A 54,674-nucleotide genomic window follows, 5' to 3' on the forward strand; every position below is an offset into this window, starting at 1 on the left:
AGCGTGTTCGACAGGTTGCGCGGCAGTTGCTCGGCATCCTCGCTGCCCAGCATGGCGCGCAAGTCGGCCAGGATTCCTTCGGCCTGCAGGCTAATCTCGGCAAAGCCGAATTCCTCGACCGCGGCGGCGGCCGCATCGATCTGGTCGATCACCTCCGGCACGTCGACGGCCGCCGCGCTGATCGCGGTAAAGGCTTCGGACGCCTCGTCTAGAAGGCGGGCGAAGGTTTCGCCGCTGTTGGCCTCGTCCAGTTCCGCCGTGATGCTGCTGATGTCTGACAGCGCCGCGGCGCCTTCCTCGACCGCCTGGCGGAGGGCGCCGGGAATGGCGCGCGTGTCCCGGGAACTGGCCAGCGCCGTGATGCTGTCCAGCGTGTCGCGGGCCGAGTTCAGGACCTCCTCGATAGGGAGGTTGCCGATGCGCTGGACAAGTCCCTGTGCGCTGGCGGTGAAGTCGTCCAGATCGCCCGGGACCGAGGGGATCAGAGGGTTCGGCCCTGTGGCCTCGTCGACGGTGGCCGGTCCGGCCTCGGCGATGTCGACCAGCTCGACGATCAGCGAAGTGCCCAGGAATCCTGCGCTGGCGACGCGGGCGCGCAGGCCCTGCGCAACCTCCTCGCGCAGCAGCGCCAGGGCTTCCTCGGCGGTCGCATCATCGTCAAGACCAAGCCGGCGGGGAGAGATGGCCATCGTCACCAACTGCTGGACGATCGGATTTCCCTCGGCATCCTCGGCCAGGTTCACGGCCAGATCGGTCACCTGCCCCACCCGCAAGCCCTGGAACTGGACGTCGGCGCCCCTTGTCAGCCCCTGCAGGGAATCGTCGATCAGCATGCCGACGCGCAGCCGCTCGGTATCGTCTGTGGCGAACAGCATGGACTGCGCCGCGGCCTCGTCGGCCTGAACCTCGAACACATGGCCGGGCTCGATCGGGCTGCCGCCGCTGACGATGGTGTCGAAGGCAACGCCGCCCTGCAGGACCGACGACAGGGAATTGACGTTGAAGGCGATGCCCTGCGCGCCAAGCGACAACGAGAAGCCTGACGTGTCCCAGAAGACGCTGGCGGTCGTCAGGCGCGCATCATGCGGCGCCTCGACGAAGGCATCGGCCAGAACGCGGTCATCGCCTTCGGCCAGCCGGACGTTTTCCAGCCGCCCCACCTCGACCCCGCGGAAGAGAACCGGCGCCCCTTCCGACAGCCCCTCGGCCGTGTCCATCGACAGGGTCACCCAAGTGCCAGGCTGGTCGCTGCGGACCAGCGGCGGCCGTTCCAGCCCGTCGAAGCGCGATGCCGGTTCGCTGATCTGTGCGTCCCAATAACCCTCGATGAAGGCGCCAGTCAGCACCGTATCAAGACGCGTGACGCCTTGGGCCGACACCTGCGGCCGGACGATCCAGAAGGCGGCATCTTCATCGATGTATTGTGCAACGTCGCTGTCGACGCGGATCGAGACGACGACCTGCGACAGGTCCTCGGTGAACTTCACGCCCTCGACCCCCCCGACGGTGATCTCGCGGAAGCGCAGGGTCGTGTCACCGGGCGTGATGCCCGTCGCGTCGGCAAAGACCACCTCGATCAGGGTGCCGCGGTCGCGGAACGAATTCCACGCGATGCCCAGGGTCACGATCAGCGCAATGATCGGTACGATCCAGATGACGTTGACCCCCGCCTGCGCCGCCCGGGCGGCAGTCTTGCGGACCGGGCTAGCCGGTTTCAGGGGCTGGGGCTTGTCGGTCATCCTGTCGTCGTCCTTGGCCGTCAGAGGTCGTAGGGATCGCTGCGGGTGCGCAAGGGCAGGCCGCGCCAGATCAATCGCGCGTCAAAGCTTTGCGCAGAAAGCATCGTGAACGCAACCGACAGCGCAAACGAAACCGCCGCCGGACCCGGATGGATCGAGGCGACGAAACCCAGTTGCACCAGCGCCGACAGGATGGCCACCACGAAGACGTCGATCATCGACCAGCGCCCGATGAACTCCACCACCTCATAGACCTTCAGCCGCGAATGCGCCTGTTCGGCCGTGGCCGGGCGCCCCGCCACGGTCGCCAGCCAGGCGATCGCCATGAACTTGCCGATCGGCACGATGATCGAGGCGACGAAGACGATCAGCGCGATATCATAGCTGCCGTGGTGCATCAGCTCGACCACGCCGCCCAGGATCGTGGCCTCGGAATTGCCGGCCAGGCCTGCGAAGGTCTGGGTGCGCATCATCGGAAAGACGTTGGCGGGGATATAGGCGATCAGCCCGGCCAGCCACCAGGCCCAAACCGCCTGCAGCCGCCGCCGGTCCGGCGGTCGCAGATGGGCGTTGCAGCGGTGGCAATGGATCTGATCGGCGGGCCAGACCCGACCGCAGCGGTGACAGCCCAGAAGCCCGGCGCGGTGCGCGGTCAGGATGGGGCCGCGGTGCTCGGCCTCGGGCCCGCTCATGCGTCGGCCCCTTCAGGGCGGCTATCGAATTCGGTGCGCTGGCCGGCGTCCTCGATGGCGTCCCAGATCGTCGTCTGGCACATGAAGGCGCGCGAGGCGATGTTGACGAAGATCAGCGCGGCAAAGGCCCAGAAGGCCGGCCCAAGATGCACCGAGGCAAGCCCCGCGACCTTGACCAGCGCGACGGCGGTGCCGATCACGAAGATCTCGGCCATGGACCAGGGGCGCAGAATCTCGGACCAGCGGAAGGCACGGGCGGCGTGGCGATAGGGTTGGCGCCCCTGCGCCAGCGGCACCAGTGTATAGAGCAGCAGGAACGACCGCACGATGGGCAGGCCGATGATCATCGCCAGCACCGCCAGCACCAGCGGCAGCAGGACACCGTCCGCAAAGGCCAGCGCCACGTCAAAGAGTGAGCTGGCATTGCCGAAGCCCATCGCCGAGACCTGCAGGAACGGAAAGAACACCGCCCCCACCAGAAGCACCATCGAGGTAAAGGCCAGCGCGATTAGCTGCGCGAACGCGCCTTCGCGCGGCTTGGCGATGACCGTGCCGCAACGGATGCAGCGCGCCGTTTCGCCGGCTTCCAGGTCTTCCTCGACATGGAGCGCGTCGCAGCGCGGGCAGGCGATCAACCCGCGGCCTGTCGCCAGATCATAGCTGTCTTCATGTGTCATGATCGGAAGATAAACCAGCCTGCGCAAGGCGCAAGCCGCGGTTGAGTCGGTCGTGGAGAATTGACCAGCTAATGCCGCGAACCTGCCCGCGCGGCCGAGGTCAGGACCACTTGGCGGGGGCTGCCGCCGCTGTGCCCGAAGCTGGTTAGCGCCAGCTTGAAATAGAGCGACAGGCGATAAGCGTCGTTTTCGAAGCCGGCGGTGATCTCGCCTTCAAGCTGCATCGAGAAGGCCTCGATCAGCTGGCTTCCCAGCCCCGTCCCCTTCTTGTCCTGTGTGGGCGCGGCTGAGTTCACGATTTCCAGCAGCCCGTGGCCCGGTGTGGGCTGGCTCAGGCTGACACGGACCCAAGGTGCCTCACCCTCGGCCGGGGCCCGGGCGTATTTTATCGCATTGGTGAAGGCCTCGGTCGTGAGCAGCGTCAGCGGAACCGCCTGGTCCGGCAGCATTGTCAGAGGCTGGATGTCGGTTTCGACCCGCAGGTCGCGGCCCGAGACCTGGGTCGCGGTGACAAGCTGGGTCACGATGTCCGTGATCAGCCGGTCGGCCTCGACCGCGTCCAGCTGTTCGGCCTGATAGAGGTTGCGATAGATCGTCGCCAGCGCCGCCACCCGGTCCTGCACCGACCGCAGCACCCGCTTGGCATCGGGATCGTCGATCAACCGGCTTTGCATGTTGATGATCGAGGCGATGAGCTGGAGGTTGTTCTTGACCCGGTGGTGAACCTCTTTCAGCAGAACGGTCTTTTCGGCCACCGCCTGTTCCATCGCCTCTTCGTCGCGGATCAGGATGCGCGCCATGTTGTGAAACGTCTGGCTGACGTCGGCAATCTCGGTCGGCGCATCCTCGAGAACGGGGGGTGCCGTGTCGCGGTTGCCGATGGCAAAGCGGCGCATCTGGCCGCGCAGGACGGTGATGTGGCGCAGCACCAGCCGGAAGACCGCGAAATAGGCGACGGCCAGCGACACGATCCAGAGCGCCACCGGAAGCAGCACAGCCCCGAAGCGCGAGACCTGGAAGACGCCGATGCCAGCGGTCTTCGGGCTCCAGCTGCCAAGGGCGTAGACGAGGCTGGGGACGACGGGGACAACGGTGAAGACGCGCGTCTCTCCGTTGTTTGCGGTGGCGCGAAAGGTCGGTTTGCCATCGTCCAGCAGGCTGATCAACGACCGCCCTTTAGGCAGCAGCGCCTGAAAGTCGCCGCGATCGGTGACGTCGGCGTTCAGCACCTCGCCACGGCTGTTGAAGGTCAGGATGCGGGCGCCATCGGTGCCGAAATCCATGGCGTGGGTCGAGCGCAACAGCTCTTGCGTCAGCGACAGGGCGGTCATCCCGATCAGGTCGCGGTCCCGATAAAGCGGCTGCATCACCACCACCACGGGCTGTCGGCTGACGGGTCCGTAGGACATCGCGGTGACGGCCGTCACCGGCGACTGCAGGAACTGGCGCATCAGGTCGGTATCGGACAGGTCGATCGGCACATCTGCAGAATCGGCCGAGGTGCATTCCACGATCCCGTCCAGTGGAACATAGGCGGCTTGCCGATAGGTCCCACTGCGCTGGACGAAGTTCCGCAGCAGTTGCGAGCAGACCTCTGGCCGGTCCAGGCTTTCCAGCACCGCCGGCCCCAGGGCGTCGGCCGAGCCTAGGGCGCTTTGCAGCAGCGCCCTTTCGCCAGCCGCGGCCGACGCGGTCCGGCCCAGCAGCGCGATCTCGGCGCTCCGCTCGGCCTCTCGGGACAAATGCAGGTTCTGGACGAGTGAGATCAGTCCGATGGGCAGGATCGCGACGGACAGAAGCCCCCCGAGCCGGAACCCGAGGCGCCTTGTGAAGTCCAGCCGGTCGGTGATCCGCCTGAGCATGACGCCCGCCTCAGCGCGAGCTGACGTTGTTCTGCGCCATCACCGCAAGGGTGGCCTGATCGGTCATGTTCAGCTCTTCCCCGTCCTCAAGGTGCAGCAACTCGGCCAACTTGCGCCGCCCGCGATTGGCCCGTGACTTGACGGTGCCGACGGCGACCCCCGTCATGTCGGCGGCTTCTTCGTAGGAAAACCCCGAGGCGCCGACAAGGATCAGGGCTTCGCGCTGTTCGTCGGGCAGCTGTTCGAAGGCGGCGCGGAAGTCGCGCAGCGCCAGCCGGCCGTCATGGTCAGGACGTGCTGCCTGACGGGCCGCATGGATGCCGTCGCTGTCGCTGACCTCTCTCTTGGTCTTGCGGCGCGAGGAATAGAAGGTGTTGCGCAGGATCGTGAACAGCCAGGCGCGCAGGTTCGTGCCGGCCTGAAACTTGTCCATGTTCGTCCAGGCCTTGACGATGGTATCCTGAACCAGGTCGTCGGCCGCGGCGCCTTCTCGGGTCAGGGACAATGCGAAGGCACGCAACGCAGGCAGGTGATCTACCAGCTGGTCGCGAGGATTGGCCGAAGCGGATTGGGGCATATGATCAGGTACCAAGGAAGGAAAGGAGGCCGGGTGCAGCCGGGTTTCGTGTCATTCCTGGTCTTTCAACTTCTTCAGAAGCTCAAGAAACCGGTCGGGGATGTCCACAGTGGCATCTTGCTCATAGACCCTCTTGAGGTTCTCATCGATCTGTTTTTCCACTGCCGCTCTCCGACGGTCATCTTTCTTGGTTGTCATATTGGTGTCAGTCCCGACAATCTTGTGCGCACACCATGCAACCGATAGGCGGTTCAGTTGGTTCCTTGCAATACGCGAATTAGAAGGACTGTGTAATGACTGTTGCCGATCTGGCCCAAAACATCGGGCGCGAGCTTCCGTTCCTGCGTCGCTACGCCCGCGCCCTGACCGGCAGCCAAACCGCGGGTGACAATTATGCGGCGGCGACGCTAGAGGCGATCCTGTCAGACCGCAGTGTCCTGGACGGCGAGGACGACCTGCGCATCGCGCTGTTCAAGACGTTCCACGCGATCTGGCAAAGCTCGGGACAGCCCGTCGAAGAGGCCGAGATGTCGGCCCGCGAACGCCGGGCGCAGGACCACCTGCGCGGCCTGACCCCGAATTCTCGCGAGGCGCTGCTGCTGCGCACCATCGAGGAGCTGCGCACCGACCAGATCGCCCGCGTCATGCAGATCGACACCGCCGAGGCCGAGGAGCTGGTGCAGATCGCCCTGAACGAGATGGGCAACACGCTGCGCGGCAAGGTCATGGTGATCGAGGACGAGATGATCATCGCGATGGACCTGAAGGGCATCGTCCAGGCGATGGGCCACGAGGTGACGGGTGTCGCCCGCACCCATACCGCCGCCATCGAACTGGCCGGCAAGTCGCGGCCGGACCTGATCCTGGCCGATATCCAGCTGGCGGACGGATCGTCGGGCGTCGATGCGGTGAACGAGCTTCTGTCCAGCATGGGAGACATCCCGGTGATCTTCATCACCGCCTTCCCCGAGCGGCTGCTGACCGGCGACCGTCCGGAACCTGCGTTCCTGATCTCGAAGCCCTACAGCGAAGAGCAGGTGCGCTCGGCCGTCAGCCAGGCGATGTTCTTCGCCTCGACCGAGGGGCTGGAGGTCTGATCAGGTCGATTTCTCGGCCAAAAGCTCGTCGAACCCGCGCCGCGCCTCGCGTGCGGCGCGGAGGCGGCGTCGGCGCGCAAGCTCGACATTGATCAGCGCGCCCAGAAGCACCGAGAAGCCTGCCAGATAGAACCACATCAGCAGCGCCACGACCGTCCCGATCGAGCCGTAGATGCGGTTGTAACTGTTGAAGCTGCCCAGATAGGCAGAAAACGCGATCGAGCCTGCTGACCACAGCAGCGCCGCGAACAGCGCCCCCCAGGTGAAGATCGGCGTGCGCGGCGTCTTCACGTTGGGGCCATAGCGGTAGAGGATGCCGATGGTCAGGATGACGAGCAGAAACATCCCGCCCCAGGGCAAGGCCGTCACCAGAAGCGACCGGACGGGCGCCACGACGAAGAAGTTCAGCACCACCGGCACGATGACGATGGTCGCCAGCCCCGCGATCGAGATTCCCACGATCACCAGCGTCAGGACATAGGCCAACAGAAATCCGAAGATCGTGGAATGCGACCTGACGCCATAGGCCGAATTCAGGCCCCGGATCAGCGCATCGACCCCCGCCCGCGCTGCGATCGTGGCGATCAGGAACGAGATGAACGACGTCCAGCCGACCGAGGTCTGGCCATTCTGCGTCAGGGTGGTCACCTGGTCGTCGACGATGCCCGCGGCGCCTTCGGGCATGAACTCGTGCGCGACGTCCAGATAGGTCATCACGACCGCCGGGTCGAACCACAGGCTCCACAGAGCGATGATCGCGGCAAGTCCCGGAAACACGGCGAACATCGCGTAGAAGGCGACGCCTGCGGCGATCAGGGGCATGTGGGTCTTGTCCATCCGGTCAAAGACGGCGCCCCAGAATGCCAGGATCTCGTGAAGCCATTTCGGCATGCCGCCCCGCAATTCGTTTGCAGCAGAATGCGGCCCTCGGCCCCTTGGTGCAAGGCCGGCGTCGAATTCAGCCGTAGCGAGTCCACAGGGCATCATCGCCCAGAGTGGCGACGAAGGCGGTGTGCGCCTCAAGCTCGGTTTCGGTCAGGCGGGGCGGCAGCGGTCGGGCGCGCGGGCTGCGGGGTCGTACCGTGCCACCTGCCGCCCGCACCTCGTCGCCGCCCGCGGGTGCCCCGTCCAAGACCAGGTCTGGCTGACGGCCGCCGATCAGTTCGAGATACACTTCGGCCAGCAGTTCGCTGTCCAGAAGCGCGCCGTGCAGTTCTCGGCCCGAGTTGTCGACGCCGTATCTGCGGCACAACGCGTCCAGCGTTGCCGGTGAGCCCGGGAACTTCTCGCGCGCCAGCATCAGCGTGTCGAGAGCGCGGGAAGCGGGCAGGGTGGGATAGCCAGCGCGGCGAAGCTCGGCGTTCAGGAATTTCATGTCGAAGCTGGCGTTATGGATCACCAGCTTGGCATCGGAACCGATGAAATCGATGAAGCCTGCCGCCACCTCGGCAAAGAGGGGCTTGTCGCGCAGGAAGTCGTCGCCCAGCCCGTGGACGTCGAAAGCCTCTTTCGGCATCGAACGTTCGGGGTTGATATAGACGTGGAACGTGCGCCCCGTCGGCAGGTGGTTCATCAGTTCCAGCGCGCCGATCTCGACGATGCGATCGGCACCCTCGGCGTCGAATCCGGTGGTTTCGGTGTCGAGGACGATCTCACGCATCCGGTATGACCTCACTGATGATCTGGACGACGGCCTGCCGGGCGGCCTCGACGCTGTGGGTCGGGATAACCCAATCGGCGCGGGCTCGTTTTTCCATATCCGGCATCTGCCGTGCAAGGATCAAACGCAGGATGTCGGGGGTCATGCCCGGACGGGCCAGCACCCGCGCCGCCTGAGTTTCGGCATCGGTCGACACCACCGCCACCCCGTCGAGTTCGGGTGCGGCAGCACTTTCGAACAGCAACGGAATGTCCAGAACGACAAGCGGCGCTTCGCGGTGGCTGGACAGGAAAGCCTGCCGATCCTCGGCCACCAGAGGATGGACGATCGCCTCCAGCTGCGCCAGCGCGGCGGGGGCATGGCTGATGACCTGCTTCAACGCGTCGCGGTCAATGGCACCGCCTTGCAAGGCCGCAGGGAAGGCCGCGGCGACTGGCGCCACAGCCGCACCGTCCTTCGCATAAAGGCGATGAACAGCCTCGTCGGCGTCCCAGACGGGATGGCCGAGATCGCGGAACAACTGCGCCGTCGTCGACTTGCCCATGCCGATGCTGCCGGTCAGGCCAAGGCGGAAGGTCATTCCAGCGCGACCCGCCGCGCCTCGTCGTCAACCTCGGGGCGCTGCCCGAACCAGCGCTCGAAGCCGGGGGCTGCCTGGTGCAGCAGCATACCCAAGCCGTCGACGATGTGACAGCCGCGGGCCTGAGCTTCAGCCAAGAAGGGCGTCATCAGCGGCGTGTAGACGAGGTCGGTCACGACTGCGCCTGGCGACAATGCGTCCAAGGGGATGCGCAGAGGCTGCTTCCCCTCCATCCCCAGCGATGTGGCGTTCACGACCGTCGTCGCGCCCTCCAGCATGTTGCCGATCTGCGCCCAGTCATAGACCACCAGCCTTGCGCCAAATTCGGCCTTGATCTGTTCGGCCCGCAGCCGCGTGCGGTTGGTGATCCGCAGCTCGGTAACGCCACTGTCCAAGAGAGATGCGACGACCGCGCGTGCGGCGCCGCCCGCGCCGATCACTGCGGCGGTGGATTTGTCGGGCGACCACTCCGGTGCGTTCTGCCGCAGATTGGCCACGAAGCCATAGCCGTCAGTGTTGTCGGCATGGATCTTTCCGTCCGGGCGGAAGATCAGCGTGTTGGCAGCGCCGATCAGCGCGGCCCGGTCTGTTACCGTGTCGGCTAGGGTCAGAACGGCTTCCTTGTGCGGGATCGTGACGTTGGCCCCGACAAATCCCATGCGTGGCATGACGCGAAGCACCTCGGCCAAGTGTTCGGGCATGACCGGGATCGGGACGTAGTGTCCGCGCAGCCCGTATCGTGCCAGCCAATGCGTATGAAGGCGCGGCGAGCGGCTGTGCGCGATCGGCATGCCGATGACGCCGGCAAGCGGGGCATGGCTGACATGGCTGGCGGGAAGTTCGGTCGTCATCGAGCTTTCTGACTGGCTGCGGTCCGGCTTAGACTAGGTCGCCAGCCGCACGGAAAAAAGATCCATCGACCAGATTGGCTAACGTCTGTGACCGATGCGGCTCAGACCTTCAGCGGCAACATTGTGGACAAGTCGCTGAGGGAATCGGGCCGGCGTCTGGGTGCAACCGCGTCAAGACCCTGTGTAGACTGGATTCAGCCACAGAACAGACAGGGTACACGAGCTACTTGTTCACATCTGGACAGTTTCATATGCCGCCTTCGTGAAGCTGTGGAGAAAACTGGCGCAGGATGATTATCCGCAAAATTATCCCCAGGCGATCTATATGTTAACAAAAGACTTTACAGACCTGGCACAGATTTTCCCCGGCGTTATCCACAAGCGCTGATTCTGCGGAGATTCCGGTGAGCGGAATCCTTGTCCCTCCGTCCACAGGGCCTACTACAACAACATTCCTTTCTTTCTTCTTCTTATTTAAGTGAGCAGGAAACGAGGTTCCCGATGCTCGACTGGCTTCTGCTGATCTATCCCTACGTGAAGGCCTTTCACGTCATGGCGGTAATTTCCTGGATGGCAGGTCTGTTCTATCTGCCGCGACTGTTCGTCTATCATTCCGAGAGACCGGCAGTTTCGGACGAGCCGGCGGGCAGTTTCGTGATCATGGAGGAGAAGCTTCTGCGGCTGATCATGAATCCGGCGATGATTGCGACCTGGATCAGCGGCCTGACTCTTGTCCTAACGCCAGGCATCGTCGACTGGTCGCTGGCATGGCCCTGGGTCAAGGCAGGCGCGGTCATCGCGATGACCTGGTTTCACATGTGGTGCGCCAGGGAACGGCGTCAATTGTCCGGCGGACAGGCCCAAAGTGGGCGGCGCTATCGGATGATGAACGAGGTGCCTACGCTTTTGATGATCGCCGTCGTTTCCGCCGTGATCGTGAAGTTCTGACCGAAAAGATTGACTCGTGGCGGCGCGGGCCTTACATGCCCGGCAACCCCTGCCGTCCGGCTTGGGATTCTCCGAACAGAATTCATCCGCTGCCCGATCTGTCGTGTGGCCGAAAGTATGCGCTGATATGACCGAAGAACGCCTCAACCTGTCCGATCTCAAGGCGAAAAGCCCCGCCGACCTGCTGTCCATGGCGGAAGAGTGGGAAATCGAGAACGCCTCGACCATGCGCAAGGGCGAGATGATGTACTCGATCCTCAAAGAGCATGCCGAAGAGGGTTGGGACATCGGCGGTGAAGGCGTGCTGGAGGTCGTGCAGGACGGCTTCGGCTTCCTGCGCTCAACCGAGGCGAACTATCTGCCCGGCCCGGACGACATCTATGTCAGCCCGGACATGATCCGTCAGCATTCCCTTCGCACGGGTGACACGGTCGAAGGTGTCATTCGCGCACCTGGCGACAATGAGCGTTACTTTGCGCTGACCCGCGTTGAGCGGATCAACTTTGAAAATCCGGAAAAGGCACGTCACAAGGTCGCCTTCGACAACCTTACGCCCCTTTATCCCGACGAGCGCCTGAAGATGGAGATCGAGGATCCAACCATCAAGGATCGCAGCGCGCGGATCATCGACCTGGTGTCGCCGATTGGCAAGGGCCAACGGTCGCTCATCGTCGCGCCGCCGCGGACCGGCAAGACGGTTCTGCTGCAGAACATTGCTCATTCCATCGAGCGCAACCACCCTGAGTGCTACCTAATCGTCCTGCTGATCGACGAACGCCCCGAAGAAGTAACCGACATGCAGCGCAGCGTGCGCGGTGAAGTCGTGTCCTCGACCTTCGACGAACCAGCTAGCCGGCACGTTGCTGTCTCCGAGATGGTCATCGAAAAAGCCAAGAGACTTGTTGAGCACAAGCGAGATGTCGTGATCTTGCTGGATTCAATCACAAGACTTGGTAGGGCGTTCAACACCGTCGTCCCGAGTTCTGGTAAAGTTCTTACCGGTGGTGTCGACGCGAACGCATTGCAGCGGCCGAAGCGCTTTTTTGGTGCAGCCCGGAACATCGAGGAAGGTGGAAGCCTGACCATCATCGCCACTGCGCTGATCGACACTGGGTCACGCATGGACGAGGTTATTTTCGAAGAGTTCAAGGGCACCGGCAACAGCGAGATCGTGCTTGACCGGAAGGTGGCCGACAAGCGGGTCTTCCCGGCAATGGACATCCTCAAGTCCGGTACGCGGAAAGAGGAACTTTTGGTCGACAGCCGCGATCTACAGAAAACCTATCTGCTGCGTCGCATCCTGAATCCGATGGGGACGACGGATGCAGTCGAATTCTTGATCTCGAAGCTAAAGCAGACCAAGACGAACTCTGAATTCTTCGACTCGATGAACGCCTGACGGGGTCTTTATGGAACTGATTTTCGCAGAAGCCACCCCGCCTGGGCGGGGGGGCGTTTCCGTCATTCGTCTTAGCGGCGAGGGCGCCCGTCAAGCCGCAGAAGCGCTTGTTGGAGACCTGCCAATCGCGCGCATGGCCTATACGCGAAACCTCATTGATCAGGGTGACGTCATCGACCAGGTGCTGGCGTTTCGTTTTGATGCCGGCGCCAGCTTCACAGGAGAAGAAGTCGCGGAATTGCATCTTCATGGTGCACCGGTGGTTGTGCGGCGGGTTGAGGCAATCTTACTCCGCTCTGGTGCACGGGTTGCCGAGGCAGGTGAATTTACCAAGCGCGCCTTCTTGAGCGGGCGGATGAATCTTGCAGAGATTGAGGGACTTGGTGATCTTCTTGCTGCAGAAACAGAAAGTCAAAGGCGCCTTGCAATTCGCGCCGCTGGAGGGGAACTGGCGAAGCGGGCTGCACATTGGCGGGCTCTGCTTGTGGAAGCCGGCGCGTTGGTCGAAGTCAGTGTCGACTTCGCTGACGAAGACGTTCCGGATGAAGTGCCTCCCCGGGTCTATGAGATCGTTGCGGAGGTCCAAGAAATGCTGGGCAATGAAATCAGAGGTTTTGCGGCGGCAGAGCAGATCCGTAAAGGGTTCGAAGTTGCGATTGTTGGGCCACCAAATGCCGGTAAGTCTAGCCTTCTCAACCGACTGGCACAGCGGGACGTAGCGATTACATCAGAGCGCGCGGGAACAACAAGAGATATCTTAGAACTGCGGATGGATCTCAGGGGCCTAGCAGTAACTTTTCTTGATACAGCGGGATTGCGCGATTCGGATGATGACGTGGAAAGTATCGGGATTCAGAGAGCACGTAGCCGCGCAGAAGCCGCAGATCTGCGCATTCACCTTTCCGATGACGGGGCTGTAGAGCAGAGCCTCTGGCGGACAGGAGATATTTCGGCACAAGGCAAGTCCGATCTTCATCCGCGGACGGCCGCGCTTGCAATTTCAGCCGTCACCGGCAGTGGCATTGAAGAACTTCTAGATGCGATTCATGGCGAACTTGGTCAGCGTATGGTTGGTGCGGGCATTGTTAGTCACGAGAGGCAGCGGCAGGAACTCAAAGATGCGGTATTTGCACTACAGGATGTGGAGCATGTTCCAGCAGAGATTGTTGCCGAGGCTTTGCGCCGAGCCAATTTTGCTCTCGATAGGTTAATTGGCAAGATCGGCGTCGAAGACTATCTAGACACTATCTTCTCTTCCTTCTGTATCGGTAAGTAGGAATGTTCCACGTGAAACATTACGATATAGCAGTTATCGGCGCGGGTCATGCAGGTCTGGAAGCCGCGACTGCAGCAGCACGCATGGGTGCGTCTGTCGCCCTGCTCACGATGCGTGAAGATGACATCGGCACACTGTCATGCAACCCGGCAATCGGAGGCTTGGGAAAGGGTCACCTGGTTCGGGAGGTCGACGCGCTAGATGGCGTGATGGGGGTTCTAGCCGACTACGCCGGAATCCAATTCAGGATGTTGAACCGGAAAAAAGGCCCTGCCGTTCAGGGGCCGCGTGCGCAAATGGATCGTGCGATCTATCGCGCAGCCGCGCTTAAAACGATCAGAAACTACAAAAACGTTGATTTAATACTCGCTGAAATTACCGGCCTTCTGTTCAATGGAGACAAAATTACAGGTGTCTATGTTGCCGGCGATAACGTAGTACGTTCGTCTACTGTGGTCATCACAACCGGCACCTTCCTGAACGGTCGAATTCATGTCGGGAATGAAAGCCGGCCTGCCGGTCGGTGGGGCAACGACGCTTCATCTGGTCTAGCATCGGATTTGCAGCGTCTTGACCTGCCGATGGGGCGCTTGAAGACCGGAACGCCCCCCCGGCTTGACGGCCGGACAATTGCTTGGGGGAAGTTGGAAGATCAGAAGGGCGACGATGAACCTGTCATGTTTTCGTACTTGAACGATCGGCCAGTCAATGGGCAAATCTGTTGCGGAATTACGGAGACTAATGAAGAAACTCACGAGATCATCCGCCGGAACATCGCTAGATCCGCGATGTATGGAGGCCATATTTCAGGGCGAGGTCCCCGATACTGCCCGTCGATTGAGGACAAAGTGCTGCGTTTCGTGGACAAGTCTTCGCACCAGATATTTTTAGAGCCTGAGGGGTTGCAGGACCACACTGTTTACCCCAATGGCATTTCCACTTCTTTGCCGCTTGATGTCCAAGAAGCATATGTCCGGTCGATACGCGGTCTAGAGCACGCCGCACTCCTTCAGCCGGGCTATGCCGTCGAATACGACTACATCGACCCCACTGCGTTGACGAGGTCGTTGTCTGTAAAGGGATTCAACGGCCTGTATCTCGCTGGCCAGATAAATGGGACCACAGGCTATGAAGAGGCTGCCGCTCAAGGCCTTGTAGCCGGCATAAATGCTGCGCAGATGGCACGAGGAGAAGAGCCGGTGATATTTAGCCGGACTGAGAGCTATATTGGTGTTCTTATTGACGACCTAGTTACCAAGGGAGTCACGGAGCCGTATCGTATGTTCACGTCACGAGCCGAGTTCCGACTGACATTGCGGGCCGACAACGCTGATCAACGGCTGACACCGAAGGGAATGCAAATCGGCGTCGTTTCGCCTGCAAGACAGCGCAGCTTCTTGGCGAGGCAAGACGCCTACGTGTCGGCTCGAGAAGCACTTTCAGTGAAGAGGTTCTCGCCGACCGAACTTCGCCGTGCCGGGGTGGATGTGAGACTCGACGGACAGATGCGGTCTGGTTTCAGCCTGCTAGGGTACCAGAATCTATCTGAAGCTACATTGACAGAAATCCTGCCTGAACTTCAAGAAATTTCACCGGGGACGAGAACTCAGCTCCGAAACGACGCTCTTTATTCGCAGTATGCTGACCGGCAAGAGCGTGATGCAGCTCGTGTAAGGGAGAACGAAGGCCTCTCACTCACTCATGTTAACTATACAACACTCTCCGGTCTCTCGGGAGAGTTGCGAGATAAGCTCAGACTAAAAGCACCCGCAAATCTTGCGGAAGCTGCAGTTATTGAGGGTATGACGCCTGCTGCCTTGAACCTGCTTGTCATCGCTGCTACCGCCCAACGGTCCCGATGAGCAATGTTTCACGTGAAACAGAGGAAAAACTCCAAGAGTTCCTTGCAACTTTATTGAAGTGGAACCCGAGAATTAACCTTGTTGCACCCGATACACTTCAGCAAGCGCGGTTTCGCCACGTCGACGACTGCCTGCAACTTGCAGATTTAGCATCCAAGCCAATGGGCGATTGGGTTGATCTTGGAAGCGGCGGTGGATTTCCTGGCCTGATTGTGGCTATAGCGATGCGGGATGAGCCCGTTAAATTCACCTTGGTTGAGAGCGATACGCGGAAAAGCGCATTTTTACGCACGGTCGCACGGGATTTAGATCTTCCTAATGTCGTGATCAAGGCGGAGCGGGCAGAGAAAATTCCGCCGATGCATGCGTCACAAATTTCTGCACGAGCGCTCGCTCCTCTTGATCGTTTGCTGGCCATGGTGGCGCATCATATCAAGCCGAACGGAACCGCTTGGCTGATGAAAGGGCGCAGATGGCAAGAGGAATGCGAAGCGGCAAGACGTCTTTGGTCGTTTGATGTTGAACCGTTTCAAAGTAAAACCGACCCAGACGCTGCGATTCTGAAGATTACCGGAGTATCGGCCCATGGTTGATCAACAAATCATTGCCATTGCCAACCAGAAGGGCGGAGTGGGTAAGACAACAACTGCCGTCAATCTGGGCGCAGCCCTTGCGGAAGTCGGCATCCCAACAATTTTGGTTGATCTAGACCCACAAGGCAATGCCTCGACCGGACTGGGTATCGAGGCAGACGAACGTCATTTTACTGTCTATGACTTACTAACGGGCGATGTCGATCTTGCGAAGGTGGCTGTTGAAACCGACATCGCCAATCTGAAGTTGGTTCCTTCGACGTCGGACCTTGCCTCTGCGGATGTTCAACTGGCGCAGGTCGTGGACCGGACGCGTCTCTTGGAAAAGCAGTTGAAGGCGGCCCCCGAGGGAACGGTCGTTCTGATCGACTGCCCGCCGGCTTTGGGCCTGCTGACGGTCAATGCCATGGTCGCCGCCACCAGCGTCCTAGTCCCTTTGCAGGCGGAATTTTATGCCTTGGAAGGACTGTCGCAGCTTCTTGCGACGGTCAAGCAGGTCCGGCACGGTGCCAACCCGCGCTTGCGGGTGAACGGGATCTTGCTCACTATGTCTGATTATCGCAATAACCTGTCTCAGCAGGTCGAGGCCGATGCCCGTGAGACATTGGGTGATCTTGTCTATACGACCGTGATTCCCCGAAATGTGCGGGTGTCCGAGGCACCATCGCACGCGCAGCCAGTTCTCGCCTATGATCCACTGTCGAAAGGCAGTATTGCTTACCGAAAGTTTGCGTCCGAATTTGTCGGCCGCTTGAAGCTGGTGTCGGAGAACGCATGATGGCTGAAAACAAGGTGGCGAGGCGGGGGCTGGGGCGGGGGCTGTCAGCCTTGATGGCTGATATGGACATGGGGACGGATTCGCAGGCTGATAAAGCCCGTGATCAGACGATGGTCCCGATCGAACAGATTACTGCCAATCCAGATCAGCCACGGCGCAACTTCGACCCTGAAGCGTTACAGGAACTTGCTGCTTCATTGAAGCAACGCGGCGTTCTTCAACCATTGATTGTCCGGCCTCATCCTTCGGATCAGGGGCTCTATCAGATCGTCGCGGGCGAGCGTCGCTGGCGGGCGGCACAAATGGCGCAACTTCACGAGGTGCCCGTCATCATCAGGCAGATGAGCGACAACGAAGTTCTGGAAGTCGCCATCATCGAGAACATCCAGCGTGCCGATCTCAATGCCATCGAAGAGGCTGCGTCATTCCGGCAACTCATGGATCGCTTCGGGCACACGCAAGAGCGGCTTGCCGAGGCCTTGAACAAGAGCCGCAGCCACATTGCCAACCTGCTCCGTTTGCTGTCGTTGCCCGATCCTGTCCAGGACATGGTCAAAGACGGCAAGCTGACGGCGGGACATGCTCGCGCCTTGATCACGGCGCCCAATGCTGCGCAACTGGCACGGAAGGTCTCGGAGAAGGGACTGTCGGTGCGAGAGACCGAAGAGATGGTCCGCAAGTTGGCCCAGCCGGGTGATGCACAGCCGAAGCGGGCGAACCGCAGTTCTGCCAAGGATGCTGATACACGTGCGCTGGAGGCTGATCTGTCGGCGCATTTGAAGATGGGCGTCCAGATCGACCACCAAGGGACGGGCGGTGGTCAGATGATCATCTCGTATAAGGATCTTGATCAACTGGATCGACTTTGCCAGATGCTAGGCGGACGCGGCTGATACATGATGTGGTAGTCTTTCGTGAGGCTACCACATCAGGTCTATCTTTCGGGTCTGCTGATCAGGAATAGGGCGACAGCGACGCAAATGGCCGCTTGAACGGCGACCACCCAATCCGGCATGCCAAGCCACCATGCAATCATGACGCCACCTGTCATGGCGGAGATGGCCCAGATCTTTGCGATCCGTCCCACGACTCCGCGTTCCTGCCATGCTCGGACGGGGGGACCATAGGTGGGATGATCCAGGATCTGCTGCTGCAACGCCGGGGATGATCTGGCGAATGCCCCTGCAGCCACCAGAAGGAACGGAACCGTCGGAAGGACTGGAACGGGAATCCCGATCATGGCGATGATGGTGAACAGCCACCCCACGATCAGCCAGGCCCTGCGTCTCATGTCAGACCGCCAATTCGCGAAGGATTGCGTTCAACACCGGTCGACCTTCTGCGGTCGCGATGATGCGGCCACCATGACGACGGATCATTCCCATGTCTTCCAGCGACACCAGCTTATCCTCGCTGAGGGCGGTACCGGAGACATGCTCAAACCGGACCGTGTCCAGCCCTTCGCTCAGTCGCATCGCCATCAGCAGGTATTCCGTCGCCTGTTCGTCACGCGGCAGCAACGCCCGAGGCAACTCTCCCGTTCCTGTGGCCTCGACGGCCGTCAGCCACTCTTCCGGGGCTCGATGCGCCTCGGTGGCAAAACGGCCATCGGAAAGGGTCAGGCGGCCATGAGCGCCCGGTCCGACCGCGGCCCAATCGCCTTGCCGCCAATATATGAGATTGTGGCGGCTCTCAGCTCCCGCACGGGCATGGTTCGATATCTCATAGCCCACAAGTCCGGCGGCCTCGCAGATCTCTTGGGTGTCGGCGTACATGTCTGCAGACAGGTCCTCATCGGGCAGGTCGCGCAATTTTCCAGCGGCTGCACGCGCACCGAAGGCGGTCCCGGGCTCGATCGTCAACTGATAGAGCGACAGGTGATCGACGGCCATTGCCAGGGCGTCGCGCAGTTCCGCCCGCCAAGCCGCACGGTCCTGGCCCTGTCGCGCATAGATCAGATCGAAGCTGACTCGTGGAAACGCCTCGCGCGCCACGTCGAAGGCGGCCCGAGCCTCGGCCACGCTGTGCATGCGGCCCAGCTTGCGCAGGTCGTCGTCGTTTAGTGCCTGCACCCCCATCGAAAGTCGGTTCACTCCGGCCTCGGCAAAGCCGCGGAAGCGGCCGCGCTCAACGCTTGTCGGATTGGCTTCGAGCGAGATCTCGATGTCGTTGGCGAAGCCCCAGCCTTGTTGCGCCGCACGAATAACCGCATCGACGGTTTCGGGCAGCATCAGCGATGGTGTCCCGCCGCCGAAGAAGATGCTGCCGAGATGCCTGTCAGGCGTCTCGGCGGCCAGCCGGGCGACCTCGGCCGACAGCGCGGCGGCCCAACGGCGCTGGTCGATCCGATCAGTCACATGGCTGTTGAAGTCGCAATAGGGGCACTTGGCCGCGCAGAACGGCCAGTGGACGTAGAGCCCGAAGCCACCGGCACGCCAGTCGTCGAGCGTATCCGTTGCAAGGGTTGGGGCGCTATGCAAAGACGCCCTCGATCATCGCGGCGACGGCGCGGGCGCGGTGGCTGAGGCTGTTCTTCAACTCGGGCGGCATCTGCCCCAGCGTGACGTCATGACCGTCCGGCTGAAAGATCGGGTCATAGCCATGGCCTTCCTCGCCGCGCGGCGGCCAGACCACCTGGCCGGGCAGGACGCCTTCGAACACCTCGTCGTGCCCGTCGGGCCACATCAGCACCAGCGTGCAGCGGAACTGCGCCGTCCGGGGCATCGGGGCCGAAATGGCCTCAAGCTCACGCCAGGCGCGGGCCATGGCCATCCCGAAGTCTCGGCCGTTCCCCGTCTCGGCCCAGTCAGCGGTATAGACCCCCGGCGCACCGTCCAGCGCGTCGATGCAGATTCCACTGTCGTCGGCCAGCACCGGCAGTCCAGTCGCCTCGGCGGCGGCGCGCGCCTTGATGCGGGCGTTGCCAACAAAGGTGGATTCCGTTTCGGCCGGCTCGACAAGTCCGGCCGCGGCGGCGCCCGTAACCTCGACGTCATAGGGCGCCAGCAGTGCCCGCATCTCGGCCAGCTTGCCGGCGTTATGCGTGGCGACCAGCAGCCGCCGTTCGTCAAAGCGTCTCATGCGACGGCGGCCTTTTGCGCGGCGACAAGATCGGCCATGCCGGCTTCGGCCAGATCCAGCAGCTGGCTCATCTCGTCACGAGAAAACGTCGCGCCCTCGGCCGACATCTGCACCTCGATCAATCGTCCCGCACGGGTCAAGACGAAGTTGCCGTCGGTCCCGGCCTCGCTGTCCTCGGCATAGTCCAGATCCAGCAGCGGCTGCCCGCCGTAGATCCCGCAGCTGACGGCCGCGACATGATCGACGATCGGATCGCTGTTCAGGACGCCCGCCTTCAGCAGCTTGTTCACCGCCAGCCGCAGTGCCACCCAGCCACCGGTGATCGAGGCGCACCGCGTCCCCCCGTCGGCCTGGATCACATCGCAGTCGATGCTGATCTGGCGTTCGCCCAAGGCGCTGCGGTCGATTCCAGCGCGAAGGCTGCGGCCGATCAGGCGCTGGATTTCCTGCGTGCGGCCGGACTGCTTGCCCTGCGCGGCCTCTCGCCGGTTGCGGGTGTTGGTGGCGCGCGGCAGCATCCCGTATTCGGCGGTGACCCAGCCAAGGCCGCTGCCCTTCAGGAACCGCGGCGGATTGTCCTCGATAGTGGCGGTGCACAGGACGTGCGTGTCGCCGCACTTAATCAGGCACGACCCCTCGGCGTGGCGCATCACCCCGGTTTCAATTGAAATCGGGCGCATTTGGCTTAGATTCCGGCCGGAAGGGCGCATGGTTCATCCTTTTCATGAGAGTGCCTGCCCAATACCGCCCGAGGGCACCGTCACGCAACCCCACGAGGCCCATGAGCCAGGAATCGCTGCTGAATGAATTGAACGACCGGTCCCGCGAGGTGTTTCGCCGCGTGGTCGAAGCGTATTTGGACACCGGTGAACCGGTCGGGTCACGGACGCTGACACGTGCGCTTTCGGAAAAAGTCAGCGCCGCCACGATCCGCAACGTGATGCAGGACCTGGAGTTCATGGGGCTTCTGGACAGCCCGCACGTCTCGGCCGGGCGCTTGCCGTCGCAGCTGGGCCTGCGCCTGTTCGTGGACGGCATGATGGAGATCGATGCCGTCAAGCCCGACGACCGCGCCGCCATCGACCAGACCCTCGGCAACGACGATCCAGATACCGGCGTGCTTCTGGATCGGGTCAGCACCGCGCTGTCGTCCATCACCCGAGGTGCGTCGCTGGTGCTGATGCCCAAGCACGAGGCCCCGATTCGCCATATCGAATTCGTCAGCCTGGGGTCTGACCGGGCGCTGGTGGTGCTGGTCTTCGCCGACGGCCATGTCGAGAACCGCATCTTCACCCCGCCGCCGGGACAGACGCCGTCCTCGATGCGAGAGGCCGGGAATTTCCTGAATGCCATGGCCGAGGGCAAGACGCTGGCAGAACTGCGCGGCCACCTGTCCCAGCAGATCAGAACCCGGCGGCAGGAACTGGACATCCTGGCGGCCGAGCTGGTCGAATCGGGCCTCGCGCTTTGGGGCGCCGAGGCAGCCGATCCGCGCCTGATCGTGCGCGGCCGCGCAAACCTGCTGGACAGCGAACTGGCCGACCTGGACCGCATCCGCGTGCTGTTCGACGACCTGGAACGCAAACGCGATATCGTCGAGTTCCTGGAACTTGCCGAAAAAGGCGACGGAGTGCGGATCTTCATCGGCTCGGAGAACAAGCTTTTTTCACTTTCGGGTTCCGCTCTGGTGGTTTCACCCTATATGAATGCCGACCGAAAGATTGTAGGCGCCGTTGGCGTCATCGGGCCGACCCGGCTGAACTATGGCAGGATCGTTCCGATCGTCGATTACACCGCGCAGCTGGTCGGGCGGGTCCTGTCCGGCCGGAAAGGATGAAGTGAGCATGACCGAGCAGAACGAACAGCCGATGGACGAATTTGTCGACGACCCCTTGGCTCAGACCGAAACCGATGACGAGATCGCGCGCCTGACGGCCGAGCGGGACGAGTTGCGCGACAAGTGGATGCGCGCCCTGGCCGATGCCGAGAACGCGCGCAAGCGTGCCGAGAAGGACCGCCGCGACGCCGAGAACTATGGCGGCTCGCGCCTGGCGCGCGATCTGTTGCCGGTGCACGACGCGCTGACGCGGGCACTTGACGCGGCGACCGAGGATCAGCGCGCCGCAGCCTCGGCCCTGATCGAGGGCGTGGAGCTGACCCTGCGGGAGCTGTCGAACGTCTTCACTAAGCATGGCATCGCGATCATCCGCCCCGAGCCGGGCGAGAAGTTCGACCCGACTGTCCACGAAGCGATGTTCGAGGCACCTGTGCCCGGCACGCAGGCGGGCAACATCATCCAGGTCATGGACAACGGCTTCCAGTTGCACGACCGTCTTCTGCGCCCCGCCAAGGTGGGCGTATCGTCCACACCCGCCAACTGACCGGTCCCGGCGGCCCGGGACGTCGCCGGGCTGCTACAACCTTCGGCCGACTTGCCGAATGTTCCCTGCAGCGCGACGTTAGGCCCTGTCCTGTCATGTGGAGGAGGGGGCCATGACCAGCACTGACGGGGTGAGCATTCACCCGGCCGTAGACCACGGTACAAAGCCAGCCAGCCCGGGATTCTCGGGCGGCGTTCTGACCTGCCATTGCGCCAGCGACCCGGTCAAGGTCCGCGTCAGCGCGCAGACCGCACACAACCATGTCTGCGGCTGCACCAAGTGCTGGAAGCCCGAAGGGGCAACGTTCAGCCAGATCGCCGTCGTCTCGCGCGATGCGGTCGAGGTGATCGAGAACGGCGACAAGCTTCAGGTTGTCAATGCCGATGCACCAATCCAGCGCTATGCTTGCCGCGTCTGTGGTGTCCATATGTACGGCCGGATCGAAAACAAGGACCACCCGTTCTACGGCCTCGACTTCGTCCATACCGAACTGTCGCCCGAGGACGGCTGGTCGGCGCCCGAATTTGCCGCCTTCGTCAGTTCGGTCATCGAGACCGGCGTGGATCCATCCCAGATGGACGCTATCAGGGCGCGACTGCGCGAACTGGGGCTGGAGCCTTATGATGCGCTGTCGCCGCCTCTTATGGACGCGATTGCGACCCATGTGGCCAAGCGTTCGGGCGCACTTGCGGCTTGACCTGACCTGCCACGAATTCCAAGAAATGCCAGAGGGCCGCACGTCGGCCCTTTGGTCCTGATCGAGAGCCCACCGAGGCGATAGGAGACAAGAGATGAGAACCCGTGCCGCCGTAGCCCTCGAGGCTGGCAAACCGCTGGAAGTGATGGAGGTCAACCTCGAAGGCCCGAAAGCCGGCGAAGTCATGATCGAGATCAAGGCCACCGGCATCTGCCACACCGACGAGTTCACCCGCTCGGGCGCGGATCCGGAAGGCATCTTCCCGGCGATCCTGGGTCACGAAGGTGCTGGCGTCGTGGTCGAGGTCGGGCCGGGCGTCACCTCGGTCAAGCCGGGCGACCACGTGATCCCGCTCTATACGCCTGAATGCCGCGAATGCGCGTCCTGCCTGTCGGGCAAGACGAACCTCTGCACGCGCATCCGCGCCACGCAGGGCCAGGGCTTGATGCCCGACGGGACCAGCCGTTTCAGCATGCTGGATGGCACGCCGATCTATCACTACATGGGCTGCTCGACCTTCTCGAACTATACCGTGCTGCCCGAGATTGCTGTGGCGAAGGTGCGTGAGGACGCGCCCTTCGACAAGATCTGCTACATCGGCTGCGGCGTCACTACCGGCATCGGCGCGGTGATCAACACCGCCAAGGTGGAAATCGGCGCGAAGGCGGTCGTGTTCGGCCTGGGCGGCATCGGCCTGAACGTGATCCAGGGCCTGCGCCTGGCGGGAGCCGACATGATCATCGGTGTCGACCTGAACAACGACAAGAAGGAAATGGCCGAGCGTTTCGGCATGACCCACTTCGTCAACCCGAAGGAAATCGACGGCTCGATCGTCCAGCACATTGTCGAGATGACCAAGACGCCCTTCGACCAGATCGGTGGCGCCGACTACAGTTTCGATGCGACTGGCAGCACCAAGGTGATGCGCGACGCGCTAGAATGCACCCATCGCGGCTGGGGCCAGTCGGTCATCATCGGCGTCGCGGCCGCCGGTGCCGAAATCAACACCCGGCCGTTCCAGCTGGTTACCGGCCGCGTCTGGAAGGGCACGGCCTTCGGCGGCGCCCGCGGCCGGACCGACGTCCCGAAGATCGTCGACTGGTACATGGAGGGCAAGATCGAGATCGACCCGATGATCACCCACACGATGCCGCTGGACGACATCAACAAGGGCTTCGACCTGATGCACCACGGTGAATCGATCCGCTCGGTCGTCCTTTACTGATCCTTCACGGCTGCTTAGGTAAAAGAACGGCGGGGCCCCGGTCCCGCCGTCGCCATGAGAGAGAACGAAGGAGCAGGCGCATGCGTCACCAGTGGCTGGACGACGACGACGAACCCGAAGAAGAGGACCGCCGCCACAAGGAAGACGGCGGCCTGGGCCTGCCCGAAGGCGACAAGATCGGCAAGCTGTACTTCAAGTCGCGCACGGTGATCGTCGCCGGCGCGATCAATGACAAGCTGGCGCAGCGCACCGTCGCCCACCTGCTGGCCTTGGCCGAAGACAGCGACGCGCCGATCAACATGCTGATCTCGTCGCCCGGCGGGCACGTAGAATCGGGCGACATGATCCACGACGTGGTCAAGTTCATCCGTCCTACGGTGCGCACCATCGGTTCGGGCTGGGTGGCATCGGCCGGTGCGCTGATCTTCGTCGCGGCGAAGAAGGAAAACCGCTACTGCCTGCCCAACACGCGCTTCCTGATCCACCAGCCCTCGGGCGGGATCGGCGGCACGTCGTCCGACATGATGATCCAGGCAGAGCAGGTGCGCCTGATGCGCGACCGTCTGAACCAGATTTTCGCCGACGCCACCGGCCAGAGCGTCGAGCGGATCGAGAAGGACACGCAGCGCGACTTCTGGCTGAATACGCGAGAGGCGCTGGACTATGGCCTGCTGGGCCAGGTCATCCGCAGCGTGGACGACCTGAAATGAGCGGACCTGGCGGGGTGAAGATCCGCCCCGCCACCGCCACCGACCACGATGCCATCTGGGACATCCTGCGCCCCATCTACCGTGCCGGAGAGACCTATTGCATCCCACGCGACATCGACCGGGACGAGGCGTTGGCGGATTGGTTTGCCGCGCCGTTTACGGCCTTCGTGGCCGAGGTCGATGGCCGGATCCTGGGGACCAGCCATGTGGGCGCGAACCGGCCGGCGGGGGGGTTTCATGTCAGCAACGCCTCGTTCGCGACGCATCCCGATGCCAGGGGCAGGGGAATCGCCCGCGCGCTTGGCGAACATGCGAAGGCCTGGGCAAGGTCGCAGGGCTTTCGCGCCATGCAGTTCAACTTCGTCGTCTCGACGAATGAGGATGCCGTCCATTTGTGGCAGAAGCTTGGATTTACCATTGCAGGTCGCCTGCCGGGTGCGTTTGTTCACCCCGGCAAAGGGCCGGTGGATGCGCTGGTCATGTTCCAGAACTTGAAGGGAGAGACGAATGAGCCTTGAAACCCTGTCCGAAACCCGCAGCTTCGGCGGCACCCAGGGCGTCTATCGCCACAAGTCCCAGTCGACTGGTACCGACATGACGTTTGCGGTCTTCCTGCCGGAACTGGCGCAGCATGGCCGCGTGCCGGTGCTGTGGTACCTGTCCGGGCTGACCTGCACGCACGAAAACGCGATGACCAAGGCCGCCGCTCAGCAATGGTGCGACGAGGCCGGCATCGCCATCGTCTTTCCCGACACCTCGCCCCGCGGCGAGGGTGTGGCCAATGACGACGCCTATGACTTGGGGCAGGGTGCCGGCTTTTACGTCAACGCGACCCGGGACCCGTGGAAGCCGCATTTCCAGATGTGGCAGTATGTCGTCCACGAGCTGCCCGAGCTTGTCAGCGACAACTTCGCCATCGACCGCGATGCCATGGGGATCACCGGTCATTCCATGGGTGGTCACGGCGCGCTGACCATTGCGATGACGCATCCTGACCTCTATCGGTCCGTCTCGGCCTTCTCGCCCATCGCGAACCCGACCGAATCCGACTGGGGACGCAAGCAGCTGACGGCCTATCTGGGCGATGACCAAGATGCATGGCGAGCGCACGATTCGACCCTGCTGATGACCGAACGCGGCTATCCCGGCGAGGTTCTGATCGATCAGGGCAGCGCCGACCAGTTCCTCGACCTGCTTAAGCCCGAATCGTTGGCACATGCCATGATGGCCCGGCGCCAGCCCGGCCAGTTCCGAATGCAGCCCGGCTATGACCACAGCTACTTCTTCGTGCAGAGCTTCATGGCGGATCACGTTTTCTGGCATGCGGAACGTCTGGCCTGAAGGGCTTGCCGTAAATTCCCGGTGATCTTGCCGTTTGCCCATAAGACTTTAGGGGCATGCGGCATCAGCCCGAATTGACGTGCGGAGACGCCCGACCAACACTTAGACATGGGTCGCCGCGGGAGGAGGAAACCTGCGGCGCGATATCCAGGGAGCGGAGGAGCATTCGATGAAACATCTCTTGAACAGCGCGGCTGTCGCGCTGCTGCTGACGGTGACGTCGGCACATGCCAATGAGAGCGTCCTGACCGAAACGGCCAAACCCGAACAGTGGGCCATTCAGACCGGCGACTACGCCAACCAGCGCTATTCGGAACTGGACCAGATCAACCGCGACAACGTGGGCGACCTGCGGGTGGCCTGGACATTCTCGACTGGCGTGCTGCGCGGCCACGAAGGCGGACCGCTGGTAATCGGCGACATGATGTATGTCCACACGCCGTTCCCGAACAACATTTTCGCGCTTGACCTGTCCGACAACGGGCGCATCGTGTGGCGCCACACCCCGCAGCAGGACCCCGACGTGATCGCGGTCATGTGCTGTGACACCGTTTATCGCGGCGTGGCCTATGCCGATGGGATGATCCTGACGCACCAGGCAGACACGACGCTGACGGCGCTGGACGCCATGACCGGCGAAGTGAAGTGGTCGGTGAAGACGGGCGATCCGGCCATCGGCGAAACGAACACGGCAACCGTTCTGCCAGTGGGTGACAAGGTCCTGGTCGGCGTGTCGGGTGGCGAATACGGCGTTCGCGGCCGCATGACGGCCTACAATCTTGCCGACGGCACCGAGGTCTGGAAGGCCTATTCGACCGGCCCGGACGAGGAGATGCTGGTCAATCCCGAAACCACGATGCACCTGGGCAAGCCCATCGGCGCGGACAGCTCGCTCAACAGCTGGGAAGGCGACCAGTGGAAAATTGGTGGCGGTTCGACCTGGGGCTGGTATTCCTATGACCCCGAATTGAACCTGGTCTACTATGGCACCGGGAACCCCTCGACCTGGAACCCTTCGCAGCGTCCAGGCGACAACAAGTGGTCGATGACCATCATGGCCCGCGATGCCGACACCGGCGAGGCGAAATGGTTCTACCAGAAGACGCCGCACGACGAATGGGACTATGACGGCGTGAACGAGAACATCCTCGTCGACAAGGAGATCGACGGAGAGATGCGCAAGCTGCTGGTCAACTTCGACCGCAACGGCTTTGCTTATACTCTGGACCGCGAAACCGGCGAACTTCTGGTTGCGGAAAAGTTCGACCCGGCCGTGAACTGGGCAACCGAAGTCGACATGGATCCGGAATCCGAAACCTATGGCCGTCCGCAGGTCGTTGCGGAATATTCGACCGCACAGAACGGCGAAGACACCAACACCACTGGCGTCTGCCCGGCAGCCCTGGGTTCGAAAGACCAGCAGCCGGCATCCTACTCGCCCAAGACCGGCCTGTTCTACGTTCCGACCAACCACGTCTGCATGGACTATGAGCCGTTCCGCGTCGCCTATACCGCGGGCCAGCCCTATGTTGGTGCGACCCTGTCGATGTATCCGGCCCCGGACAGCCACGGCGGCATGGGCAACTTCATCGCCTGGGACGCTGTCAACGGCGAGATCAAGTGGTCCCTGCCCGAGCAGTTCTCGGTCTGGTCGGGCGCCCTGGCCACTGCGGGCGACGTGGTTTTCTACGGTACGCTGGAAGGTTACCTGAAGGCGGTCGATGCAGAAACCGGTGAGGAGCTCTACAGCTTCAAGACGCCCTCGGGCATCATCGGCAACGTCATGACCTACGAACACGACGGCAAGCAGTATATCGGCGTCCTGTCGGGTGTCGGTGGCTGGGCCGGCATCGGTCTGGCGGCCGGTCTGACCAACCCGAACGACGGTCTGGGCGCCGTGGGCGGCTATGCCGCGCTCAGCGACTATACCGAACTGGGTGGCCAGCTGACCGTGTTCGAACTGCCGGGCGATGCCAGCGCATCGGCCACGCCGACCGAAGGCGAGGCGCCCGCGGAAGGCACGACGAACGGCTAATACTTTCGTTCCGCTAGAGCGAAGTTGATCTGTGAAGGGGCCGCCCCAAGGTTAGACTTGGGGCGGTTCTGTCTGAGGAGAGCAGGCAGATGCGAAATGGGAGGATATCCACGATGGAAGCCATCACCGGTCTGACGGCGCTGGTTCTGGGCGCGTCACTGGCCACAATGGCCCTGGCGCAATCCAATGCGACAACCGAGACCCCTCCGGCAGATGCCGGAGCAGGCGCGGCCGCGGCCGTGTCCGGCAGCACCCAGCCCGCCGCCGCCGGCGATGCCGCGATGCCCGAGGAAGAACCCGCGGAACTGGCCGAGGGCGAGACCGTCCTGCCGAACGGCATGGACATCACCCCGGTCGAGATGCTGGACGGGCGCTGGCGCAACGCTGAAGGTATCCCAACCTTTAAGGTTGAGGATGGCGTCGTCGACTTTGCCACCTTCAACGGCTTCCGCCGCTATCATGCCGAATGCCACGTCTGCCACGGACCCGACGGCGAAGGTTCGACTTATGCCCCGGCGTTGAAGGAGTCCGTCCTGCGCATGGACTACTATGACTTCATGGAAACCGTGGCCTCTGGTCGCCAGGGCAGCAACTCGGTGATGCCGGCCTTCGGGACGAACAAGAACGTTTGGTGCTATATCGACGACATCTACGTCTATCTTTTGGCGCATGGCACTGGCGAGATCGGCCGCGGCCGCCCAGCAGAGCGCGCCGACAAGCCCGAAGAATATACGGCGCTGGAAGATTCATGCATGTCCAGTTGATCTGCCTGGCGACCGCGCTGGCCTTGGTGGCGGGGTTCGCCGGACCGGGTGCGTCGCAGGTCGCCGATCTGCGTTCGGCGACAGAATTCCGGGTCTGCGCGGACCCGGCGAACGCGCCGATGTCGTCGCAGGACGGCACCGGCTTCGAAAACCGTTTGGCCGATTATTTCGGCGAACTGCTGGGCCTGCCCGTCACCTACAGCTGGTTTCCGTCGGGGATGGGGTTCATCACCCGCACCCTGCGTGCAGGCACATGCGATGTCGTGATGGGTTATGCCCAAGGCGACGAACTGGTGCAGAACACCAATCATTACTACACCTCGGTCTACGGCATCGTGACGCGGCGCGATGGGCCGCTGGCTTTGGTCGACCATCTGACCGATCCCGCGTTGAAGGACGCAGATATCGGCGTGGTGGCAGGTACGCCTCCGGCGTCGCATCTGGCGCGGGCCGGTCTGGCCAAGAACATGCGCGGCGCCGACCTGTTCGTCGATCGCCGAGTCGAGGATCCGTTGGGCGACATGATCGAGGGCGTCCGCAGCGGCGAACTGGAGGCGGCCGTGCTGTGGGGACCTTTGGTTGGGCCGAGGATCAAGGATGATCCCGACCTGCAGTTCACCCCGCTGCTGAAGGAAGAGGGCGGGCCGAAGCTGTTCTATCGCATCACGATGGGCGTCCGGCTTGAAGAGCAAGAATGGAAGCGCCAGCTGAACAGCCTGATCCGCCGGAACCAGGACGGCATCAACCAGATCCTCCACGAGGCCGGCGTTCCATTGGTGGACGATTACGGCAAGGAGATCTTGCCATGATCCGGGTTCTGGCGCTGTTGCTGGCCATCGCGACACCCGCGATGGCAGATACGGTGCCGGAACCCGGCACGTATCGAGGTGAGCCCTATCGTGCTCCGGTTCCGGCGACGTTGTCTGGGGCCGAGGTGATCGACGCCGATGCGGCCATCGCGCTGCAGCGGCAAGGGCGAGCGGCGTTCATTGACGTGCTGCCACGGACGACCCGCCCCGAAGGTCTGCCGGAGGGGACGATCTGGCACGAAAAGCTGCACCAGACCATTCCGGGTTCGGTCTGGCTGTGGAACACCGGCTATCAGGCCCTGTCCGCCGCCGAGGAGGCGCGGCTGCGGACGGGTCTCGACCGCCTGCGTCAGGATGATCCCGGACGGCCGCTGGTGTTCTTCTGCCGCCCAGACTGCTGGATGAGCTGGAACGCCGCCCGTCGCGCCATCGAATGGGGATATCAGCCGGTGCTGTGGTTTCCCGGCGGCGCCGATGCCTGGGCAGAGGCGGGCGGACCGGCACTGGTTACGGCTGAACCTGTCGACCCGTGAAGCTGCCAAAGGCGCGTGGACCGGACGGCATGTCAATGCTGTCCCTGACGGTCAGGTCGGACGCATCGAGGATGACCAGGCTGTCCGAGTCCCAATTCGCCACGGCGACGCCGCTGCCATCGGGCAGGGCTGCGATGCCTTCGGGATAATCGCCGACCTCGACCTCGGCCACGGCCTGGAGGGTTGCCGGATCGAAGACGGTGACGCTGCTGTCATACTGGTTCGTCACGAAGCCCCGGCCGCCGGCGAAGGCCACGGCATAGGGATGGCTGCCCGTGGAGATGTCTCCAACCAGTTCGCCGGTGCTGGCGTCGATGACCGACACGCTGTCACCCTGCACGTCGGCCGTATATAGCAGGCCGTCATGGAAGGTGATCCCGAACGGATGGGATCCTGCCGTCGGAACTTGATAAAGCCGCCGCCCGTCGTCGGCGTCATAGATGCTGACGGCGTCGTCGTCGCGATCCGCCGTCGCCACAAGCGTGCCGTCGCCACTGACGGCAACGCCTGCGGGCGCGGCCCCGGTCTTGCTTTGCCAAATGGGCTGAAGGTCGGAATCCAGCCGGGTCAGCATGCCGCCGTACCAGTCGGTCACGAAAACCCCGCCGCCCGGCGCGACGGCAAGCCCGAAGGCCCCTTCGCCTAGATCCGCCTGCGCCACGACCGTGGCCTCTTCATCGACCACGTGCAGCCGACCCGTGTCCGCCGCCACGACATAGGCGCGCCGCCCCGCCGGATCATAGGCAACGGGGGCGGGCGCACCTTCGATCCTTGTGCTGGCCACGATCCTGCCCTGTCCGAGGTCGACGACGCTGAGCGCGTCGCCGTGCTGAGATGTCACGAAGGCCAGATCTCCGGCCAGGGCCGGAGATGCCAGTGCGACAAGCGCGAGCAGGGGCCAGCGGATCACTCTACCTTGCCGAAGCGTTCCGCCAGCGCGTCGAGGCCCGCGGAATAGACGCCGTTCACGGCCTCAATGGCGGCATCGTCATTCAACTCGGCCGGGGGATCGTTGTTCGGAAAGCCGCGGTAGAAACCGCCCTTCCACATTACCTCTGCCTTCCCGTCCTTGTCGCTGACCTGCAGCGTCGAGGAATAGTTGGTGACCGGCAGAACGGCCGTGTCCACCTCGGTGATCATGTACTTGTAGCGCATCTTCTCGGGGTCGATGGCCATAAGCTGTTCAGTGATCGTCGGCGTACCGCTGTCGGACCTCAGCGTCAGCACCCGCGTCGATTCATCCGGGACATCCGCCGGTGCCCCTTCGGGCACCATTTCGGTCGAGACGATCGCGGGGTGCCAGCTCATGTCGTCGAACTTGCCGATCACCTCCCAGACCTCGGCCGGGGTCGCGTCCAGCACGACCGTCTGCTCGGTCTTCAGCCGCGAGGGGCCATGCGCCGCGGCCGCGCCCGAAAAGGCCACGACCGCGCCAAGCGCCACGGCAAGAACCTGCGTCTTCATCATTCCTTTTTGTCCTCCCGAAAGATGATGTTCCTCAGCAAATAGCTGTAGCCACGCCGATAGGCGTCATCGGTGTTGCCCCGGATCTCGACCGATCCGGCCCGGATCGTCCGACCCGTTTCGGCATCGCGCAGATGCAGGTTCACCGACTGGATCAGGTTCGACACCTTCTGCGCCTCGCCAGCGATGGCATAGTCCGAGCCCATTTCGCGGGCGATCCGTGTGTCGGCGCCGTTGGAATGCACCGGGTTCAGGATGCCTTCCACCGCCTCCTCGGGCGGGCTGGACATCGTGAAGCCGCGCGCGGTCAGGTCGGCGGCGATGAAGTCCTCGATCATGGCAAGACGCACAGTCTCGTCCTCGCGCACGCCGTTGATCGCGCCCTCGGTCGAAGTGTCGATGTAGTGGATGCCGAACCACGTTGCCGGTCCCGGTTCCGGTGCGGCTTGCGCAAGAGCTGCGGCGGGTGCGGCAAGCGCAAGGCCCAGGGCCGCTATCAGGCTGTTCTTCGACATGCCCCGACCATGCGCCCGCTGCCGGGGGCCGTCCATAAGACAAAAGACTTACGCCGTCCCACCTTTGTCGCAGCCAAATCTTCCCGCCCATGCCGGGAACATTAAACGGCTTGCCGCAAGGGTCTTCACTCAGCACCATGGCGTGAGGGAGAAGATAGATGCTCAAGGGAATCATGGGACTTCTGGCCGGTACCGTGGCGCTGGCCCAGCCCGCTGCGGCCCAGACACAGGACCCCGTCCTGATCCGGGCGGCGGTGCTGCGGGTGGACGATCCGGGCCTGCCGCCGATCTCTCGGCTGGACCTGCCGCCCGAGGATCTCGGCTTTGCCGGCGCGCGACTGGCAATCGAGGACAACGACACCACCGGCCGATTCATGGGCCAGGACTTCGAGGCGACCGAGGTCGCCGCAAGTCCCGACACCGCCGCCGCCGAGATGGCGAAGCTGCTAGAGGACGGGATGGAATTTATCGTCGTCCTGGCGGATGACGCGGTGACGCTGGAACTGGCCGACCAGGTGGGCGACCAGGCCATGCTGCTGAACGCCCGCGCCCGCGGCGACAACCTTCGCGGAAAGGACTGCCGCTTCAACACCATTCACGTTGCCCCCAGCAGGGCCATGCTGGCCGACGGCCTGACGCAGTTCCTGATGTGGAAGAATTGGCCGCGCTGGTTCCTGATCCATGGCAGCCACCCCGAGGATCTGGCAATGGCCGAGGCTTATCGCAACGCGGCCAACAAATTCGGCGCGCGCATCGTTGAAGAGCGTGAGTACGAGGATACCGGCGGCGCCCGGCGCACCGACAGCGGCCATGTGCAGGTTCAGGCCCAGATGCCCGTCTTCACGCAGCGCGCCGCAGACCACGACATCGTCATTACCGCTGACGAGGCCGATGTCTTCGCGGCCTACATGCCCTATCTGACCTGGGACCCGCGGCCCGTGGCCGGATCGGCGGGACTGGTTCCGCGAAGCTGGCATCCCGCGATGGAGGCCTGGGGCGGCACGCAGTTCCAGAACCGCTTCGAAAGCCTTGCCGACCGGCAGATCCGCGAGGACGATTACCAGACCTGGCTGGCCCTGCGGATCATCGGAGAAGCCGCCACCCGCACCCAGTCCGGCGACCCCGAGGTGCTGAAGAAGTTCATCCTTTCGCCGGAGTTCGACGTCGCCGGCTTCAAGGGCCAGGCGCTGACGGTCCGCGACTGGGATCACCAGGTGCGCCAGCCCATCCTGTTGACGACGGGCGTCGTGACCACCTCGGTCAGCCCGCAGGATCAGTACCTGCACCAGACAAGCCAGCTCGACACGCTTGGCGTAGACCGGCCCGAAACCCAATGCCAGTTCCAAGAGGCGTCATGAAACACCTGCTTTCCGCGACCACCGGGCTTGCGCTGCTGATTTCGGCCGATACCGCGCTGGCGAACCGCGTCTTCGTCACGAACGAACGCAGCAACGACGTGACCGTCATCGACGGCGAGACCTTCGAGGTGATCGGGACCTATCCCGTCGGCAACCGCCCGCGCGGCATCACCATCAGCCCGGATGGGTCGGAACTCTACGTCTGCGTCTCGGACGACAACCTGGTCCGCGTCTTCGATCCGAACACGATGGAAGAGCTGCACACGCTGCCGTCGGGGCCGGACCCCGAACTCTTCGTGTTGCACCCCTCGGGCAACCCCCTGTTCATTGCCAACGAGGATGACAACATCGTCACGGTGGTGGACACCGAAACCCACCAGATGCTGGCCGAGGTCCCGGTTGGGGTCGAGCCAGAGGGCATGGGCGTCAGCCCCGATGGAGCCGTCGTCATCAACACGTCGGAAACGACGAACATGGCGCATTTCATCGACACCGAAACCTATGAGATCACCGCGAACGTGCTGGTCGACAGCCGCCCCCGTTTTGCCCAATACACGGCCGACGGATCGAAGCTTTACGTGACATCGGAAATCGGCGGCACGGTCAGCGTCATCGACCCCGCCACGCAGCAGATCACCAAGAAGATCAGCTTCGAGATTCCCGGTGTCCTGCCCGAGGCGATCCAGCCGGTCGGCGCCCGCGTGACCTCGGACGGCTCGAAACTGTTCGTGGCGCTTGGCCCCGCCAACCGGGTCGCCGTCGTGGACGCGGAAACCGACGAGGTGATCGACTATCTTCTGGTCGGCCAGCGGGTCTGGCAGTTGGCCTTCTCGCCCGACGAAAAGTGGCTCTACACCACCAACGGCAATTCCAACGACGTCTCGATCATCGATGTCGAGGCGAACGAGGTCGTCCGCTCGGTTCAGGTCGGGCAGCAGCCTTGGGGCGTCGTGGTCGCCCCCGACTGATTTCAGGCACAAAGGAGTTTTTCATGACGACACTGACCAAGCTGATGTCCGGCGCCGCGCTGGCCCTGATCCTGGCGCTTCCCGCGACCGCGCAAGAGGCGCAGCCCGAGGAGTCCCCTGCCGCCGACACCACCACGGGTGACACGGCCAGCGAAGCCTCGGCGCCGGAAGATGACGACGATGACGACGAGGAGGCCGCGGGCGACGGCGTCTATGAGGCAAGCGGTCAGTTCGAATATGGCTTCGCGGGCGTTCTGGCGCGGGAAAACCGGACCGATCTTGCGCCTCTGACGCTGGCCTCGGGCCAGCCGGTCGCGGGGGGCGAGTACACAATCAAGTCCGGCGGTTACTACCGCATCGAGATCACTGCCGACGGCAGCCAGGAACTGGCGCTGTCGGGCGGCGACTTCTTCCGGGCCATCTGGATCAACGAGATCGTGGTCGACGACATCGAGGTCCGCCCGATGGGTGTCCACAGCATCGAGTTCGACAGCGCCGGGACCGCGACGCTCAGCTTCGTGGCGATCTTGCCGGGGCGGTATACGCTTTCGGTGCCGGGATCGTCGGGCGACAGCCTGCAGGCGGTGTTCAACATCCAGTGACGGCGGCGCTTGAAATCGACCATGTCAGCCACAGCTTCGGCGCCGTGCAGGCGCTGAGGGACGTGTCCTTGACGGTACCGAAGGGCGGGTTCACCGCCCTTTTGGGCGTGAACGGGGCCGGCAAGACCACGCTCTTTTCGCTGATCACGCGGCTTTACAACAACCGGTCCGGCACGATCAGGGTCGGCGGGCATGACCTGCGGCGCGAACCGTCGCAGGCGCTGGCCCGTCTGGGTGTCGTCTTCCAGAGCCGAGCGATGGACGCCGACCTGACCATCCGGCAGAATCTGATGTATCACGCTAGCCTGCATGGGATCCCCGGTCGGCGGGCCCGCCCGCGGATCGACCAGGTGCTGGCCCAGGTCGATCTGGCCGACCGCGCCGATGCGCGTGTCACGGCGCTGTCGGGCGGCCAGTCCCGCCGGGCCGAGATCGCGCGCGCATTGCTGCACCGTCCCGAACTGCTGCTGCTGGACGAGGCGACGGTGGGTCTGGACGTCAAGTCGCGGGCCGAGGTGCTGGCCCTGACCCGCCGCCTGATCGCCGATGAAAACGTGTCTGCCCTCTGGGCCACGCATATCATGGACGAGATCGAGCCTGGCGACGATCTGGTCGTCCTGCACCGGGGGCAGGTCCTGCGGCAGGGCAGCGCCGCCGACATCGCCGGGGGCGACGGTCTGACACAGGCATTCCTGGACCTGACGGGGGTGGCGCCATGAGCGCCACGTCATCGGTGCGCGGTTGGCTGACGGCCTTCGCGGGAATCTCGCGGCGCGAGACCCTGCGCTTCGTCAACCAGCGCGGCCGCTTCCTCGCGGCGCTGGTGCGGCCGCTGGTCTGGCTGTTCATCTTCGCCGCCGGATTCCGGGCGGTGCTGGGCCTGTCGATCACGCCACCCTACCAGACCTACATCCTCTACGAGGTCTATGTCACGCCGGGCCTTGTCGCGATGATCCAGCTGTTCAACGGCATGCAGTCGTCCCTGTCGATGGTCTATGATCGTGAAACCGGTGCCATGCGGACGCTGCTGGTCAGCCCGTTCCCGCGCTGGTTCCTGCTGGGGTCGAAACTGGTCGCGGGTGTCGTCGTGTCGATCATCCAGGTCTATACCTTCCTGGCCATCGCCTGGTTCTGGGGGATCGAACCGCCGCTGTGGGGCTATGTCGCCGTGATCCCCGCGCTGATCCTGTCGGGGCTGATGCTGGGGGCGATGGGGCTGTTCCTCTCCAGCGCTATCCGGCAGCTGGAAAACTTCGCCGGAGTCATGAACTTCGTGATCTTCCCGATGTTCTTCGCGTCCTCGGCGCTTTATCCACTGTGGCGGATGAACGAAAGCTCACCCCTGCTGCACGACATCTGCGTGGTGAACCCGTTCACGCATGCAGTCGAGCTGATCCGGTTCGCGCTCTATCTGCAGGTCAACTGGACGGCGCTGGCGGTCGTCCTAGGATGTTTGGCGGGGTTCTTCGGCGCCGCCGTCTTCATGTATGATCCGCAAAAGGGCCTCTGGGCCCGCCGGAAAGGAGGTCCCGGATGATCCGCCTGTCACTGCTGCTGGCGCTGCTGGCCGCGCCTGCATCTGCCGCGACCGGCACCGATCCCGATTGGCCCTGCATCCAGCGCAAGCAGCCGCACCTGTCGCTGGGGCAGGTCTGGACCGGGCCGCAGCCCGACGACCGCACATCAGAACTGGTGCGCGACCCGCAAATCGAACGGCTGGCCGCGCGTCTGGAACAGCGTCGCCTGCCGCTGGAAGAGGCCGAGGCCGACATTGCAGACTTTGCCGAAGACGCGGATGACGCCCAGTTGGTGGCGCTGATGCAGGCGATCTTCCAGAAGGTGGAAAGCGACCGGGGCGCCATCATCGGCGGCATCGCACGCTATGGCCGCTCGCAAGTGGAAATGGCCGACCGCATCGCCGAACGCCGCAGCCGCATGGCCGAGTTGGAAGATGCGGCGGAACCCGACTTCGACGCCATCGACGCCGAGGAAGAGGCGCTGGACTGGGACAGCCGCATCTTTACCGAACGCCAGCAGTCGCTGACCTATGTCTGCGAAACGCCGGTGATCCTGGAACAGCGCCTGTTCGCCTTGGGCCGCGCCATCGCCAGCCACCTGGACTGACGCCTAGTCCTTGCGGGACAGCGCCACCACCTGGTCATGCGGCCGGTCCAGCCGGGACGCCAGCCCGTCGCGCACCGCGACGTCCAGTACCTTGCGGAACAGCGCCGCATCGTCACCATAATCGGCGGCCTTGCCCCGCCACTTGTGCAGCAGCACCGGCACCAGCGGCCAGAACCACGGCCCCGCCGCAACGCGATAGGCGATCAGCGCGTTTCGATACATGTAGAACACCTTCCACATTGGCCGCAGCACCAGACCGGTATTTCCCTGCAGGGCGGCGGTGTCGTGGTCGAACCGCAACTGCGGCGCGAAACCGATGCGCAGCCCCGCGCGCCGCATCCGCAGCGTGAAAAGCTGGTCGTCGCCATAGATGAACAGCTTGGGATCGGGCAGGCCCGCACGGTCCAGTGCCGGCTTCGACAGGAAGAAGCCGACGAAGCTGGTCATGTCGACGGCCCGCATCGGGGCGTCGGGCCGATAATCCTCGTCCGACAGGTGAAAGCCCTTGCGCCCCCGGCCCTGTGGCATGCGCGCCAGCGTCCGCAGGAACGTGCCGGGATGCCAGAACGGGTTGCAATAGGGGCGGTTCATCTCGCACACGCGGCCGTCGGGGTGAAAGACCGCCGCGCCGATGGCGTCCCATCCGCTGACGTCCATGCGGCGGAACGTATCAATCGCGCCGGGCTGTGGGCGGCCGTCATCGTCCATCAGCACGAACCAGTCAGCCGGGGTGCGATCCCGTGCGATTTCCAACGCGGCCGAGAACCCGCCAGCGCCGCCCAGGTTAGCCGTGCTGTGGTGGACGATCAGGCGCGGGTCCTTCTGCGCCGCAAGCCAGGCCGCCGTGCCATCGGTCGAGGCGTTGTCGACGACGACGACATGGTCCACCCGCTGCGACAGCAGCCGCTGAACCGTCACGATCAGCTTGTCGAGCCGGTCGTGCGTCACCACGGCGGCGCAGAGTGTAAGATGCGTGTCGGCCATGCCTGCGCGATGTTTCCAAGGGTGCCGGATCGCCCGGCAGGTCCGCCCGAATAGCATGGCGCGGGGCCGCCCGGCAACTGGTCGGCAAAGCTTGAACCCCGCGCCCATGATCCTAGAGTGGCGGCAGAACGGGGGACAGGACGACCATGACGACAAGGATGATCGGACCCGAGGCCGAGGCGAGGCTGGACTGGATCGCGTTGACCGATGCTCTGGCGGCGGGCCATGCGCTGCCGCGGGCGACGGTGGCAGACACGTTCCTCTATCGCGGCGATGACACGCTGCTGACGCGGTCGGCCTGGATCGACGGGCTGGGGCTGGCGGTCAAGGCGGCCTCGGTCTTCCCAGGCAATCCGGCGGGCGGAGAAGAGATGGTCAACGGCGTCGTGAACCTGCTGGACGACAGGACGGGCCGGCTTGAGGCCATCGTCGATTTCCACCTGGTCACCCGCTGGAAGACGGCTGGCGACAGCCTGCTGTCGGCGCGGCGCCTGGCGCGCAAGGACGCGCGTCGGGTGCTGATCGTCGGCGCGGGCAAGGTGGCGGCCAGCATGATCGACGCCTATCGCGCGCTGTTCCCCGACGCGCAGGTCAGCATCTGGAACCGCAGCCCGCAGGCCGCGCGCGATCTGGCGGCCCGCACGGGCGCGACGGCGACCGAGGATCTGGAGCGTGCCGTGCGCGAGGCCGAGGTCATCGCGACCACCACCATGGCTCGCGACTCTATCATCCGCGGTGCCTGGCTGCAGCCCGGCACGCATCTGGACCTGATCGGCGCCTATCGCCCCGACATGCGCGAAGTCGACGACGAGGCGATATCACGCGCGGCGCTGTTCGTGGACAGCCGCCAGACGACCATCGGCCATATCGGCGAAATCCAGATTCCGCTGGACAACGGCACGATTTGCGAAAGCGACATCCGCGCCGATTTCTATGACCTGCCCTTGGGCGCCTATGCCCGGCCCGACGACGACGCGATCACCATCGCCAAAAACGGCGGCGGGGCGCATCTGGACCTGATGACCGCGCGCCACATCCTTCAGGTGGCGGGGTAGGGGGCGGTCCAGGGACGCAGCTCGGCCTCCATCCAGGTGCCGTGGGCGGCGTTCGGGAAGACGATCCAGTCCTGCCCGAAGCGGTGGGCGTTCTCGCCGGTCAGGCGGTGCTGGTCGTCCAGCGTCGCACCAGCGAAGCAGCCGTCAAAATCGTGCAGCGTGTCGCCCAGGTGCAGCACGACGCGGTGGTCGCGCTCGACGGCGGCGCGGCGTTCGGCCTTGGGCGGCCCGAACAGCAGCACCTGTTCGGCGCGGACCTGCGGCAGGCCAAGGCGCGACAACGTGGCGATGGTCGCCAGCTTGTTTTCATCGAAGCGGTCCGAGACGTAGAAGATCGTGACACCCAGGCTGTCGGCCAAAGCGAAGAACTCGGCCGCGCCGGGGATCAGGTGGGGATCGCCCTCACGCTCCCACAGCTTCCAGGCGTCGGCGCTGTGGAAGGCGCCGTTGTGGTGCATGGCCATCGCCATGACCGCGCTATTGTCCAGGATCGTCTCGTCGATGTCGCTGACCACAGCAAGACCCGCGCCGCCGCCCGCCTGTTCGACCGCCTCGCGCAGGCGCAGGGTCGCCAGCGCATAGCATTGCCGTTGCAGCGCCTTCACCTCGGCCGAGGCCTGCTGATAGCGGACGGCGATGGCGTGGTCGTGGGGTGTGCGGTCGGTCATGGCGGCTCCTTCGCGGGCAGGCTAGGCTGCCCGCCAGCGAAGGTCAAACCGCCGCCGGGACCGGGATCCGCACCGGCGCCTCGCGCACGGGCAGGTGGATCAGCGCGCTGAAGGCGCCGACGCCCACGCCGATCCACCAGACCAGCAGATAGTCGCCCGACACGTCATAGAGCCAGCCGCCCAGCCAGACGCCCATGAAGGAGCCAATCTGGTGCGACAGGAACACGAAGCCGTAAAGCGTCGCCATGTAGCGCAGCCCATAGATATACGCCACCAGCCCCGAGGTCAGCGGCACCGTCGCCAGCCACAGCCCGCCCATGACCAGCGAGAAGACGATGACCGTCCCCGGCGTCATCGGCGTCAGGATGAAGGCGGCGGCAGCAATGGTGCGCAGCGTATAGATGCCGGCCAGCAGGTATTTCTTGGTGTAGCGCTTGCCCAGGTACCCCGCCAGGATCGCCCCGCCGATATTGGCCAGCCCGATCAGGGAGATGGCGATGGCCCCCAGGGCCGATGTCGTGGTGATGCTCAGGTCCGCCAACATGCCAGTCGGGTCGATGGGGCCGCACATCTCGGTGATCATGGCGGGGAAGTGCGCGGTGATGAATCCCAGTTGATAGCCGCAGGAAAAGAAGCCGGCGAAGATCATCAGATAGGACGGGTCGCGGAAGGCGCGCTTCAGGACCGTGCCCATGCTGTCCTCCAGCTCTGACCGGGTGGCGGGGCGGCCGTCGCCCAGCATCGGCAGGAACAGCAGCGTGGCCAGGACGATCACGCCGAAGATGATGAACACCGACTGCCAGTGATAGAAGCCCAGCAGGATCTCGGCCAAGGGCGCGCCGAAGACCTGCCCCGCCGAACCGGCGGCGGTGGCGATGCCCAGGGCCAGGCTGCGGTTTTCGTCGCTGGCGGCGCGGCCGACGACGGCCAGGATGACGCCGAAGCCGGTGCCGGCGATGCCGAAGCCCACCATGATCTCCAGCAGCTGGACGCCGGCCGGCGTTGTCGCGAAGGCCGTCAGGATCAGGCCGAGGCTGTAGAGGATCGCGCCCAGGATGATCGCCCAACGATCGCCCCAGCGTTCCGCCAGCGCGCCGAAGATCGGCTGCCCGATGCCCCAGGCCAGGTTCTGGATGGCGATGGCCAGGCTGAATTCGGCGCGCGGCCAGCCGAAGTCCTCGGCCACGGGAATCTGGAATACGCCGAAGCTTGCGCGCAGGGCGAAGTTGATCAGCAGGATCAGCGAACCGCCGATCAGGACCGGCGTGAAGATGCGGGCTTGGGTCATGTCAGGGCCTTGGGAAGATCAGGCCCTCAGCGTTGCCCCCGGTCGGGGACAACGTCAATCACGCAATTGTATGGGCGCAATCGCGCCTCAGCGACGGTTCAACTCGTTCTGGATCGAGAAACGTGACGCCGGCATTGAGCCACCCTTGCGCATCTCGCCCAGGATCACCGTGGTCTTCTGGCCGCTGTCGTCGGTCACGACCCACTGGCGAAGCTCGGTCGGGCTGGTGAAGACCATCTGGATGTTGCCGTTCTGCGGGCGCTGAGGGTCCTGGGCTGTGACGACCGTCGCATTGTCGCGTTCGGAATGGCCCACGACCATGCCCTGCCGGCCAAGGTTCACGTTCGCGTCCAAAATGATCGACAGCGGCGTTTCGGACAGCGGGTATTGCTGCGGGCCGCCGTTCGACTTCGGGTCAAAAATCGCCACGTTCCCGCCCGAGGCCAGCACCAGCGTCGGGTCGTTATTGTATTCGAACCGCACCCGACCGGGGCGCTGGATATAGACTGTGCCGGTGGACACGGTCCCGTCGGGGTTCACCTGCGTGAATTCGGACGTGACGGTCGTCAGGCTGTTGAGATAGCGCGAGATCTCGTTCAGCGAGATCCGCTCTGCCAGCGCCGGGAAGGCGAGGGCAAGGACCAGGGCGGGCGCAAGGGCGAGTGAGCGTATGTTCATGGGTTCGATCTTATCCTTTCGCCGCGGACTTGCACATCACGTCTGCCGGATGGACGCGGCGGGGAACGATCGCGCCGCCGTGACGGTTCCGGCCGGATTGTTTCAAAATGACGCACTTGCCCAGAACACACAGGGAACATATCTTTCAGCCATGGCACAGCGCACCCTTCAGCAGAAGCTGGCGATCCTGTCGGACGCGGCGAAATACGACGCCTCCTGCGCATCCAGCGGGACCGACAGGCGCGATTCGCGCAGCGGCGGGATCGGCTCGGCAGGTGGCACCGGCATCTGCCACGCCTATACGCCCGACGGGCGCTGCATCAGCTTGCTGAAGATCCTGATGACGAATTTCTGCATCTATGACTGCGCCTATTGCATCAACCGGGTCAGCAGCAACGTCGAACGCGCGCGCTTTTCGCCCGAAGAGGTCGTCAGGCTGACGCTGGAATTTTATCGCCGCAACATGATCGAGGGGCTGTTCCTGTCGTCCGGCATCATCCGCAGCCCCGATCAGACGATGGGCGACATGGTCCGCATCGCGCGGATGCTGCGGGTGGACCATGGGTTCAAGGGCTATATCCACCTGAAGACCATTCCCGACGCCGCCCCCGACCTGGTGGCCGAGGCGGGGCTTTACGCCGACCGCCTGTCGGTGAACATCGAACTGCCGCAGGACGCCAGCCTGCGCCACCTGGCACCGGAAAAGCGGCCCGAGACGATCCGCGCCGCCATGGCCGACGTACGCCTGAACCGCGAGGCCGCCAAGGAGCGCAGCCATACCGGAAAGCGCCCGCCACGGTTCGCGCCCGCCGGCCAGTCGACGCAGATGATCGTGGGGGCCGATGCGGCGACGGACCGCGACATCCTGAAGACCTCAGCCAATCTCTATTCTGGCTATCGGCTCAAGCGGGTTTATTATTCGGCTTTCAGCCCGATTCCGGACAGTTCCTCGGCCCTGCCGCTGATCAAGCCGCCGCTGATGCGGGAACATCGGCTTTATCAGGCCGACTGGCTGATGCGCTTCTACGGGTTTGAGGCGGACGAGATCGGCGCGGCGCATCCGTCTGGCAATCTCGACCTGGCAATCGACCCCAAGCTGGCTTGGGCCTTGGCGAACCGGGCGCAGTTCCCTGTGGACGTGACCCGCGCCACGCGCGAGATGCTGCTGCGCGTGCCGGGCTTCGGGACGAAGACTGTCGACCGGATCCTGGCGGCGCGGCGCAGTGGGGCGGTCCGCTATGGCGATCTGCTGCGCATGGGGGCGATCATGTCGAAGGCGCAGCCCTTCGTGACGCTGCCCGACTGGCGTCCGGGCGGGTTGACCGATAGCGACAGCCTGCGCGCCAGGTTCGCCCCCGCGCCAGAACAGCTGAGCCTGTTCTGATGATCCGGATTACGTTGCCGCGCTTTGGTCGTTTCGACGCTTGGCGCGATGCGGCCCGCGACCTGGCCCGCAGCCGGGTCCTACCCGAAAGCGTGGCCTGGGCAGACGCAGATACCCCCGCCGACCTGTTCGGGTCCCAGGCTGCGCCGCCGCCCGGCGATTATCCCGTCACCGCCACCAAGGATTTCCTGCAGCTGGCGCGGCAGGTCGCCAGCCACTCGGACGCTGAACGCTGGTCGCTGCTTTACGGGGCGCTGATGCGGGCGCAGACGGACCGCGCGTTCCTGTCGAACCCCGCCGACCCGATGCTGGACCGTCTGACCCGCATGGCCAAGTCCGTGCGCCGCGACATCCACAAGATGCACGCCTTTGTGCGCTTCCACGAACTGCCCTCGGACGGCCCACGCCGACGCTTCGGCGCCTGGTTCGAGCCGGAGCATCCGGTCCTCGAGGCTGCCACGCCCTTCTTCGCCAAGCGCTTCGCCGACATGGACTGGGCCATCGCCACGCCCGAAGGTGTCGGCACCTTCACCGGAGGCGACATCACCTATGATCCGCCGGGCCCACGGCCAGACCTGCCTGACGATGCCAGCCATGAGCTGTGGCAGACCTATTTCGCCAACATCTTCAACCCCGCCCGCATCAAGACCGACGCCATGCGGTCCGAGATGCCGAGGAAATACTGGAAGAACCTGCCCGAGACGCGGCTGATCCCCGAGATGCTGGCCGATGCGCCGCGCCGCGTGCAGGCCATGCGGGACGCCGGCGCGACCGAGGCCCCGGCCTTCGCCCCCCGCGTCACCGCCCGCATCCGCCAGCAGCCGGACGACACCGTGCCCGACAGCCTGGAACAGGCGGCGGCCCAGGCCGCCCGCTGCACGCGGTGCGAACTGTGTCACGCGGCCACCCAGACCGTCTTCGGCCAGGGCGATCCTGGATCAGGCTTGATGATCGTGGGCGAGGTTCCGGGCGACCAGGAGGATCTGGCCGGCAAACCCTTCGTTGGCCCGGCGGGCCAGCTGCTGCGCCGGACGATGTCCGAGGTCGGGCTCGACCCCGGCCGCGCCTGGCTGACCAACGCGGTCAAGCATTTCCGCTTCACGCCGCGCGGCAAGCGGCGAATCCACCAGACGCCCGACCGGTCCCATGTCGACCAGTGCCGCTGGTGGCTGGACCTGGAACGCAAGTTCGTCGCGCCCAGGCTGACGGTCGCCATGGGGGCGACAGCGGCTCTTGCACTGACCGGGAATCGCGCGGCCTTGACGCCTCGCCGCGGCGGGGTCGAGCCTGCCCGCGACGGCGGCCCGGTGCTGATCACCTGGCACCCCAGCCTGATCCTGCGCCTGCCGGATGACCGCGCCCCGGCGGCGCTGGCCGAACTGCGCGGCGATCTGGCCCGCGCGGCCGAGATGGTCGCATGACCTTCGATCCGTCTCCACTCCTGATGAATAAGGCAAGCGACCCGGCTGCGGCGCAAGCTGCAGGCGCTGCTGGTGAAGATTCATCCCTGACAACCCGAGCTTCGCCGAATCGCTGACGCGCGGTTCCGGCTGGCGTGATCAGCAACCTGCTCAGCCGGTGGCTGCGCGAAGGCCTTCGGCCTATAGCGGCCGGCCGGTCAGCAGGCGCGGCATCGGATCGACCGACAGCCCCGCCGCCTGGCGCATGAAGCCCCGCCGCAGGCCGGGGATGCCCGTGACCAGCCCCATGCCCAGCCCGCGCATGGCCGAGATCAGGCCGTTGTCGGTCCCGAACATCCGGTTGACGCCATCCATTCCCAACGCCAGCGAAGTCGCATCGAAGCGCCGCCAACCCTGGTAGCGTTCCAGCACAAGCTCGCTGCCGATATCCTCGCCGCGCCGTGCGGCCTCGACCACGACCTCGGCCAGGGCCGCCACGTCGCGAAGGCCCAGGTTTAGGCCCTGGCCCGCAATCGGGTGGACGCCATGCGCGGCATCGCCCACCAGCGCCACGCGCGGCGCGGCATACCGTTCGGCCAGTGACAGGCTGAGCGGGTAGGTGAAGCGCGGTCCGGCCAGCGAGATGTCGCCCAGGAAGTCTCCGAAGCGGGGGCGCAGGACCGATAGGAAGCCGGCGTCATCCAGCGTGGCGATGGCGCGGGCATTGGCGTTTGTTTCCGACCAGACGACGCTGCTGCGATTTCCCGGCAGGGGCAGGATCGCCAGCGGGCCGGTGGACATGAAATACTGATGCGCGATGCCTTGGTGCGGCCGGGCATGGTCGATCGCCGCCACCAGCGCCGTCTGCCCATAATCCCACCCCTGCCGTCGGATACCGGCACGCGCCGCCACGCCGGACCGGCGACCGTCGGCGCCGACAAGCAGACGCGCCGTCAGGCTGCGCCCGTCCGACAAGGATACGGTCACCCCGGCCGGGCCCGCCGCCTGGTCGGTCACCGCGACGCCCGGCATGTGGGTGACCTTTCCCTCCATCGCCGCCAACAGCCCGCGATAGAGGAAGCGGTCCTCGAGCATATGGCCCACGGGGCCTTCCTCGGTCTCGGCGCTGTCGAAATGGAGGAAGAAGGGCGCGGCACCCTCACCGGGCTGGCCCTGCGACGCTTTCACCTGGCGGATCGGCTGGCTGTCCTCGGCCAGGCCGGACCACAACCCCAAGGCGCCCAGCAGTCGCACCGATGCCACCGCCAGCGCATAGGCGCGCCCGTCGAAGACATCGCCGGACCGTGCCGCCAGCGGGCGCGGGTCGACCACCGCAACCTGCAGGCCCGCCTGCGCCAGAGCCAGCGCCAAGGTCGGACCGTTGAGGCCGCCGCCGGCGATCAGGACGTCGAAATCGTGTTTCATGCGGGGATCAATGCACGGGCGGGCGTCAATGGCAATGCGACGCAGGGTCCTCGGCCGCCAGAAGCGCGGCAAGGCCGGTGCGATAGTCCGGATAGCGCAGGCTGACGCCCAAGTCGCGCTTGATGCGGTCGTTCCGCACGCGTTTGCTGTCGCCATAGAAGGACCGCGCCATCGGTGACATCTGCGCCTGATCGAAGGGAACCGCCGGCGGGACGGGCAGGTCCAGCAGACGTGCGGCATGTTCGATGACGTCCTGCGGCGGGGCTGGGTCGTCGTCGCAGACGTTGTAGATCCCGACCGGTGCCGGCGACAGGATCGACGCCAGAAGAACCTGGGCGATGTCTTCGACATGGATGCGCGAAAATACCTGTCCCGGCTTGATGATCCGCCGCGCGGTCCCGTCGCGGACCTTCTGGAACGGCCCTCGGCCAGGGCCATAGATGCCGGCCAGCCGAAAGATGTGCAGCGGCAGGTCATGGGCGCGGGCCAGGGTTTGCCAGTCAGCCTCGGCCCTGATGCGGGCCTGGCCGCGCGGGCCGGACCCGTCCAGCACGCTGCCCTCGTCCACCCAGCCGCCCTGCCGATCGCCATAGACGCCAGTGGTTGACAGATAGCCGACCCAGGCGGGGCGGGCGCGCGCCAAGTCGTCGCGAAAGGCGGCCAGCACCGGATCTCCGCCCTCGGCCGGCGCGGTCGAGACCAGGATCGCGTCGGCCCGCGCGATCGCGGCGCGCACCTCGTCCTCCTGTCCCGGCCATCGGAGGGGATGGGCGCCGGCTGCGGCCACGCGGTCCGGGTCGCCACGCGTGGTGCCGGTGACGCGCCAGCCCCGTGCCGTCAGCAGGGGCGTCAGATAGCCGGCCGAATAGCCGTGACCGAAGACGAGCAATTCCATGGCGGCACCGTAACGGCCCCCGCGTCCGGGCGCCAGACGCTTGCCTGCGCTGCCGCCTGCTGGCAGGGTCTGTGCCATGCAGCAAGGACATGACCAGATGACGGATTGCCGTTTCCTGCCGGTCGAGACTCCGCCGGCCCTCGACCGCCGCGATTATGCCGACGCCACCGAAGCCGTGGCACGACTGCGCGCCCTCTATGACCAGGCGACGGGCTTCCTGCTGGAAAATTTCACGCGCGTCCTGCATGGCGCGGCACCCCAGGCGCGGTACCGGGCGTTCTATCCCGACATCCGGCTGATCATCCCCACGCATGGCAAGGTCGACAGCCGCCTGTCCTTCGGCCATGTCGTGGCGCCTGGCGTCTATTCTGCGACCATCACCCGGCCGGACCTGTTCCAGAACTATCTGACCGAGCAGGTCGGCTTGCTGATGAGGAACCACGGGGTTTCGGTGTCGGTCGGCGTCAGCGACACCCCGATGCCGGTGCATTTCGCCGTGGCCGCGCAGAGCGACCTGGCCGTGCCGCAAGAGGGCGTGCTGGATTTCAGCCTGCGCGACGTCTTCGACGTGCCCGACCTGAACACCATGAACGACGACATCGTGAACGGCGTCGCAGGGCCGATGCCAGACGGCAGCCAGCATCTGGCCGCCTTCACCGCGCAGCGCATCGACTATTCGCTGGCGCGGCTGGCCCATTACACCGCCACCGCGGCCGAGCATTTCCAGAATTTCGTGCTGTTCACCAACTATCAGTTCTATGTCGACGAATTCGAGGCCTTCGCCCGCCGCGTCCTGGCCGAGCCCGACCTGGGCTATACCGAGTTCGTGGCGCCGGGGAACCAGGTCATCCACGGGCCGCAGGACAGCATCGATGTGCTGTCGAAGATGCCGCAGATGCCGGCCTATCACCTCAAGCGGGCGAACGGGCAGGGCATCACACTGGTCAATATCGGTGTGGGGCCGTCGAACGCCAAGACGGCGACCGACCACATCGCGGTTCTGCGCCCGCATGCCTGGCTGATGGTCGGCCATTGCGCGGGGCTGAGAAACAGCCAGTCATTGGGAGATTTCGTGCTGGCCCATGCCTATCTGCGCGAGGATCACGTCCTGGACGACGACCTGCCGGTCTGGGTGCCGATTCCTGCGTTGGCCGAGGTGCAGGTAGCCTTGCAGGAGGCCGTGGCCGAGGTGACCCGGCTGGACGGGTACGAGCTGAAGCGCATCATGCGAACGGGCACCGTCGCCACCATCGACAACCGCAACTGGGAGTTGCGCGACCAGTCAGGCCCCGTCCACCGCCTGTCTCTGTCCCGCGCTGTGGCGCTGGATATGGAAAGCGCGACCATCGCCGCCAACGGTTTCCGCTTCCGGGTGCCATACGGCACGCTTCTCTGCGTCAGCGACAAGCCGCTGCACGGTGAATTGAAGCTGCCGGGGATGGCCACGGACTTCTATCGCACCCAGGTCGCCAACCACCTGCTGATCGGCATCCGGGCGATGGAGAAGCTGCGCGACATGCCGCTCGAACGCATCCATTCGCGCAAGCTGCGGTCATTCAGCGAGACGGCCTTCCTGTGATGCGGCTTTGAATCCCCAGCAAACGCAGGTTTTCGCGCTAAAGCCGAAAAAGGCTTGATCTGCCCGTCAAAACCGTGTGTAGCAGGCGATATGCCGCAAAAGGCGCAATTTGTGGGCCCGGTGGAACAGGGCAAGAGGAGACAGACCATGGCTACGGCTTCTGCCAAACCGATGACCAAGACCCAGCTGGTGGCGACCCTCGCCGAGGAAATGGGCTCGGACAAGAAAACCGCGACGGCGGCTCTGGACGCGATCACCGCCATCGTCACGCGCGAAGTCGCCGGTGGCGGCGCCGTGACCCTGCCGGGCATCGGCAAGGTCGCCTGCCGCGCCCGCCCCGAGCGTCAGGTCCGCAACCCGCAGACCCAGGAAATGATGACCAAGGCCGCCGACAAGCAGGTGAAGGTCACGATCGCCAAGGCCCTGAAGGACAGCGTCAACAGCTGATCCTGCCGGTATCCGGACATGATGGGGGTCGTGCCTGCGGGCGCGGCCCCTTTGCTTTGCGGCTTCACGCGGGCGTGACGGTCTGCTAGCCGTCTTGCATCACCTGCAAGAAAGGCCCGCCACATGGACATTCGTGCGATCCTGATGGGATTGGGCTTTGCGGTGATGTGGGCCTCGGCCTTCACCTCGACCCGGATGATCGTGACCGAGGCGCCGCCCCTGATGTCGCTGGCGCTGCGCTTTGCGCTGTCGGGCGTGGCGGGGGTGCTGATCGCGCTGATGATGGGCCAGACCTGGCGCGGGCTGACGCGCGGCCAGTGGCGGGCCGTGGTCGTGCTGGGGCTTTGCCAGAACGCCCTTTATCTGGGGCTGAACTGGACGGCGATGCAGTGGATCGAGGCCGGTCTGGCGTCCATCATCGCCGCGACCATGCCGCTGATGGTCGCCTTCCTCGGCTGGACGCTGATGGGGGAACGCCTGCGCCGCATGGGCGTCGCGGGCCTGTTCCTAGGCGTGCTCGGGGTCGGGATCATCATGGGCGCGCGGCTGCAGGGCGGCAGCGACCTCACCGGGATCGCCATGTGCTTTGCCGCGGCTCTGGCCCTGGCCGTCGCTACGCTGACCGTGCGCGGCGCCAGTTCGGGCGGCAACGTCATGATGGTCGTGGGCCTGCAGATGCTGGTGGGCTCGCTGACCCTGGGCCTGATCGCCCCGTGGTTCGAGACCTGGGACGTCACCTACAGCCCGCGCCTGGTCTGGGCGTTCCTCTATACCGTGATCGTGCCGGGGCTGGCGGCGACCTGGGTCTGGTTCCTGCTGGTCGGCCGCATCGGGGCGGTCCGTGCGGCGACGTTCCACTTCCTGACGCCGTTCTTCGGGGTGGCAGTCGCGGCCCTTCTTCTGGGCGAAGATCTGGGGGCGGGCGATGTGATCGGCGTCGCGATCATCATGATCGGCATCCTGGCGGTGCAGCTGTCCAAGGCGCCGCTTCCGGTCAAACGTCCACCGCCCAGCTGAGGTGGATCCAGCGCGCGCGCTGCCGCGTTGGTCGTGAAGGGTCCGCGACGCTTTGCCGTCGTTGATTTTCACGAAATGTTCGCCATCTTGGTTTCATGCGCGCCGACCAGATCCTTCACCCGACCGAGGCTGGACTTTACTGCCCGCCCGGAGATTTTCACATCGACCCGGTCCGCCCGGTCCCCCGCGCGCTGATCACGCATGGGCATGGCGATCATGCCCGTGCGGGCCATGGCGCGGTCATGGCCACGCAGCAAACGCTGGACATCATGGCCATCCGCTATGGCGAGGATTTCACCCGGACCCGTCAGGCCGCTGATGGCGTGACCCGGGTCGGGAACGTCGAGGTCAGTTTCCACCCCGCCGGGCACATCCTGGGATCGGCACAGATCGCGATCACGCCCGACAAGGGGCCGAAGATCGTCGTGTCCGGCGACTATTGTCGTGCGCCGAACCCCGTCTGCGCGTCCTATGAACCCGTGCCCTGCGACATCTTCGTGACCGAGGCGACCTTCGGCCTGCCGGTGTTCCGCCACCCCGACCCGCTGGCCGAAATGACGCGCCTCATCGCCAGCATGGCCGAGTTTCCAGAACGGCCACACCTGATCGGCGCCTATGCCCTGGGCAAGGCGCAACGTGTCATTGCGCTGGCGCGGCAGGCGGGCATCGATGGGCCGATCGCCATTCACGGCGCGCTGCAGCGGCTGTGCGATTTTCACGTGGAACAGGGGATCGACCTCGGCCCGTTGGTTCCCGCCACGGCCAAGGAGGTGGACGCGCAATTGGTCATCGCGCCGCCCTCGGCCTTCGCCAGCGCCTGGGTGCAGCGGTTCCAGGACCCGGTGATCGGCTTTGCCTCGGGGTGGATGGCCGTCCGCGCCCGCGCCCGACAGCGCGGGGTCGAGCTGCCGCTGGTCATCAGCGATCATGTGGACTGGCCGCAGGTGACCCAAACTATTCGCGAACTGTCCCCCGACGAGGTCTGGATCACCCACGGGACCGAGGATGGCTTGATGCGCTGGTGCGAGATGGAGGGCTTTGCCGCCCGCCCCCTGCGCCTTGTCGGCTACGAGGACGAGCCCGAATGAAGGCCTTTGCCCACCTGCTGGAACGGCTGGCCTTCACCGCCGCGCGCAATGCCAAGCTGCGCCTGCTGCGGCATTACCTGGAACAGACCCCGGATCCCGACCGCGGCTATGCCCTGGCAGCGCTGACTGGCGATCTGAAGCTGCGGGCAGTCACGCCGGCCCTGCTGCGCGGCCTGATGGCCGAGCGCGTGGACGCGCAGCTGTTCGCCCTGTCCTATGATTTCGTGGGCGATCTGGCCGAAACCATCGCCCTTCTGTGGGACACGGACCAGGATCAGGACGTGCCGCTGCACCAAGCCGTCGCACTTTTGTCCAACACGGGCAAGGCGGGCCTGCCGGCCGCGATCGCCGACATGCTGGACAGGCTGGGGCCGTCGCAGCGCCTGGCGTTTCTCAAGCTGGCGACGGGCAACATGCGCGTCGGACTGTCGGCGCGCATGGCCCGCATCGCTCTGGCCGACATGGGCCCGCCCGAGGTCAAGGACATCGAGGAGATCTGGCACGGCCTGACGCCCCCATATCAGCCGCTTTTCGACTGGATCGGAGGCGGCGCGCGCCCCGAACATGCCGCACGCGCGCCGTTCCGCCCGGTGATGCTGTCGACGCCGGTCGATCTGGACCAGCTGCGCGCTTTCGATCCCACGGATTATACCGCCGAGTGGAAATGGGACGGCATTCGCGTGCAGGCCATCAACGACGGGAATACGCGCAGGCTCTATTCCCGGACCGGAGAGGATATCGGCAAGGCCTTTCCCGACCTGCTGGACGCGTTGAACTTTGACGGTGCCCTGGACGGAGAGCTGTTGGTCAGGCGCGGGGAAGATGTCGCGCCCTTCGGAGACTTACAGAAGCGCCTTGGCCGCAAGGCAGTAGGTCGCGCCATGCTGGAGAGCCATCCGGCAGGGCTGCGGGTCTATGACGCAATGATCTGGCAGGGTCGCGACCTGCGCGACCTGCCCCACCAGGACCGCCGTGCCGTGCTCGAGACCGCGGATTTCGGCAGCGACCGGATCGACCTGTCGCCGCTGTTGCCGTTCGCGACCTGGGACGACTTGGCGGCCCTGCGGGCCGACCCGCCAAGCGTGGTCATCGAGGGCGTGATGATCAAGCGCCGCGACAGCGCTTACGTCGGCGGCCGGCCGCGCGGCCCCTGGTTCAAGTGGAAGCGCGACCCGATGGTGGTCGATGCCGTGATGCTCTATGCGCAACGCGGGCACGGCAAGCGGTCGGGATTCTACAGCGACTTCACCTTTGGCCTCTGGGACGGGCCGCAGCTGGTGCCGGTGGGCAAGGCCTATTTCGGCTTCACCGACGAGGAACTGCGCGAGCTGGACCGCTTCGTCAGGAACAACACGACGGAGCGCTTCGGCCCCGTACGCGCCGTCGCGCCCAAGCTGGTGCTGGAGGTCGCGTTCGAAGGGCTGAATGCCTCGCCCCGCCACAAGTCGGGCGTCGCGATGCGGTTCCCGCGCATCAGCCGCATCCGCTGGGACAAGCCTGTGGCCGAGGCCGACCGGCTGGAGACGCTGAAAGACATGATTCCGTGAACCTGCCGCAGGACTTCCAGGACTGGTTCGCCGCGCAGGGCTGGCAGCCGCATCCCCACCAGATCGACCTGCTGAACGCCACGGGCGACAGCCTGCTGATCGCGCCGACCGGTGGCGGCAAGACGCTGGCCGGGTTCCTGCCCAGCCTGGTCGAATTGCGCGATCCGCCGGGCGGGCTGCACACGCTCTATGTCTCGCCGCTGAAGGCGCTGACGGCAGACATCGCGCGCAACCTGTCGCGTCCGGTTGCGGATCTGAACCTGAAGATCCGGATCGAGGACCGGACCGGCGACACAAGGTCCAGCCAGCGGGCGCGGCAGCGCATCGATCCGCCCGACATCCTGCTGACGACGCCCGAATCCCTGGCGCTGATGCTGTCCTATGAACAGGCACCGGCAATCTTCGGCAGCCTGCGCCGCGTGGTTCTGGACGAGCTGCATGCCCTGGCCGAAAACAAGCGCGGCGACCAGCTGATGCTGTGCCTGTCGCGGCTGAAGGCGCTGGCCCCCCGGCTGATCGTCACTGGCCTGTCGGCCACGGTCGAGGACCCTGATCGCCTGGCCCGCTTCATGGGCAGCGCGACCGTGATCCACGCCGATCCCGGACCAGACCCCGACATCGCCATGCTGCCGACCACGCGTCCCGCGCCCTGGGCCGGGGGAGGCGGCCATTACTCGGTGCCCGATGTCCTGACCGAGGTCGCGCGCGCCAACACGACCATCATCTTCATCAACACCCGCGCGCAGGCCGAGCTGTTCTTTCAGGCGATCTGGGCCGCGAACGACGCAAACCTGCCCATTGGCCTGCATCACGGCAGCCTGTCCCGCGAGGCGCGCCAGCGGGTCGAGGCAGCCATGGCCGCGGGCGAACTGCGGGCCGTGGTGGCCACCGGCAGCTTGGATCTGGGCATCGACTGGGGATCGGTCGATCTGGTGATCCAAGTCGGCGCACCCAAGAACGTCAAGCGGCTGGTCCAGCGGATCGGGCGGGCCAACCACCGCTACAACGCCCCCAGCCGCGCCCGCATCGTTCCCGCCAACCGGTTCGAGGTCATCGAATGCGTCGCGGCCCTGCAGGCCGTGCGCGAGCGCGACCTTGATGGTGACGACCGTGGGCCGGGGCCGCTGGACGTCCTCTGCCAGCATATCCTCTTGACCGCCTGCGCGGGCCCCTTCGATGCCGACGACCTGTTCAGAGAGGTGCGCGAGGCCGGGCCCTATCGGAACCTGGACAGGGAGGATTTCGATGCCTGTCTGGATTTCGCGGCCACCGGCGGCTATGCGCTGCGGGCCTATGACCGCTGGCAGCGGCTGATGCTTCGCGACGGGCTGTGGCGGCTGCGCGACCCGCGGGCCGCGCGCGACCTTCGCATGAACATCGGCACCATCGTCGAGGCCGAGATGCTGAAGGTCCGCCTGCGCGGCCGCGGCGGCACGCCCTTGGGCGAGGTGGAAGAGAGCTTTGCATCATCCCTGGTCCGTGGCGACACCTTCCTGATCGGTGGGCAGACTGTCCGCTACGATGCGCTGCGAGAGATGGTGGTCGAGGTTACCAGGCAGCCGACGAAGGAACCTCGGATTGCCGTCTATTCCGGGCTGAAGCTTGCAACCTCGACCCAGCTGTCGCACAGGGTGCTGGCGCTGGTTGGCGATCCGGCGGCGCATGCGGGACTGCCCGAGGACACGCGCCGCTGGCTGGCCCTGCAGGCCAGGGTCAGCACGTTGCCGCGCCCCGGGGTGCTGGTCACCGAAAGTTTCGAGCATCACGGCCGCTGGCACTTCGTCCTCTATGGCTTTGCCGGCCGGCATGCATTGCAGACCCTGGGCCTTTTGATGACCCGGACGATGGAGATCGGCGGGCTGGGTCCGATCGGCTTTCTGGCGACCGACTATGCGCTGCTGATCACGTCGCTGGACGCGGTAACCGATCCGGCGCCGCTTCTGGACCTGGACGGGCTGCGCGGAGGCCTCGGCGACTGGCTGGCCAGCAATGCAGTCATGAAGCGAACGTTCCGCAATGTG

Annotated in this window: 58 protein-coding genes (2 of these 58 running past the window's edge); 34 read left to right on the forward strand and 24 right to left on the reverse strand. The window is 64.5% G+C overall.

Going from position 1 to position 54,674, the window contains the following annotated elements; genetic code table 11:
- From OC184_RS02350 to OC184_RS02375, 6 genes are all read right to left on the reverse strand, one after another.
- Positions 1–1,739: the 5' portion of a PqiB family protein gene (locus OC184_RS02350; protein ID WP_265505579.1), read on the reverse strand. 313 nt of this gene lie to the left of the window's left edge; 1,739 of the gene's 2,052 nt are visible here — the first part of the coding sequence; it begins with the start codon at positions 1,737–1,739; its stop codon lies beyond the left edge, outside the window.
- A gap of 20 nt (positions 1,740–1,759) precedes the next feature.
- Positions 1,760–2,431, reverse strand: a complete 672-nt coding sequence (locus OC184_RS02355) for a paraquat-inducible protein A (protein WP_265505580.1) — start codon at positions 2,429–2,431, stop codon at positions 1,760–1,762.
- Positions 2,428–3,108, reverse strand: coding sequence for a paraquat-inducible protein A (locus OC184_RS02360; RefSeq protein WP_265505581.1), 681 nt, complete (start codon positions 3,106–3,108; stop codon positions 2,428–2,430). Before OC184_RS02360 ends, OC184_RS02355 begins: the two co-directional genes overlap by 4 nt.
- A gap of 68 nt (positions 3,109–3,176) precedes the next feature.
- Complete coding sequence (locus OC184_RS02365) at positions 3,177–4,970, reverse strand: sensor histidine kinase (RefSeq protein ID WP_265505582.1); 1,794 nt, start codon at positions 4,968–4,970, stop codon at positions 3,177–3,179.
- Positions 4,971–4,980: 10 nt separating this feature from the next.
- A complete protein-coding gene (locus tag OC184_RS02370) occupies positions 4,981–5,547 on the reverse strand; it encodes an RNA polymerase sigma factor (protein ID WP_265505583.1) in 567 nt (188 codons plus the stop codon).
- A 51-nt stretch (positions 5,548–5,598) separates the two neighbouring features.
- Positions 5,599–5,745 carry a NepR family anti-sigma factor gene (locus OC184_RS02375; protein WP_265505584.1) on the reverse strand — a complete coding sequence of 49 codons (147 nt, stop codon included), beginning with the start codon at positions 5,743–5,745 and terminating at the stop codon, positions 5,599–5,601.
- A 95-nt stretch (positions 5,746–5,840) separates the two neighbouring features.
- Between OC184_RS02375 and OC184_RS02380 the strand changes: the two genes are divergently transcribed.
- The gene (locus OC184_RS02380; protein ID WP_265505585.1) at positions 5,841–6,644 is read left to right on the forward strand and encodes a response regulator; all 804 of its coding nucleotides are present in this window, start codon (positions 5,841–5,843) and stop codon (positions 6,642–6,644) included.
- Here OC184_RS02380 and OC184_RS02385 read toward each other — a convergent pair whose 3' ends face one another.
- The 4 genes from OC184_RS02385 to OC184_RS02400 form a co-directional block, all read right to left on the reverse strand.
- Positions 6,645–7,535 (reverse strand): YihY/virulence factor BrkB family protein, encoded by an 891-nt coding sequence (locus tag OC184_RS02385; RefSeq protein ID WP_265505586.1) that lies wholly within the window; start codon positions 7,533–7,535, stop codon positions 6,645–6,647.
- A 67-nt stretch (positions 7,536–7,602) separates the two neighbouring features.
- Entirely contained in the window at positions 7,603–8,304 is a 702-nt protein-coding gene (gene dnaQ, locus OC184_RS02390; protein WP_265505587.1) for a DNA polymerase III subunit epsilon, read from the reverse strand.
- On the reverse strand, positions 8,297–8,884 hold the full coding sequence (gene coaE / locus OC184_RS02395) for a dephospho-CoA kinase (protein WP_265505588.1): 588 nt from the start codon (positions 8,882–8,884) through the stop codon (positions 8,297–8,299). Before coaE ends, dnaQ begins: the two co-directional genes overlap by 8 nt.
- Positions 8,881–9,735 carry a shikimate dehydrogenase gene (locus OC184_RS02400; protein WP_265505589.1) on the reverse strand — a complete coding sequence of 285 codons (855 nt, stop codon included), beginning with the start codon at positions 9,733–9,735 and terminating at the stop codon, positions 8,881–8,883. The genes coaE and OC184_RS02400 overlap by 4 nt, the downstream gene beginning before the upstream one ends.
- Before the next feature lie 501 nt (positions 9,736–10,236).
- Between OC184_RS02400 and OC184_RS02405 the strand changes: the two genes are divergently transcribed.
- From OC184_RS02405 to OC184_RS02435, 7 genes are all read left to right on the forward strand, one after another.
- Entirely contained in the window at positions 10,237–10,683 is a 447-nt protein-coding gene (locus OC184_RS02405; RefSeq protein ID WP_265505667.1) for a CopD family protein, read from the forward strand.
- A gap of 127 nt (positions 10,684–10,810) precedes the next feature.
- A complete protein-coding gene (gene rho / locus OC184_RS02410) occupies positions 10,811–12,082 on the forward strand; it encodes a transcription termination factor Rho (RefSeq protein ID WP_265505590.1) in 1,272 nt (423 codons plus the stop codon).
- 10 nt (positions 12,083–12,092) lie between these two features.
- On the forward strand, positions 12,093–13,358 hold the full coding sequence (mnmE, locus tag OC184_RS02415) for a tRNA uridine-5-carboxymethylaminomethyl(34) synthesis GTPase MnmE (protein ID WP_265505591.1): 1,266 nt from the start codon (positions 12,093–12,095) through the stop codon (positions 13,356–13,358).
- Between the two features lie 2 nt (positions 13,359–13,360).
- A complete protein-coding gene (mnmG, locus tag OC184_RS02420) occupies positions 13,361–15,220 on the forward strand; it encodes a tRNA uridine-5-carboxymethylaminomethyl(34) synthesis enzyme MnmG (RefSeq protein ID WP_265505592.1) in 1,860 nt (619 codons plus the stop codon).
- Positions 15,217–15,813: a 16S rRNA (guanine(527)-N(7))-methyltransferase RsmG gene (gene rsmG / locus OC184_RS02425; protein WP_265505593.1), complete on the forward strand. Its 597-nt coding sequence runs from the start codon at positions 15,217–15,219 to the stop codon at positions 15,811–15,813. The genes mnmG and rsmG overlap by 4 nt, the downstream gene beginning before the upstream one ends.
- The gene (locus OC184_RS02430) at positions 15,806–16,591 is read left to right on the forward strand and encodes a ParA family protein (RefSeq protein ID WP_265505594.1); all 786 of its coding nucleotides are present in this window, start codon (positions 15,806–15,808) and stop codon (positions 16,589–16,591) included. The genes rsmG and OC184_RS02430 overlap by 8 nt, the downstream gene beginning before the upstream one ends.
- Positions 16,591–17,484, forward strand: a complete 894-nt coding sequence (locus OC184_RS02435) for a ParB/RepB/Spo0J family partition protein (RefSeq protein WP_265505668.1) — start codon at positions 16,591–16,593, stop codon at positions 17,482–17,484. Before OC184_RS02430 ends, OC184_RS02435 begins: the two co-directional genes overlap by 1 nt.
- A gap of 41 nt (positions 17,485–17,525) precedes the next feature.
- On the opposite strand, the gene OC184_RS02440 is transcribed toward OC184_RS02435, so the two are convergent.
- Genes OC184_RS02440 through rph form a run of 4 tightly spaced genes read right to left on the reverse strand, consistent with a single transcriptional unit; the run spans position 17,526 to position 20,382 of the window.
- The gene (locus tag OC184_RS02440; protein WP_265505595.1) at positions 17,526–17,882 is read right to left on the reverse strand and encodes a YbaN family protein; all 357 of its coding nucleotides are present in this window, start codon (positions 17,880–17,882) and stop codon (positions 17,526–17,528) included.
- Between the two features lies 1 nt (position 17,883).
- Positions 17,884–19,071 (reverse strand): radical SAM family heme chaperone HemW, encoded by a 1,188-nt coding sequence (gene hemW / locus OC184_RS02445; protein ID WP_265505596.1) that lies wholly within the window; start codon positions 19,069–19,071, stop codon positions 17,884–17,886.
- Positions 19,064–19,672, reverse strand: a complete 609-nt coding sequence (rdgB, locus tag OC184_RS02450) for an RdgB/HAM1 family non-canonical purine NTP pyrophosphatase (RefSeq protein ID WP_265505597.1) — start codon at positions 19,670–19,672, stop codon at positions 19,064–19,066. Before rdgB ends, hemW begins: the two co-directional genes overlap by 8 nt.
- On the reverse strand, positions 19,669–20,382 hold the full coding sequence (gene rph / locus OC184_RS02455) for a ribonuclease PH (RefSeq protein WP_265505598.1): 714 nt from the start codon (positions 20,380–20,382) through the stop codon (positions 19,669–19,671). The genes rdgB and rph overlap by 4 nt, the downstream gene beginning before the upstream one ends.
- A 71-nt stretch (positions 20,383–20,453) precedes the next feature.
- On the opposite strand from rph, the gene hrcA reads away from it, so the two are divergent.
- The 11 genes from hrcA to OC184_RS02510 all read left to right on the forward strand — a co-directional run bounded on the left by hrcA (position 20,454) and on the right by OC184_RS02510 (position 30,167).
- A complete protein-coding gene (gene hrcA, locus OC184_RS02460; RefSeq protein WP_265505599.1) occupies positions 20,454–21,509 on the forward strand; it encodes a heat-inducible transcriptional repressor HrcA in 1,056 nt (351 codons plus the stop codon).
- A gap of 7 nt (positions 21,510–21,516) precedes the next feature.
- Positions 21,517–22,053: a nucleotide exchange factor GrpE gene (locus OC184_RS02465; protein ID WP_265505600.1), complete on the forward strand. Its 537-nt coding sequence runs from the start codon at positions 21,517–21,519 to the stop codon at positions 22,051–22,053.
- A gap of 112 nt (positions 22,054–22,165) precedes the next feature.
- Positions 22,166–22,750, forward strand: a complete 585-nt coding sequence (gene gfa, locus OC184_RS02470) for an S-(hydroxymethyl)glutathione synthase (protein ID WP_265505601.1) — start codon at positions 22,166–22,168, stop codon at positions 22,748–22,750.
- 94 nt (positions 22,751–22,844) lie between these two features.
- The gene (locus OC184_RS02475; protein ID WP_265505602.1) at positions 22,845–23,975 is read left to right on the forward strand and encodes an S-(hydroxymethyl)glutathione dehydrogenase/class III alcohol dehydrogenase; all 1,131 of its coding nucleotides are present in this window, start codon (positions 22,845–22,847) and stop codon (positions 23,973–23,975) included.
- Between the two features lie 80 nt (positions 23,976–24,055).
- Entirely contained in the window at positions 24,056–24,685 is a 630-nt protein-coding gene (locus OC184_RS02480) for an ATP-dependent Clp protease proteolytic subunit (RefSeq protein WP_265505603.1), read from the forward strand.
- Positions 24,682–25,203, forward strand: a complete 522-nt coding sequence (locus OC184_RS02485) for a GNAT family N-acetyltransferase (protein WP_265505604.1) — start codon at positions 24,682–24,684, stop codon at positions 25,201–25,203. Before OC184_RS02480 ends, OC184_RS02485 begins: the two co-directional genes overlap by 4 nt.
- A complete protein-coding gene (fghA, locus tag OC184_RS02490; protein WP_265505605.1) occupies positions 25,193–26,026 on the forward strand; it encodes an S-formylglutathione hydrolase in 834 nt (277 codons plus the stop codon). The genes OC184_RS02485 and fghA overlap by 11 nt, the downstream gene beginning before the upstream one ends.
- Positions 26,027–26,195: 169 nt before the next feature.
- A complete protein-coding gene (locus OC184_RS02495; RefSeq protein ID WP_265505606.1) occupies positions 26,196–28,061 on the forward strand; it encodes a methanol/ethanol family PQQ-dependent dehydrogenase in 1,866 nt (621 codons plus the stop codon).
- 113 nt (positions 28,062–28,174) lie between these two features.
- Positions 28,175–28,825, forward strand: a complete 651-nt coding sequence (locus OC184_RS02500) for a c-type cytochrome, methanol metabolism-related (RefSeq protein ID WP_265505607.1) — start codon at positions 28,175–28,177, stop codon at positions 28,823–28,825.
- Positions 28,810–29,634 (forward strand): quinoprotein dehydrogenase-associated putative ABC transporter substrate-binding protein, encoded by an 825-nt coding sequence (locus OC184_RS02505; RefSeq protein ID WP_265505608.1) that lies wholly within the window; start codon positions 28,810–28,812, stop codon positions 29,632–29,634. The genes OC184_RS02500 and OC184_RS02505 overlap by 16 nt, the downstream gene beginning before the upstream one ends.
- A complete protein-coding gene (locus OC184_RS02510; protein ID WP_265505609.1) occupies positions 29,631–30,167 on the forward strand; it encodes a PQQ-dependent catabolism-associated CXXCW motif protein in 537 nt (178 codons plus the stop codon). Before OC184_RS02505 ends, OC184_RS02510 begins: the two co-directional genes overlap by 4 nt.
- On the opposite strand, the gene OC184_RS02515 is transcribed toward OC184_RS02510, so the two are convergent.
- Genes OC184_RS02515 through OC184_RS02525 form a run of 3 tightly spaced genes read right to left on the reverse strand, consistent with a single transcriptional unit; the run spans position 30,142 to position 32,146 of the window.
- Positions 30,142–31,077: a YncE family protein gene (locus OC184_RS02515; protein WP_265505610.1), complete on the reverse strand. Its 936-nt coding sequence runs from the start codon at positions 31,075–31,077 to the stop codon at positions 30,142–30,144. The two genes, OC184_RS02510 and OC184_RS02515, sit on opposite strands and share 26 nt — an antisense overlap.
- Positions 31,074–31,631 (reverse strand): SRPBCC family protein, encoded by a 558-nt coding sequence (locus OC184_RS02520; RefSeq protein ID WP_378926885.1) that lies wholly within the window; start codon positions 31,629–31,631, stop codon positions 31,074–31,076. The genes OC184_RS02515 and OC184_RS02520 overlap by 4 nt, the downstream gene beginning before the upstream one ends.
- Entirely contained in the window at positions 31,631–32,146 is a 516-nt protein-coding gene (locus tag OC184_RS02525) for a DUF3280 domain-containing protein (RefSeq protein WP_265505612.1), read from the reverse strand. Before OC184_RS02525 ends, OC184_RS02520 begins: the two co-directional genes overlap by 1 nt.
- Before the next feature lie 158 nt (positions 32,147–32,304).
- On the opposite strand from OC184_RS02525, the gene OC184_RS02530 reads away from it, so the two are divergent.
- Genes OC184_RS02530 through OC184_RS02555 form a run of 6 tightly spaced genes read left to right on the forward strand, consistent with a single transcriptional unit; the run spans position 32,305 to position 37,198 of the window.
- Positions 32,305–33,504: an ABC transporter substrate-binding protein gene (locus OC184_RS02530; protein WP_265505613.1), complete on the forward strand. Its 1,200-nt coding sequence runs from the start codon at positions 32,305–32,307 to the stop codon at positions 33,502–33,504.
- On the forward strand, positions 33,501–34,472 hold the full coding sequence (locus OC184_RS02535) for a YVTN family beta-propeller repeat protein (RefSeq protein ID WP_265505614.1): 972 nt from the start codon (positions 33,501–33,503) through the stop codon (positions 34,470–34,472). The genes OC184_RS02530 and OC184_RS02535 overlap by 4 nt, the downstream gene beginning before the upstream one ends.
- A gap of 44 nt (positions 34,473–34,516) precedes the next feature.
- The gene (locus OC184_RS02540) at positions 34,517–35,074 is read left to right on the forward strand and encodes a cupredoxin domain-containing protein (RefSeq protein WP_378926887.1); all 558 of its coding nucleotides are present in this window, start codon (positions 34,517–34,519) and stop codon (positions 35,072–35,074) included.
- On the forward strand, positions 35,071–35,793 hold the full coding sequence (locus OC184_RS02545; protein ID WP_265505616.1) for an ATP-binding cassette domain-containing protein: 723 nt from the start codon (positions 35,071–35,073) through the stop codon (positions 35,791–35,793). Before OC184_RS02540 ends, OC184_RS02545 begins: the two co-directional genes overlap by 4 nt.
- The gene (locus OC184_RS02550; protein ID WP_265505617.1) at positions 35,790–36,611 is read left to right on the forward strand and encodes an ABC transporter permease; all 822 of its coding nucleotides are present in this window, start codon (positions 35,790–35,792) and stop codon (positions 36,609–36,611) included. Before OC184_RS02545 ends, OC184_RS02550 begins: the two co-directional genes overlap by 4 nt.
- Positions 36,608–37,198 (forward strand): hypothetical protein, encoded by a 591-nt coding sequence (locus OC184_RS02555; protein ID WP_265505618.1) that lies wholly within the window; start codon positions 36,608–36,610, stop codon positions 37,196–37,198. The genes OC184_RS02550 and OC184_RS02555 overlap by 4 nt, the downstream gene beginning before the upstream one ends.
- 3 nt (positions 37,199–37,201) lie before the next feature.
- Here the strand turns inward: OC184_RS02555 and OC184_RS02560 are convergent, their stop codons facing one another.
- The gene (locus tag OC184_RS02560) at positions 37,202–38,182 is read right to left on the reverse strand and encodes a glycosyltransferase (protein ID WP_265505619.1); all 981 of its coding nucleotides are present in this window, start codon (positions 38,180–38,182) and stop codon (positions 37,202–37,204) included.
- Positions 38,183–38,328: 146 nt separating this feature from the next.
- On the opposite strand from OC184_RS02560, the gene OC184_RS02565 reads away from it, so the two are divergent.
- Positions 38,329–39,237: an ornithine cyclodeaminase family protein gene (locus tag OC184_RS02565; protein ID WP_265505620.1), complete on the forward strand. Its 909-nt coding sequence runs from the start codon at positions 38,329–38,331 to the stop codon at positions 39,235–39,237.
- On the opposite strand, the gene OC184_RS02570 is transcribed toward OC184_RS02565, so the two are convergent.
- The 3 genes from OC184_RS02570 to OC184_RS02580 form a co-directional block, all read right to left on the reverse strand.
- Positions 39,222–39,905, reverse strand: a complete 684-nt coding sequence (locus OC184_RS02570; RefSeq protein WP_265505621.1) for a 5'-nucleotidase, lipoprotein e(P4) family — start codon at positions 39,903–39,905, stop codon at positions 39,222–39,224. The genes OC184_RS02565 and OC184_RS02570 overlap by 16 nt on opposite strands.
- A 43-nt stretch (positions 39,906–39,948) precedes the next feature.
- Positions 39,949–41,193 (reverse strand): MFS transporter, encoded by a 1,245-nt coding sequence (locus OC184_RS02575; protein ID WP_265505622.1) that lies wholly within the window; start codon positions 41,191–41,193, stop codon positions 39,949–39,951.
- Between the two features lie 87 nt (positions 41,194–41,280).
- Entirely contained in the window at positions 41,281–41,871 is a 591-nt protein-coding gene (locus OC184_RS02580) for a LolA family protein (RefSeq protein ID WP_265505623.1), read from the reverse strand.
- A gap of 151 nt (positions 41,872–42,022) precedes the next feature.
- On the opposite strand from OC184_RS02580, the gene OC184_RS02585 reads away from it, so the two are divergent.
- Positions 42,023–43,255, forward strand: a complete 1,233-nt coding sequence (locus OC184_RS02585) for a putative DNA modification/repair radical SAM protein (RefSeq protein WP_265505624.1) — start codon at positions 42,023–42,025, stop codon at positions 43,253–43,255.
- The gene (locus OC184_RS02590) at positions 43,255–44,676 is read left to right on the forward strand and encodes a UdgX family uracil-DNA binding protein (RefSeq protein WP_265505625.1); all 1,422 of its coding nucleotides are present in this window, start codon (positions 43,255–43,257) and stop codon (positions 44,674–44,676) included. Before OC184_RS02585 ends, OC184_RS02590 begins: the two co-directional genes overlap by 1 nt.
- A 180-nt stretch (positions 44,677–44,856) precedes the next feature.
- On the opposite strand, the gene OC184_RS02595 is transcribed toward OC184_RS02590, so the two are convergent.
- Positions 44,857–46,080 carry a UbiH/UbiF/VisC/COQ6 family ubiquinone biosynthesis hydroxylase gene (locus OC184_RS02595; RefSeq protein ID WP_265505626.1) on the reverse strand — a complete coding sequence of 408 codons (1,224 nt, stop codon included), beginning with the start codon at positions 46,078–46,080 and terminating at the stop codon, positions 44,857–44,859.
- Positions 46,081–46,105: 25 nt separating this feature from the next.
- On the reverse strand, positions 46,106–46,975 hold the full coding sequence (locus OC184_RS02600) for an SDR family oxidoreductase (RefSeq protein ID WP_265505627.1): 870 nt from the start codon (positions 46,973–46,975) through the stop codon (positions 46,106–46,108).
- Between the two features lie 97 nt (positions 46,976–47,072).
- Between OC184_RS02600 and OC184_RS02605 the strand changes: the two genes are divergently transcribed.
- The 3 genes from OC184_RS02605 (at position 47,073) to OC184_RS02615 (ending at position 50,018) form a co-directional block, all read left to right on the forward strand.
- On the forward strand, positions 47,073–48,554 hold the full coding sequence (locus OC184_RS02605; protein WP_265505628.1) for an AMP nucleosidase: 1,482 nt from the start codon (positions 47,073–47,075) through the stop codon (positions 48,552–48,554).
- 147 nt (positions 48,555–48,701) lie between these two features.
- Positions 48,702–49,001 carry an HU family DNA-binding protein gene (locus OC184_RS02610; RefSeq protein WP_265505669.1) on the forward strand — a complete coding sequence of 100 codons (300 nt, stop codon included), beginning with the start codon at positions 48,702–48,704 and terminating at the stop codon, positions 48,999–49,001.
- Between the two features lie 123 nt (positions 49,002–49,124).
- On the forward strand, positions 49,125–50,018 hold the full coding sequence (locus tag OC184_RS02615; RefSeq protein ID WP_265505629.1) for a DMT family transporter: 894 nt from the start codon (positions 49,125–49,127) through the stop codon (positions 50,016–50,018).
- Between the two features lie 68 nt (positions 50,019–50,086).
- On the opposite strand, the gene OC184_RS02620 is transcribed toward OC184_RS02615, so the two are convergent.
- Positions 50,087–50,251 (reverse strand): hypothetical protein, encoded by a 165-nt coding sequence (locus tag OC184_RS02620; protein ID WP_265505672.1) that lies wholly within the window; start codon positions 50,249–50,251, stop codon positions 50,087–50,089.
- Between OC184_RS02620 and OC184_RS02625 the strand changes: the two genes are divergently transcribed.
- The 3 genes in view from OC184_RS02625 to OC184_RS02635 are tightly spaced (each overlapping or abutting the next) and all read left to right on the forward strand, a layout consistent with a single transcriptional unit that may run on beyond the window.
- The gene (locus tag OC184_RS02625) at positions 50,180–51,106 is read left to right on the forward strand and encodes a ligase-associated DNA damage response exonuclease (RefSeq protein ID WP_265505670.1); all 927 of its coding nucleotides are present in this window, start codon (positions 50,180–50,182) and stop codon (positions 51,104–51,106) included. The genes OC184_RS02620 and OC184_RS02625 overlap by 72 nt on opposite strands.
- Entirely contained in the window at positions 51,103–52,653 is a 1,551-nt protein-coding gene (locus OC184_RS02630; protein WP_265505630.1) for a cisplatin damage response ATP-dependent DNA ligase, read from the forward strand. Before OC184_RS02625 ends, OC184_RS02630 begins: the two co-directional genes overlap by 4 nt.
- Positions 52,650–54,674 carry the 5' portion of a ligase-associated DNA damage response DEXH box helicase gene (locus OC184_RS02635; protein ID WP_265505631.1) on the forward strand. The gene runs 354 nt beyond the window's last position, so 2,025 of the gene's 2,379 nt are visible here — the first part of the coding sequence; its start codon is at positions 52,650–52,652; the stop codon falls past the right edge of the window. Before OC184_RS02630 ends, OC184_RS02635 begins: the two co-directional genes overlap by 4 nt.

Origin of the sequence: Paracoccus rhizosphaerae, from assembly GCF_026162645.1 — a bacterium.
GTDB classification, from domain to species: Bacteria; Pseudomonadota; Alphaproteobacteria; order Rhodobacterales; family Rhodobacteraceae; genus Paracoccus; species Paracoccus rhizosphaerae.

Excerpts from the sequence above, each read along its gene's own strand:
- OC184_RS02355 (WP_265505580.1), bottom strand. The coding sequence starts at position 2,431 with ATGAGCGGGCCCGAGGCCGAGCACCGCGGCCCCATCCTGACCGCGCAC.
- OC184_RS02360 (WP_265505581.1), bottom strand. The coding sequence starts at position 3,108 with ATGACACATGAAGACAGCTATGATCTGGCGACAGGCCGCGGGTTGATC.
- OC184_RS02365 (WP_265505582.1), bottom strand. The coding sequence starts at position 4,970 with ATGCTCAGGCGGATCACCGACCGGCTGGACTTCACAAGGCGCCTCGGG.
- OC184_RS02370 (WP_265505583.1), bottom strand. The coding sequence starts at position 5,547 with ATGCCCCAATCCGCTTCGGCCAATCCTCGCGACCAGCTGGTAGATCAC.
- OC184_RS02375 (WP_265505584.1), bottom strand. The coding sequence starts at position 5,745 with ATGACAACCAAGAAAGATGACCGTCGGAGAGCGGCAGTGGAAAAACAG.
- OC184_RS02380 (WP_265505585.1), top strand. The coding sequence starts at position 5,841 with ATGACTGTTGCCGATCTGGCCCAAAACATCGGGCGCGAGCTTCCGTTC.
- OC184_RS02385 (WP_265505586.1), bottom strand. The coding sequence starts at position 7,535 with ATGCCGAAATGGCTTCACGAGATCCTGGCATTCTGGGGCGCCGTCTTT.
- dnaQ (WP_265505587.1), bottom strand. The coding sequence starts at position 8,304 with ATGCGTGAGATCGTCCTCGACACCGAAACCACCGGATTCGACGCCGAG.
- coaE (WP_265505588.1), bottom strand. The coding sequence starts at position 8,884 with ATGACCTTCCGCCTTGGCCTGACCGGCAGCATCGGCATGGGCAAGTCG.
- OC184_RS02400 (WP_265505589.1), bottom strand. The coding sequence starts at position 9,735 with ATGACGACCGAACTTCCCGCCAGCCATGTCAGCCATGCCCCGCTTGCC.
- OC184_RS02405 (WP_265505667.1), top strand. The coding sequence starts at position 10,237 with ATGCTCGACTGGCTTCTGCTGATCTATCCCTACGTGAAGGCCTTTCAC.
- rho (WP_265505590.1), top strand. The coding sequence starts at position 10,811 with ATGACCGAAGAACGCCTCAACCTGTCCGATCTCAAGGCGAAAAGCCCC.
- mnmE (WP_265505591.1), top strand. The coding sequence starts at position 12,093 with ATGGAACTGATTTTCGCAGAAGCCACCCCGCCTGGGCGGGGGGGCGTT.
- mnmG (WP_265505592.1), top strand. The coding sequence starts at position 13,361 with ATGTTCCACGTGAAACATTACGATATAGCAGTTATCGGCGCGGGTCAT.
- rsmG (WP_265505593.1), top strand. The coding sequence starts at position 15,217 with ATGAGCAATGTTTCACGTGAAACAGAGGAAAAACTCCAAGAGTTCCTT.
- OC184_RS02430 (WP_265505594.1), top strand. The coding sequence starts at position 15,806 with ATGGTTGATCAACAAATCATTGCCATTGCCAACCAGAAGGGCGGAGTG.
- OC184_RS02435 (WP_265505668.1), top strand. The coding sequence starts at position 16,591 with ATGGCTGAAAACAAGGTGGCGAGGCGGGGGCTGGGGCGGGGGCTGTCA.
- OC184_RS02440 (WP_265505595.1), bottom strand. The coding sequence starts at position 17,882 with ATGAGACGCAGGGCCTGGCTGATCGTGGGGTGGCTGTTCACCATCATC.
- rdgB (WP_265505597.1), bottom strand. The coding sequence starts at position 19,672 with ATGAGACGCTTTGACGAACGGCGGCTGCTGGTCGCCACGCATAACGCC.
- rph (WP_265505598.1), bottom strand. The coding sequence starts at position 20,382 with ATGCGCCCTTCCGGCCGGAATCTAAGCCAAATGCGCCCGATTTCAATT.
- hrcA (WP_265505599.1), top strand. The coding sequence starts at position 20,454 with ATGAGCCAGGAATCGCTGCTGAATGAATTGAACGACCGGTCCCGCGAG.
- OC184_RS02465 (WP_265505600.1), top strand. The coding sequence starts at position 21,517 with ATGACCGAGCAGAACGAACAGCCGATGGACGAATTTGTCGACGACCCC.
- gfa (WP_265505601.1), top strand. The coding sequence starts at position 22,166 with ATGACCAGCACTGACGGGGTGAGCATTCACCCGGCCGTAGACCACGGT.
- OC184_RS02475 (WP_265505602.1), top strand. The coding sequence starts at position 22,845 with ATGAGAACCCGTGCCGCCGTAGCCCTCGAGGCTGGCAAACCGCTGGAA.
- OC184_RS02480 (WP_265505603.1), top strand. The coding sequence starts at position 24,056 with ATGCGTCACCAGTGGCTGGACGACGACGACGAACCCGAAGAAGAGGAC.
- OC184_RS02485 (WP_265505604.1), top strand. The coding sequence starts at position 24,682 with ATGAGCGGACCTGGCGGGGTGAAGATCCGCCCCGCCACCGCCACCGAC.
- fghA (WP_265505605.1), top strand. The coding sequence starts at position 25,193 with ATGAGCCTTGAAACCCTGTCCGAAACCCGCAGCTTCGGCGGCACCCAG.
- OC184_RS02495 (WP_265505606.1), top strand. The coding sequence starts at position 26,196 with ATGAAACATCTCTTGAACAGCGCGGCTGTCGCGCTGCTGCTGACGGTG.
- OC184_RS02500 (WP_265505607.1), top strand. The coding sequence starts at position 28,175 with ATGGAAGCCATCACCGGTCTGACGGCGCTGGTTCTGGGCGCGTCACTG.
- OC184_RS02505 (WP_265505608.1), top strand. The coding sequence starts at position 28,810 with ATGCATGTCCAGTTGATCTGCCTGGCGACCGCGCTGGCCTTGGTGGCG.
- OC184_RS02510 (WP_265505609.1), top strand. The coding sequence starts at position 29,631 with ATGATCCGGGTTCTGGCGCTGTTGCTGGCCATCGCGACACCCGCGATG.
- OC184_RS02520 (WP_378926885.1), bottom strand. The coding sequence starts at position 31,631 with ATGAAGACGCAGGTTCTTGCCGTGGCGCTTGGCGCGGTCGTGGCCTTT.
- OC184_RS02525 (WP_265505612.1), bottom strand. The coding sequence starts at position 32,146 with ATGTCGAAGAACAGCCTGATAGCGGCCCTGGGCCTTGCGCTTGCCGCA.
- OC184_RS02530 (WP_265505613.1), top strand. The coding sequence starts at position 32,305 with ATGCTCAAGGGAATCATGGGACTTCTGGCCGGTACCGTGGCGCTGGCC.
- OC184_RS02535 (WP_265505614.1), top strand. The coding sequence starts at position 33,501 with ATGAAACACCTGCTTTCCGCGACCACCGGGCTTGCGCTGCTGATTTCG.
- OC184_RS02540 (WP_378926887.1), top strand. The coding sequence starts at position 34,517 with ATGTCCGGCGCCGCGCTGGCCCTGATCCTGGCGCTTCCCGCGACCGCG.
- OC184_RS02550 (WP_265505617.1), top strand. The coding sequence starts at position 35,790 with ATGAGCGCCACGTCATCGGTGCGCGGTTGGCTGACGGCCTTCGCGGGA.
- OC184_RS02555 (WP_265505618.1), top strand. The coding sequence starts at position 36,608 with ATGATCCGCCTGTCACTGCTGCTGGCGCTGCTGGCCGCGCCTGCATCT.
- OC184_RS02560 (WP_265505619.1), bottom strand. The coding sequence starts at position 38,182 with ATGGCCGACACGCATCTTACACTCTGCGCCGCCGTGGTGACGCACGAC.
- OC184_RS02565 (WP_265505620.1), top strand. The coding sequence starts at position 38,329 with ATGACGACAAGGATGATCGGACCCGAGGCCGAGGCGAGGCTGGACTGG.
- OC184_RS02570 (WP_265505621.1), bottom strand. The coding sequence starts at position 39,905 with ATGACCGACCGCACACCCCACGACCACGCCATCGCCGTCCGCTATCAG.
- OC184_RS02575 (WP_265505622.1), bottom strand. The coding sequence starts at position 41,193 with ATGACCCAAGCCCGCATCTTCACGCCGGTCCTGATCGGCGGTTCGCTG.
- OC184_RS02580 (WP_265505623.1), bottom strand. The coding sequence starts at position 41,871 with ATGAACATACGCTCACTCGCCCTTGCGCCCGCCCTGGTCCTTGCCCTC.
- OC184_RS02585 (WP_265505624.1), top strand. The coding sequence starts at position 42,023 with ATGGCACAGCGCACCCTTCAGCAGAAGCTGGCGATCCTGTCGGACGCG.
- OC184_RS02590 (WP_265505625.1), top strand. The coding sequence starts at position 43,255 with ATGATCCGGATTACGTTGCCGCGCTTTGGTCGTTTCGACGCTTGGCGC.
- OC184_RS02595 (WP_265505626.1), bottom strand. The coding sequence starts at position 46,080 with ATGAAACACGATTTCGACGTCCTGATCGCCGGCGGCGGCCTCAACGGT.
- OC184_RS02600 (WP_265505627.1), bottom strand. The coding sequence starts at position 46,975 with ATGGAATTGCTCGTCTTCGGTCACGGCTATTCGGCCGGCTATCTGACG.
- OC184_RS02605 (WP_265505628.1), top strand. The coding sequence starts at position 47,073 with ATGACGGATTGCCGTTTCCTGCCGGTCGAGACTCCGCCGGCCCTCGAC.
- OC184_RS02610 (WP_265505669.1), top strand. The coding sequence starts at position 48,702 with ATGGCTACGGCTTCTGCCAAACCGATGACCAAGACCCAGCTGGTGGCG.
- OC184_RS02615 (WP_265505629.1), top strand. The coding sequence starts at position 49,125 with ATGGACATTCGTGCGATCCTGATGGGATTGGGCTTTGCGGTGATGTGG.
- OC184_RS02620 (WP_265505672.1), bottom strand. The coding sequence starts at position 50,251 with ATGGCCCGCACGGGCATGATCGCCATGCCCATGCGTGATCAGCGCGCG.
- OC184_RS02630 (WP_265505630.1), top strand. The coding sequence starts at position 51,103 with ATGAAGGCCTTTGCCCACCTGCTGGAACGGCTGGCCTTCACCGCCGCG.